This is a genomic window from Streptomyces sp. NPDC001415 (genome assembly GCF_053597395.1).
Genome location: NZ_JBSFIE010000025.1, coordinates 57672 through 112507, shown reverse-complemented (window position 1 = coordinate 112507; position 54836 = coordinate 57672). Strand labels below are relative to the sequence as shown.

The following is a 54836-nucleotide window of genomic DNA, read 5'->3' as shown; positions in this document are numbered from 1 at the left end:
GTGCCGTCAAGAGGGTGTCTAAATCGGTCGTCACAACCCGATGTTGGACACCCTCCCCACGTCTGAGAACCCAGCAATCGGAACTACTCGTCTAGTTCAGGGGTGCGTGCCATGAACCGAAGAAGACTCCTCCGGGGCGCGGCCGCCTCGGCTGCCGCCGGTTTCCTGTTCCCTGCGGCACAGGCGGCGGCGGACGGGACCACCGACTATCCGGGCGCGCACTGGATGCCCGCCTCCACGTCCAACTACACCGCGTCCACCAGGCCTTCGGCGTACCCGATCGACTACGTCATCATCCACGTCACGCAGGAAACCTGGTCGAACACCGTCAACATCTTCCAGAACCCGGCGAAGAAGGTGTCCGCGCACTATGTGACGCGCTCGGCGGACGGATACATCGCGCAGATGGTCCGGGAGCACGACATCGCGTGGCACGCAGGGAACTGGGACTACAACACCCGCAGCATCGGCATCGAGCACGAGGGCTGGGTCGACCAGCCCTCCTACTTCACGAACGCGCTGTACGAGAAGTCGGCGGCGCTCACCGCCTCCGTCTGCGACCGGTACGGCATCCCGAAGGACCGCGAACACATCCTCGGCCACTACCAGGTCCCCGGTACCGACCACACGGACCCGGGGCCGGAGTGGGACTGGGTGCGGTACATCAGACTGGTCAACTTCGCCTGAGCGATGGCTGGTTCGTCCGGTGTCCTTGCCCGGCCGTCCCGGCGGAACCACGATGGAGGCGTCCATACGGTGTGCGGGAGGCCGAGTTGACGGACAGGCGGGACGAGTCCTGGGTGGCCCTGGATGCGGGGGCCGACCCGGCCGAGCGCAGCCGCCAACTCCGGCACGCCCACGAGGAGTTCACGGCGGACGGGCGGGTGCTGCACCCGGTGCGTCCGCTGGTGGCGGCGTCCTGGCAGCGGTCCGCGCGAGCTCGGGTCAGTCCGGACGGCGCGGCCTGTGTGGAGCTCGGCGAGGAGGAACTCGCCGGGTACCGCGACGGCCATCCGCTGGCCCGCGTCATGCCGGTGATACGGGAGCTGACCGGGGCGTATGCCGGTGACGGCGAGCACTTGGTGGCCGTGTGCGACGCGCAGGGGCGGCTCATGTGGGTCGAGGGGCATCCGCGGACGCGCGGCGCGGCCGGACGGATGAACTTCGTACCCGGCGCCCGCTGGGCCGAGTCGGCCGTGGGCACCAACGCGCCGGGCACCGCCCTGGCGGAGGACCGTCCGGTCCAGGTCTTCTCGGCCGAGCACTTCCGCCGTCCGGTCCAGCGGTGGACCTGCGCGGCCGCTCCCGTGCACGATCCACGTACGGGACGACTGCTCGGCGCGGTGGACCTGACCGGCGGCGACAGCCTCGCCCACCCGCACAGTCTGGGCTTCGTCCAGGCCGTGGCACGGGTCGCGGAGGCTGAACTCGCCTTACTGGCACCGCCGTTGCCCTGCGAGACGATCTCCCTCAGCGCTCTGGGCAGGGACGAGGCGCTGCTCGTCGCGGACGGTCGCAAGCTGCGCCTGAGCCACCGCCACAGCGAGATCCTGGTCCTCCTCGCCCGCCACCCCGAGGGCCTGAGCGGCGACGAACTGCTCGTGTCCCTGTACGACGACGAGAGCGTCAGCCCAGTGACCCTGCGTGCCGAACTGTCCAGGCTACGGCGGCTGTTGGGCCCGGGCCTGCTCGCCTCCCGGCCCTACCGGCTGACCGCGCCCGTGGACGCGGACTTCGACACGGTGGCCCGGCGGCTCGGCTCGGGCGCGGTGGCCGCGGCGATGACGGTGTACGCCGGCCCGCTCCTCCCGGCCTCGCAGGCCCCCGCGGTGACCCGGCTGCGCCGACGCCTCGCCGGCCAGCTACGGGCCGCGGTAGTGGCCCGCGCCGACCCAGGGTTGCTGGCCGACTGGGCGTACAGCCCCTGGGGCGAAGACGACCTGCCGGTCTGGCAGGCCCTGGCGACGGCGCTCCCGAAGTGTCAACAGGCATGCGTACAGGCCAAGTTGAGGGAATTGGAAAGTGAACAGGGCCTCGCAACGGGGTTGCAACGTCCGCTCGCCTAATCTGCGCGGCGTGCGCCGCCCAAGGGCGGGCGGCGCGGCAGAGGGAGGCCACGGATGACCCGTTACGCAGCGCCCGGCACCGAGGGTGCGCTCGTCTCGTTCCAGTCCCGCTACGACAACTGGATCGGCGGCGAGTACGTGCCGCCCCGGCTCGGCCAGTACTTCGAGAACCCGAGCCCCGTCAACGGCCGCCCCTTCACAGAGATCGCGCGCGGCACCGCCGAGGACGTGGAACTGGCCCTGGACGCGGCACACGCGGCCGCACCCGCCTGGGGACGCACCTCGCCGGAGGCCCGCGCGAACATCCTGCTCAAGATCGCGGACCGGATGGAGGCGCACCTGGAAGAGCTGGCGGTCGCGGAGAGCTGGGAGAACGGCAAGCCCGTCCGCGAGACCCTCGCCGCCGACATCCCGCTGGCCATCGACCACTTCCGGTACTTCGCGGGCGCCTTGCGCGCACAGGAGGGTTCGCTCAGCGAGCTGGACGACGACACGGTCGCGTACCACTTCCACGAGCCGCTCGGCGTGGTCGGCCAGATCATCCCGTGGAACTTCCCGATCCTGATGGCGGTGTGGAAACTGGCCCCGGCGCTGGCAGCGGGCAACGCGGTGATCCTGAAGCCGGCCGAACAGACCCCGGCCTCGATCCACTTCTGGATGAGCCTGGTAGCGGATCTCCTCCCCCCGGGCGTGGTGAACATAGTCAACGGCTTCGGCGTGGAGGCGGGCAAGCCGCTGGCGTCGAGCCCGCGCGTGGCGAAGATCGCGTTCACCGGCGAGACCACGACGGGGCGGCTGATCATGCAGTACGCCTCGGAGAACATCAAGCCGGTCACCCTCGAACTGGGCGGCAAGTCCCCCAACATCTTCTTCGACGACGTGTGGGCCCAGGACGACGACTTCCGCGACAAGGCCCTGGAGGGCTTCACGATGTTCGCCCTCAACCAGGGCGAAGTCTGCACCTGCCCGTCCCGAGCCCTGATCCAGCGCGGCCACTACGGCGAGTTCCTGGAGGCGGCGATCGCCCGCACGGAACAGATCGTCCCGGGCCACCCGCTGGACACCGACACGATGATCGGCGCCCAGGCCTCCAACGACCAGCTCCAGAAGATCCTCTCCTACCTGGACATAGGCCAACAGGAGGGCGCGAAAGTCCTGACGGGCGGTCAACAAGTAGTGTACGAGGGCGAGTTGGAGGGCGGCTACTACGTCCAGCCCACCATCTTCGAAGGCGACAACCGCATGCGGATCTTCCAGGAGGAGATCTTCGGCCCGGTCGTGGCGGTGACCTCCTTCACCGACTTCGACGACGCGATCGGCACGGCGAACGACACCCTGTACGGCCTGGGCGCCGGCGTATGGACCCGCGACGCGAACACGGCCTACCGCGCCGGCCGAGCCATCCAGGCCGGCCGAGTCTGGACCAACTGCTACCACGCGTACCCGGCGCACGCCGCGTTCGGCGGTTACAAGCAGTCGGGGATCGGCCGCGAGACGCACAAGATGATGCTGGAGCATTATCAGCAGACGAAGAACTTGCTGGTGTCGTACTCGCCGAAGAAGCTGGGCTTCTTCTAGAGGCACAAGAAGAGGCGCCTGACCTGGGCTTTTGCCTGTCAGGCATAGACCGGGCGGGAACGACAACCCCCGGAGCCCGTATGTCAGCATCCGAGTCTCGTTGACATGCGGCTGCACGATCCACGACCTGGACTCCTTCGCCGCGCAGATGACAGACCAGCGGGGATGGGCCGTGGCCACGAGTGGCGGCTGGGGCAGCAGTAGCTGGCCCGAGGGAACGACGTATTCGCTGCGCGTTCGCCGCAAGAGCCTCGCCGGCCGAGGCAGGCGGAGCACCACCAAGTCGGCACAACAAAACGGGTGGCACAGCATGGTGCTATGCCACCCGTTGGTCAAGCCACGACGACGTCGTCAGGGACTCAATCAGGTACTGGGCCGAGCAGTGCATCGACCGCTGCGCGTCCCTTGCCGCCGGCCTTCGACATTGAAGTGGCGTGGTGGAGCACGGCGTGCGTCACCGGACCCTTGTGCAGGCCGAGCGACGCCGAGTACGGACGCTGGCCGACGATCAGAAGCCCGGCGCCGGACGTCGCGCGCAACAGGCGCTCCGCAGCGATTCCCGGAGCGACGATCTCCGTGACAGTGGCCTCGGGCCACTTCGCCCGCTGAGCGGTTCGCCAGCGACCTGCTCATGGGTGAGATGCAGTCCCGGGTGCCGACTGCTGACGCGGCCGGCGGCCTCGCGCAGGACGCGCCCCCCGCTCATCGCCGGTCGGCCTCGTTCACCGATGTCGAGGCGGAGGAAGGCGGCTTCATGTCGGAACAACAGGGACAGCCCCGTCCTCTTGCCGTCCCGCTATCTCATGCCGGGGTCCACGCCGTCTGCTTCGCGGGGCCGCTCGGTGCCCGGATTGTGTGCGAGGCCGTCCGGTTTCTCAGCAGTCCATTCACCGAGCGGGAGCACCAGGGCTCGGAGGACGGTTGGGCCTGGCTGCCGTTCGACCGCTCCGACGTCCTGCCAGCCCCAGGAGCGGAAGGCGTCGTACACAACCTGGTTCGTCTGGTTCAGCAGGGTGGCGCCGAGGGAGGCCTGGTGATCGGCGAGCAGCCGCTCCTGCAGATGACGGGCGAGGCCACGGTCACGCTCGTGCGGGTGGACCACGATCTCGGTGATCGCGAAGACGTGACCGGATGCGGTGAGCTGCTCGATGCGCTGTGGCAGTGGTCCGTGGAATCCGCGCCACCAGGTGCCGTCGCGTCGTACGGGGAAGCCGAAGGCGCAGCCCACCAGGGCGGCGGCCTCCCCCTCCACCGTCGCTTCCGCGACCATCATGTCGAATCCGGGTTGCCGCACGTCGGCGGCGAGACGGCTCAGGAAGCCCTCCCTGCTGTGGTACTCCTCGCCGGATTCCGCTCCGGTGGACTCCACATACAGGTCGGCCAGATCCTGCCGCTGACCTTCGGCCTGCCAGCGGCTCAGACCACGCAGGTATACGGCGCCGCCCGTGGACGGCTCGTAGCCTTCCAGCTTCTGCGCCTGCCCCGGGCCTGACCGGGTCATCACAGGCCTCCGCCCGGGCTGGGGGCGGTGTCGACGACGAGGGAGGGACAGGGGACGAGCATGGCGGCGCTCCCAACCTGGGCGTACATGCGAGGGGAGGGATCAACGTCCGTTCCGACGGCCCGAGTTCCGGGCTCGGTCCCGGTCGATTCCGTCGAGGGATGCGCCGGACGGTCCGCTTCCGGCGGGCATCGTGGCCAACTGAAGTGTTGCCGCCGGGGTCTGGGACGTCTCTTCAGCAGCATAGCCGGAACGTACTGGCGGCGGAGCGGAGGTCCTGGGTTTGGGGACTAGGCGGCGGGCTACCCGCCTGGATGTCCGACAGGCATGCCGGGACGAAGGGCGCCGGCGGGTTGAAAGCACAGCCCCCGGCGTCGCCGCATCGCAAGCGGCCTCACGCCGGCTCCGTCGACCGGCAGCGGCGCAGCGCAAGGCGCAGTGCGCGGCGCAGCGCAGTGGGAAGCGGCTCGCCCTCCGCGGTGGCGACCAGGGCGGTCGCCACATCACGGAGCTTGACGTTGCAGTGCTGCGACACGTCGACCAGCACGTCCCATGCCTTGCCACACGAGCACGGCGCGAGAGCCATCACCATGCCGCGTGCCTGGTCGATCGCGGCGCGGCTGTCCAGTGCCCGGCGCAACTGGGCACACTGGACGCGCAGTTCGAGGACTTCCACAGTCAGCGCGGCGTCCCCCGTCGAGGTGAGGGACACAGTGGAATGCTGTTCCTCGTGGATCGTGATCGCCTCGTGCACGGTGCACCCCCTGGCGCGGTCACCTGTGACGCTCGCGGTCCCGGTAGCCACGGAAACCGGAATCGTCACCGCGGTCCCACCACGATCACGGCGGGCTTCCCGGACGTGGACCGGATCATCGCTGCCGGGGACTGGGGCCTCGCCCAACAGCGTAGCCCTGCCCCATGGTTGCGGACACCTACCGATGTCGGCTCGGCATCTGTTCAGACCCTGCTGACCCGCCCCTCGCCCGTCAACACCTCAGCGCTGCTTGGGCGTTGACAGGTACTTGGCCCCCGGAGGTGACCGGCGGGGTGCGGTGTCAGGTACGGATGCGGTTACGGCCACGCGCCCTTCGGCGAAGGCGGTGGTGCGGACGCAGTCGCCCGCGGCCGCCTTCACGGTGGTCGCGCCGCGCGGGGTGGCCGGCCGGGTCGGTGAGTTCCGGCAGTAGGCGGCCGTACCACAAGGCGGAGGGGCGCTGGTTGAGCTGTGCGTTGCGCAGATGGATCACGAATGCCTCCCATGTGATCAGTCCAAGGATCGCCGCCGTGGTGACGAAGGTGGTCATGGGGCGCACCTCGCTGCCGGGTCGGCTGCCTTCGGGACGTGCACCGCAGGTGCGAGGGTGAGGGAGTGCCCGCCACCACACGTCCGCTCCGTCTCTCCTTCGTCCAATGCCGCGGCCAGGGGCCGGAGTTCGAGGGAGAAGTCTCGCGTGCGGGGCCACCACGCGTCGTCGAGAGGGCCGAGGGTTCTGTCCGCCGGGGTGAGGGCCGGGCGGGTCTGTGGCGGGGATGAACCTGCGGAGGTGGCCGACAAGGGCCTGGTGGTGGTCAAACGGTCGAGGGTCGTCGTCATGGCGCGGACCCGTCCCCGGGCACGTGGTCCACGTGCCCGGCCCGGTGGTTCGCCGGGAACGGCACCAGCATGAACGCCAACGCGCGAGAAGCTCTCGGTGCTTTGAGACTACTCCGCGCACCGTCGTCTGCGGGCGGGCGCGGGCCTCCCGGTTTCCCCGGGACAGCCCCGTACCGAACAAACTGGTCCCCGGCGGCAGGGCAACAAAACGCCGAGTATCCACGAGCCGAACCGCTGGTTGTCACACCCGGCGGGGGCTACCTACCAGTAGTGCCGTCGGCCGCTGGACCACAGGGAGTGGTCACACGCAGCATCCGCTCCGTCCCGCTCTGCTTCATCCACGAAGTCGGCGCCTGGCTCATTTCCGGGCAGCCCCACCGGCATCGAGCTGCCGGTGGACCGGCCCGGATCGACATCGGAAAGACTCGGGGCCGTGCGTATGGTCAGCGCACCCGGCCTCGGCCGGAGCGCCGCCAGCGCACGGCGAGATGGACCAGCGCGCCGACGAACAGCACGATCGCGATGAACAGCAGATACAGCAGTCCGTGCGCGAGCACGCCGACGACGCCGAGCACGATCGCCGCGATGACCAGGAGCAAGAAGAAGACCATGACGCGGATGCCTCCTCGGCCGATGCCAGGCGTTCTATCGGCGGGCGAGCTGCCGCTCACCGCCGGCACCGGGTTGGTAGGTCAGGCCGTAGTGCGCGAAGACCGCCGCTTCGTCCTCGGCGGGCAGCACGTCGTCCGTGCCGATCGCCGGGCACTTCTTCACCAGCGCCTTTTCGTAGGCGACCTTCAAATAGCCCGGCCCGACGATCGCGTCGTCCAGGGGTACGAAGACCAGGCGGTGCCGCGTGGGCAGACCGACCTGCACCGTGGCCATCGCCGGCTCATCGGTACGGGTGTCCACATAGACCGCCTCCAACGAGCCGATCCTGTGCCCGTCCGGGTCGACGACGCCCTGAGTACGCCACTCACGGATATCCGCAGCCTGGATCATCCTCAACCCCTACACCCTCGACGGTGACTCCGGGTTCACTACTCAAGTCTGCTACCGCCCGTCCGCCTGCACCATAGGACGGGAAATCAATCGAAGGCGTCCGCCCGGCCCGTCACAGCGCCGGAAACTGCGGCGTCCGCGATGCCCGCGTCGCGGAGCCATTGACAGGGCATGCGGCGCGGCGTTGAGTGGCGGACAGGGCGCTGGGCCATGACGCTCCGGGATTTCCGGGCGCGACCTCCCGCCATTCGCTTCGCCGAGACCCCGCGGAACGCAGAGCGCACTCCTGCGAACCGGAGGTTCGGCCATGCTTCTCTGGATCGTTCTGATCGTGCTGGTCCTGGCGTTGTTCGGGTTCGGCTTCACCCTGCACGTCCTGTGGTATGTCGCCGTGGTGCTGCTGGTTCTGTGGGTCATCGGATTCTTCATGCGCGGCCATATGGGCTCGGGCCGCTCCGCCGGCAGCCACCGCTAGCCCCCGCCTGCCCGTCCTCGCATCTGCGAGACGGGCAGCCTGCGCCGGGAGACTCCTCCCGGCGCCTCGTCGAACGAGAAGAGGGACCGTCATGGGCCTCGCCGACAAACTCAGGAACAGCGCCCAGTCGCTCACCGGGCGGCTCAAGGAAGGCGCCGGCCGTGCCACCGGAGACAGGCGGCTCAAGAGGAAGGGCCGCCGCGAACAGGTCGGTGGCGACCTGAAGCAGGCCAGGGAGAAGGCCAAGGACGCTTTCCGGGACTGAACGCCGATCGAGCGTCCCACTCACCCAGAACTACTCGCGAAGGAGCACCTCCGTGGACGAGAACGTGTGGGTATACCGGCCGGTGGCCGCCTACCAGTCCGGCATGGATCTGACCGGCTTCAAGGTCGAGGCGAGTGACGGCAGCATCGGCAAGGTCGACAAGCACTCCGAGGACGTAGGCGCCGCGTACATCGTCGTCGACACGGGAGCATGGATCTTCGGCAAGGAGGTCCTCCTGCCGGCCGGGATCATCGTCCGCGTCGACCCGAAGGAAAAGAAGATCTACGTCGACCGCACCAAGGACCAGATCAAGAACGCGCCCGAGTTCGACAAGGAGAAGCACCTCGGCAACCCGGACTACCACCAGCAGGTGGGCACCTACTACGCGCACCCGCGTCCGCGACCGATGATGTAGGGCGACCGACCGGCCTCCCCGCCGGAACCGCGCTCTGGGTGCCCGGCTCCACTGGCCGGGCACCTGCCGTCGGCGAGGTCGCGCACATCCCCGCGCGGGGCCCTCTGCCACGTGGCCGAGCATCAGCAATAGCCACCGGCTGCACCACCCGGCAACCGGCCACATGGGCCCCGCAGGGAACAGGGACTGCCGTGTGAACAGCTCGGGGTGTCTCTTGGAGGTGCAGCATGGAGGGAGGTGAGAATTTCAGCTCCCCCGGGTGACAGCTCCAGGAGCTCCACCGCGCTGAGCTTCACAGTCGAGACGGAACGCAGATGCCTGTTCAGAGGTACACGGCACAGGAAATCGCCCGCAAGAACGTGCAGCGGAAGGCCACCGGGATGACCCGCGAGCAGGTGGCGGCGGAGACCAGGACGGCGCAAGGCTGGGAGCGCCGGACCGAGCGGGGCCCGCAGGAGCTGGGAGGGCTGGAGCCGGGGCGGTTGGAGGCGCTGCGGCTGGCGCGGTGGAAGCATACGGAGTGGCGCCGGATCGGCTCTGTGATGACCGAGGAGGCGATGGACCTCTACACGCCGGAGCGTGATTCCAGGGTCCAGGAGTTGGAGCTGCGGCGCCTGGAGAGGGTGGCGGCCGAGGCCGAGGAGCGGGAGGGGCGGGGGCCGGTCGAGGTCGAGGAGAACCGGGTCTACCGGGTCGTGGCGGAACGCATCAGCGCCTCCCTTCCTGGTGTCTCGTCCATCACCGTGCACCTGGAGGCGCCGTCGGTGGCCGAGGCCGCAATGTTCGCCCTGCGGGAAAATGAACGGGAGGGCGGACTGTACGGAGTCGGCCGATACCGGATCATCCGCGTGGAAGAGGACCTGCTCGGCGCCGACGGCGAGCTGCAGGCACTGCGGGCCTTCGTCCAGCGTGCCGCGCGCTCGGCTCGCGCCCACAGCACCGCGCGCCGCCGGGCCCTGGAGGCGCTCGGGGAAGCCGGGAACCTGTGCAACGCCACCACGGTCCACTCCCCCTCCGGGGTCAGGCTCACCTGCACCCGGGAAGCCGGCCACTACAACCCACAGGACCCACCGGCCCGCGGCCGCCCGGGCGGATGGCACATCGCGGACACCACCACATGGACCGACGACGAAGCGGAGTCCACCCCGCACCGGCCCGCCTGACCCCCGCCCGCTGATTCCCGGCTGCCGCCCACCGGTTGGCCCGGGACCGCTTCATCGGCACGATCCTCCGGTTGGGGTGGACCGGAAGATGCAGCGGATTCGGGCTGTGACCGGCCGCGTTGCAATTGGCCGAGGCTTGCTGCCGGACCGACGGGACGGGCTACTGCTGCTCGGGTTCCGCCATCAGCCGGCGATGGAGTTCGACGGTCATCGTGTGGATGGCCCGGGTCAGCTCGGTGTTGGTCTTGAGCTCCAGTTCCTGCTCGACGAAGTCGTGATCTGCTTTGGCCTGCTGGAACTCCGCCTGCCGATTCTGGCCGATCATGACGAACGTCGACAGGAAGATCGCCTCCAGGGACACGACTAGGGTCAGCGTGGGCCACGGGTTGGACTCCACGAAACAGCATCCAGACCGCGAAGCCGACCGCGTGGAGATACACGAACACCATTGAGCCTGCGAACTTGGTGATCGCATCAGCGATGCGCAGCTGGATGTCACCGGCACGGCTGGATTGATGGGCGACGACGACCGGGTGGTGCCGCGTCGCGCTGTCGGGTTCGCTCATCCGCTCCTGCCCGCTTCCCTGAGTCGGCGCTGCCGCTGTACCTGATGGGGCTGGATGATGTCAGACAGCCTGGCGGACATTCCGCCTGTGCTCCTTGAACTGCGCGCAGGATCAGCTGAACTGGTCGTCCCGGTGGGCCGGTTGGACGGCTCACCGACCGCAGCGGTCAGGCGGCAGCCACGGCGCTGGGCGGGGGCGGTCAGTTCGTCGTTACTGACAGCTCCTGGGGTGTGCCGGCCGCAAGGCAGATGGCTCCTCATGGCCGCTCGGCGCATGAAGGCGGCGCAGGGCATGACGTAGTGCATGCTGCATGTCCGCGGGCAACGCCTTTTCCTCAGCGGTGGCGACCAGGGCCGCGGCGACATCCCGGAGCTTGACGTTGCACCACCAGCGCCGCGTCTCCTGCCCAGGTGATGGACGCCGCCCCGAGTTCCTCATGAACCGTGATCTCATCCCGCACGGCGTCCCTTGACACGGTCACCCGTGATGCTCGCGGTCGCGGCGGTCCTGGCGGAGCCACCGACCCCGGCGCTGGCGGTCGTACCGGCGCCCCCACCGGTCCTCGCGGTCCCGGTAGTCACGGTAGTTCCGGAACCCGGCATCATCCCCGCGGTCCCATCCGCCGTATCCACCTCGTCCGTAACGGAAGAGGCCGAAGACCACCACAGCGCCAAGCACCCACCACAGGGCATTCACGAATCCGAGACCGAAGAGGGCCATGACCAGAAGAACGAGCAGCACGATCATGGCGGGCCTCCGGACGCGGAACGGATCATCGCAACCGGGGACTGGGGCCTGACTCAACAGCCTAGTCCTGTACGGAGGTTGCGGATACCCAGCGTTGGCGGCTTGACGTCTGTTCAGAGAATCCGGGCGGCGCTAGCGTGCGGGAGCGGCCCAGGACCCCGGCAGTGCCGACCAGTTACCGCGCCCCCCTTTCCGGAGCGCACCGCGCACATCGGCGCCGGCGCCCTCGCACCCATGTTCCCGACGCGGCCTCGATGCGCCTCATCCGGGCGGTACCGGCAGGACTCCGCTGCCACCGGCCCGCGCGCCATTCCAGACAACAGGCGGTGCCCATGTACGCGCTACTGTTCCCCGTTCTGGCTCCCTTCGTCCTGCTCGCCATGCTCATGGGCCTGTCCTGGTGGGAGGATCACCTGCTGCCGTCGGCGACGCCGGAGGAGGCGGCCGCCGAGCCCGTGCGAGCTCCCGCCGTCTTGGTTCCGGACCGCGAACCCGGCCGTATTGCTGTTGCGTTGACAGGGCAGAGCGCGGGGAGTTGACTGGCAGGCACGGCGTCGGGCTATGCCGTTCGGGATTCTCCGGACAGCGCGCCCCCCGTTCTGTTTCGCCCGGACCCCGCGGAGAACAGGGCTTGCGGCCCTGTGACGCAGGGAGGTCCTGCCATGATCGTTCTTCTTCTCCTTCTCTTGCTGGCTCTGGTCCTGCTCGGGTTCGGCTTCACCATGCACGTCCTGTGGATCGCCGCAGCCGTCCTGCTGATCTTCTGGATCCTCGGCTTCTCCCGTCACCACCGCAACGGCGGCGGACGCCGCTACGCCTGGAACCGCCGGTAGGCGGAACAGGGCGTCCCGGGCGGCGTCCACGTAGCGTGGGCGCCCCCCGGTCGGCCTGCACACAAGCACCGGTCGGCAGGAGGCGACGGAATGCAGCAGAACATCTTCAGAGCCACACAGCAGAGAGGCACGTCATGTCGATGTTCGCCATCGTGGTGATCGCCGTGGTTGTCGTGATCGTGGCCGCAGTCCTCTTCATCGGGTTCGGCCGGCGCGGTGGCGAGCGCGGGCTGAAGCGCCGCTTCGGCCCCGAGTACGGCCGCACCCTGGCCCACCACAACGGCAATGCCAAAGCCGCCGAACAAGAACTGGGCGAACGCGTACGGCAGTACGGATCCCTCAAGGAGCAGCGGCTTCCGCCCGAGGCCCGCGAGCAGTACGTCGCCCAATGGGCCCAGATCCAGGAGCAGTTCGTCGAGTCGCCGTACAAGGCAGTCGCCGAGGCCGACGCGCTCCTGGCCCGACTGGCCGAGGACCGGGGATTCCCGGGCCGGAAGCAGTTCGACGAGCAACTGACCGCGCTCTCCGTCCACCACGCCGACCAAGTCCTCGGCTATCGCGACATGCACACAGCGGTCCGCGGCCAGAGCAGCACCGAAGAGATGCGCGAGGCCATGGTCGAGGCTCGCGGCCTCTTCTCCGCACTGGCCACCGAACAGGCAGCAGACTCGGGCCGACACCGCACGCAGTCCCCCGGCGACCACGGCCAAGCGCCCACCACACACGGCCGACACCAAGCAAAGGGAAGTGGCACGTAATGCTGTACGACTCCGAACGCGCGAGGCAACCCGCGGCCGAAGGCCCGGATCTCACCAAGCAGCACGCCCCGCAGACAACTGGACCACAACCGTCCCAGGCACCAGGCGAACCGTTCACCGGCGCCGCGGGCCCGGAGCAGCGGCTGCTGCCGGCGGGTGAACGGGACAAGCTGGCCGTCCGCCTCCAGCAGGCCGTCAACAACTTCGTCGACAGCCCACGTCACGCGGTGGAGGAGGTCGATGGCACCGTCGACGAGATGGTCACCCTCCTGACGAACGCCCTCGCGGAACGGCAACGCATCCTCCGCGCGAACTGGCAGAGCCAGGACACCCAAGCAGAGACCGAGGAACTGCGCGTCGCCCTGCAGCAGTACCGCGAGACCGCAGAGCGGCTGCTGGCCATCTGAGCAATCGCGGCCTCTGTGGTTCAGCGGCCCGGTACGGCGAAGCGCAGGATGCGGGTCCAGGTGGAGGCGTACTGCCGCCACAGGGGGCCGGTGGTGTACGGGACGCCGTACTTGTCGCAGAGTTCGCGCACGCGCGGGGCGATCTCGGCGTAGCGGTTGCTGGGCAGGTCGGGGAAGGCGTGGTGCTCGATCTGGTGGCCGAGGTTGCCGCTGAGGATGTGGAAGAGGGGTCCGCCTTCGATGTTGGCCGAGCCCTGGATCTGCCGCAGGTACCAGCCGCCGCGCGTCTCACCGTCGAGGTGTTCTTCGGTGAAGGTCCGGACGCCTTCGGGGAAGTGCCCGCAGAAGATGATGGTGTGCGACCAGAGGTTCCGGACAGTGTTGGCGGTGAGGTTGCCGAGCAGGCAGGGCAGGGCGGAGGAGCCGGCCAGGAGCGGGAAGAGGACGTAGTCCTTGGCGAGTTGGCGGGTCGCCTTGGCCAGGAACCCGTTCAGGTCGGTGCGGAAGGCACGCCAGGACTTGCCACCGGCGGCGACCGCGTCCGGCTCCAGGTCGTACAGCGCGATGCCCCACTCGAAGAAGGGCGCGAGCAGGAAGTTGTAGAGGGGCTGGGCGAGATGCCGCGGACGCCAGGGCTGGTCGGCGCTCATCCGGAAGACGATGTAGCCGAGGTCGCGGTCGCGGCCGACGACATTGGTCCAGGTGTGGTGCAGGTGGTTGTGGGTGCGCTTCCAGGCCCCGGCGGGCGTGAGGAAGTCCCACTCCCAGGTGGCCGAGTGGATCGCCGGGTCGCCCATCCAGTCCCATTGGCCGTGCAGGATGTTGTGGCCCAGCTCCATGTTCTCCAGGATCTTGGCGACGGAGAGCATGGCGGTGCCCGCCACCCACGCCGGCGGGAACAGCGAGACGGCGAGAGCCGCCCTGCCGCCCGCCTCCAGGCCCCGCTGCGTGGCGATCACGGTACGGACGTAGCGGGCATCGTCGGCGCCGCGCGCGGCGATGATCTCGGCACGGATCCGGTCGAGTTCCTTGCCGAATTCTTCGTCGAGGGCGGCTTCGGCGATCTCGTTCGCGATGAGGGTCACGAATACTCCTCGCGTGCCTAGGCTTCAAGGGCGAGCGGTCCGGCCGCCGCCGTGACGCAGGTCTGGATCAACTGGCCTGTACCGTCGTGGAGTTCGCCGGTACGCAGGTCGCGCACACGGCCGTACGTGAGCGGGGTGAGACAGCCGAAGCAGATGCCCCGGCGGCATCCGTACGCCATCGGCACGCCCGCCGCCTCACCGACGGCCAGGAGCGGGGTGGACGCGTCGGCGTCGGCTTCGACACCGGTCCGGGTGAACAGGACACGGCTGCCAGGAGCTTCAGTCGGGCCGGGCTGCGGGAACGGGGCGAGACGGAAGCGTTCCAGGTGGAGCCGGTCGCCGAGGCGTGCCCGGTTCCAGTGGTCCTCGATCGCGTCGAGCAGGCCCTGGGGGCCGCAGACCCAGGTTTCGCGCTCGCCCCAGTCGGGACAGAGGCGAGCCACGCCTTCCGGGGTGATCCTGCCGAGCGCGCGGGTGTGGTGTTCGACGTAGGTCAACCAGGTCACCTTCCCCTGGCCCTCGCGGAGTTCCGGACCGAAGATGCTGTCCGCGGCACTGGGTGCGCTATGGACCAGTACGACATCGGGGTGCGGCGGCTGGTGACCCATGAGCGTGCGGAGCATGGCCATGACCGGGGTGATGCCGCTGCCCGCAGTGACCATCAGGATGCGGGGCGGGAGAGGGTCCGGCAGGACGAACTCGCCCTGGGCAGGGCCGAGTCGGAGCAGCGTACCCGACCGGGTCCGGTGCGCCAGCCGCGGTGAGACCCTGCCGCCGGGCGCCGCCTTCACAGTGATCGCCAGGAGTCCGTCCGCCGGGCTCGGTGGGGAGGTGAGCGAGTACGTGCGCCAGTGCCATACGCCGTCCACTTCGACGCCGATCGGGATGTACTGGCCTGCGCGGTGGCCCGACCAGCCACGGCCGGGCCGGATGGTGAGCGTGGCGGCATCCGCGGTCTCCCGGTGCACCGCCATCACGCGTCCCGCCGGATGGCGGCCGCCGAGCAGCGGATCGATCAGACCGAGATAGTCGTCCGGGGCGAGCGGGCTGGTCAGCCAGCGAGCAGCGTCCAGCAGCCTGCCGACCGGGCCCGGTAGCTGAGGCATGCACCGAATCCTCTCGTCGCACTCCACTACGGGTGATGTGTACGTCGAGTCGTCCCGGGCCCGGCTGAAGCCACGTAACCACGGCCGGATGAATGGATGTTGGGCCGGCAGGCGCGTTCCCGCCACGCTCGGTCTGCACCTTCCATCGCGTGCAGCCCGAACGGCAGGACCATCTGCAGAGACGAGCCGGGACTCACCAGACGGAAATGACCGGATGACAATGCCCCACCCCGCAGCCGGCCGCCCGGAATAGCACCAACTGGCCCTATGTAGGCGGCAGTTGGCTCTTCACCCTGCCGAAGGTAACCGGACGGGCTCCGGCGCATAGCCTCCATCTACCTGTACGACGCCACCACGCTGTGGCCCCGGGCGTGGGCCGCTACACGCGTCACCGGGGAGTCGGCAGGTAGACGGTGAGCGCACGCGGGGCCTTGCCGAGGATGAGGGTGTCGGAGGCGGGGCTCACTTCGCCGTCCCGGGTGTAGTCGCCCTCCTTACCCACACCGTCGATGCGCAGTCGGGTCGCGGTGGCTTCCCGGTAGACGCGGGAGCGCGCGAGGGTGCCGGTGAGAAAGGCCGCGACGAGGCGGGTGCGGGCGAAGGGGTGCTTGCCGTCGACGATGCGCAGGTCGAGCAGTCCGTCGTCGAGGCTGCGCCGGTAGGAAGGGGCGAAGCCCGGCGGGTCGTAGCGGCTGTTGCCGGCGAAGAGCAGCCACAGCCGCCGGGGCTGTCCGTCGACACTGACCTCGATGGGCGTGCCGTCGGCGAGGACCCGGAACAGACCCACGGCCAGCGCGGGCCACTTCCCTATGGATGCCTCGCGGGATTCGCGGGCCCGGACGAGTTCGGGGTAGACGCCGATGCTGAAGGTGTTGAGGAAGTACGTGTCGCGGCCGTCACCGGTGACCCTGCCCAGGTCGACGGCTCCGCCGGTGCCCTCCTCCACGGCGTCGGCGGTGTCCTTCAGGGTCGGCAGTCCGAGGTCGGCGGCGAAATGGTTGAGGGTACCGGCGGGGAACACGGCGAGCGGCAGGTGACTGTCGGCGGCCAGGACGGCCGCGGCGTTCACCGTGCCGTCGCCGCCGACGACGCCGAGTGCACCGCCACGCGCATGGATGTCCGCGACGGCCTGCTGAAGCACGGTGTGCAGGTCGTCGCCGCTCTCGCAGATCCGCAACTCCGCCTTCGGCAGGAGCGCCCGCAGTTCGACCTCGGCCGGGACGTCGCCGCCGGCATCGCTGTTGACGACCGCGACCAGGCCTTCGCCGCCCGGCAGCGCGGGGACGGGCACGTTCGCCCGTGCGGTGTCGGCGGGCTCGTCGCGGCGCAGGGGCCACCAGTGACAGGTGGCCGCCGCGATCCCGGCGCCTATCGTGAAGTCCGCGAGGACGCGGCCGGGAGAGTACGTGCCCGAGCGGGCGCGGGAAACCGCAGCCACCAGCGCGACGGGGACGAGGACGGCGCCCAGTCGGGGCGACTCCAGGGCGGCAGCGGCCGCGAAGGCAGCAGCACCTGCCGTACGGCCGGACGGCAACGCCACGGTCTGCGGCTGCCGGAGCTGCCCGCTCGTGCCGAGCGCCTGGGCGGAGATGCGGATGGCGGCGCAGGTCAGGACGGACGAGCCGGCGCTGCGCAGAGCGGCTCGGCGGACAGCGCGGCGGCCCGTCAAACCCGTCGCGGCCGCGACGGCCGGACGCAGCACGCTCTGGCGGACGGCACGGCCTACGTACGGCAGTACTCGGTCGACGAATCGCACGTCGAATGTACGGAGGTCTCCCATGCCGACCGAGTACCCGAGGCGTTGATGAACACTCGGGCCGACCGACGGCATCTGCACCCCCGGTCGGGGTGCCCGCGGCGACACCGACAGAGGAGCAGCGGCGCCAGAGGCTTCGGACGGTGCCGTTGGCCCACGGGTTGGCGGAGTGTCTAGGCCGCTTCGCGGAGATCCGGGTTGGTCGCCTCGGTAGCCGAAGTCCTGGCCGGCGTGTCGAGAGCGGGAAGGACCTGGAGGAGCCGGATCAGCCCGCTGGTGCAGAGGGCCTCGGCAACGGCGGGGCTCGGGGCGACAAGGTGCAGGCTGCCGCCGAAGGAGCGGGCCCGGCGGGCGGTGGCGACGATCAACCCGAGGCCCAGGATGTCGCAGGAGGTGACGCCCGACAGGTCGAGGACCAACCGGATTCCAGGGCCGTGGGACACGCGCAGCAGGCGCTCGCGCAGCCCTGGAACAGTGGCGAGGCCAAGGCTTCCGCTGACCACCACGACCACCTGGTCCGCATGAACACCGGTGGGCGCGGGCTGTCCGTCCGGAACGGACACAGGCAGCGACGGCGAGGAGTGGCCGCTCCGTACAGACACATGTGTACCCACCGTCTCAGGGGGCGAGCGGAGCGCGTCCGCGGGGATGAGAGAAGTTCTGGCACCTCTGGACACCGTGCGCCTCCTCGGAGCGGATCCTCACGCTGCCGGGGACTGGGGCCGTGCCGACAGCCTAGTCCCGCCCGTGCGCCGCGAACAGCCCAAGCCACGTATCGGCGCTACGGCACGTGAACGTCGAAGGCGATACGGGCCGGCGCCGACCCGATTCGGTGAGACGGGAGCCGACCGCCTGCCCAACAGGGTGTGTCAGCACGTGACCGCGCGCCGACAGAGGGGTCGCTAGGAGCGGTTGACCCGACCGGCTACCGCGTGCGGCTCAGCCGCGCTCCTCTTCTTCGGCCTCCATGAGCCGGATTCCTTGGTGGGTCAGTGTGACCATCGCAGGTATGTTGCCCGGGTCCCAGTCGACGGTGATCAGGCCCTCACCGGCCAGGTAGGTGCAGGCAGCGGCCAGATCCTGCTCCGGGACCTGGAGGGTGCTGCAGATCATTGCGCCGGTCACGCCGAGAAGGCGATTGCCCTCGGTGGCTTCGTACAGGGCCCGTAGAACCTGCTCACGGTAGGTCTTCCGCTCGCGCAGTGTCGCCATGACCGCGTCCTCTCGTGCGTGGAGTGGTTGGGTGAGCACCGAGGCGGAAGGCCGACGGGCGGGACGTCTGAGGCGTCCCACTCGCTGCCCCCGGTCAGATGGCGGTCTGGGTCATCGGCCTGTGCCGCTGCGGCCGGCGCGACCGGTGGTGTCGGTCGGTCGACCGGGAGCTGCCGGTGTGTGCCTGTGGTGCTTCCTGCTTCGTCGGCCGATGCCCGGCAGCACGTCGCCGAAGTGGTAGGACGCGATCCGCGCGTTGTGCTGGGCATTGAGCAGTTGGACGAGGCGCACTCCCAGGCCGGTCAGGACAATGATCGCCGCGATGAGGACGATGGTCTCCATGTTCCTCACCTCCACGCGTCCGTGGACGGAGGACCGAACCGGCATCCCATCGGGTACCCGAACGGGGACATGCACGCGCCGCCTTCGGTCTCCCAGGCGTCTTCCCTGCCCCGGGCTTCGACGGCACTGCCGGTCACGGCTTCAGCGGTCAGCAATGCGCCGGCGGTGAGGACGCTCCCCGGGATCGCGGCGGCGGACATCAGCCGAGCCGCGGCGGCCGGCTCGGTCTCCGGCGGGATCACGAGAAGGTCCCAGCGGCCGCCCCTGCGGGCGAGCAGGATCAGTTTGTCGGCGTCCTGCTCGATGAACCAGCCCACGTGCACGGTGTGCCCGGTGACGGGCACCCTGTGCGGGATCACGGGCCAGTGAGTGGGGTTCACCGTGACGCGAGCGATGCGCCCCCAGGTCTCGTCCAGGGCATCGAGGAGTGTCGGAAGTTCGGCGTCGAGGTTGCGGGAGCGGGGCCACCAGGCGCCGTCCAGCTGGCCGGCGAGCGTGGTCTTGGGTGTGAGGGACAGCCGTGCCGGAAGTGGTGGAGCGAGGACGCGGAGTGCTGTGCTGTCGACGGTGATGGTCATGGCGCGGACCTGCCCCCGGGCCCGTCTGCGACAGCCCGGTGCTTATGATCGCCGGAAACGACATCCGCGTGGGAGCGGGCGTACGAAATACTCCCGGTTCCCTCACTCTACTCCGGTCCAAGGCTCCCGAAGCGGCCGTGCGACCAGGCATTTTCCGGGAGGTGACGGGCAGTCCCGGACGGGCGGTGCCGAGCCTCGCGGCAGGCACCGGGAGTACCGTGAATCAAGGGCGGCATTTCACCGGCCACCATCGCGGTGCCGACGTCAGTACGGGCGAAGGACGATGTGTCGCCGCACCTCGCGGGCAGGCGAACCGATCATGGCTGAATCCGACACCCCCACTCCTGCGAAGCTGCTTCCGGACGCCATTCACCATGCGGTGAAACCCGGAACGGCCCTCCTCCGGCTGGAGACGACGCAGTCCCGTGAGGGACTCCTGGACGGCGCGTGGTGGCCTCGGTCCCGTGACATCGCGGCGGAGCTGCCGGCGCTGGTCAGCGCGCTGACCGAGCACCTCGGCCCCATCACCCGCGTGGGCCTGGACGCCACCGCCTGGAACGAAATCCCGACGCGCCTGGTGATCGGCGACCGGGTCGTACACCTCGACTCCTTCCCGGTCGGTGACGACACCGTCCTCATCACCCGCGGTCACAACGACCACTTCGCGCTGCTCGTGGTCCCTCCGCACGCGAGCGTCGAGGCCGCGCGCACCGCCATGGCCCGTGCGGTCCGCGCCGACAACACCACCCAGGCCGCACAACTCCTCATTGCCACCGCCACCTCCGAGCAGCCGGCTCCCTGATACCCGCCAAGCCGCTGCGGCCAAGAGTGAAACCCGGCCAGATCCGGGATATGCCAGAGCCATGTTCCCTCGGAGCGAGGAGAGTGGAGACACGGACCCCACGGTCCTCCAACCCCAGGGACTGGCATGACCAACTCGCCCTCACAAGACCAGCGCAGCACCATCGCAGACATCGTGACCGCGGTACACGACGGCCGGCAATGGCGCGTCAACATCCTGCTCGACCGCTTCGTCACCGAGACGTGTCAAGCACAGTGCACTCATGGAGTCGGATTGGTTGGCGCGTCGTTGGTCTCGTTCCAGAGTCGGCGGCTGTACCAACCGGGCGGACGCGTCCGCCGTTCGCGGAGCACGGCGAGTTCTTGCTGGTCAGCGTGGGCGATGAGGCGGTGTGGCCAGCAGCTCTCGCGGCGCGTGGTGATCCAGCCTCGGTTGATCCAGTTGTAGAGGGTGGCAGTGGTCATGTTCAGCTCCGCGGCCAGGTGTTTGAGCCACCACTCGTCCGGGCCGGGTTCTTCCCCAGGCGGTGCGGGGCGGTGGCGGTGGACCCGGCCTGCGGGACAGCCGAGTTGACGCATGAGGTTGCGGATGGTGTTCGAGGTGATCCGGTTGCCGCCTTTGGCCGGCCGGTAGCCCTCGGCCTCGAGGCGGTCGGCGATCCCACTGGCACCGACGCCCTGGCCTGCGAGTTCACGGATCCGGGCGACCAGTTGTGGGTAGTAGGACAGCTGGCTGAGCCGCTGCACCGGGCGGACGAGCTCGCCTGAGGTGGTGGAGCCACCGGCCCAGACGATGGTGGCCTGCACGCGTTCGGTGGTGCCGATCACCGTGACGATAACCTTGTTGACGATCGCGCGGACCATCTCTTTGCGGTCCGTGACCGTGGTCGTCCTCGCGCGCCACAGGCCGTCGATGTCGCCGGCCAAGGCGGTGATGGTCTGCCGTTCGGCGGGCGTGAGCACGCGCGGGCTGGTGCGGGTGAAGCGTTCGTGGTCCTCCCGGAGTTTCTGCTGGGCGGCCAGGGCCGTCTCCCATTCCTTCTCCAACTGGCGTACGACCAGGCGGTTTTCTGGTTCGGCCAGGTGGTAGCAGCGGCGGGCCCGGTCGGCTTCGTACTCGGCCCGCTCCAGCTTCTGGGACCACAGCTTCTCCAGCTCGGCCCGCTCGGCCATCACCTGATCGGCCGCCTGGAGGGAGACCTCGACTGCGGCGGGGGTGAGGGCCGCGAGGACCTGCTGTTCGACGAAGGCGTCCACGCAGGCGGCGTTCAGCAGCTGGCAGGTTTTGTCGGCTCCGTAGTTGGTCACCTCCCGCACGCACATGTACTCGGGCAGGTTGTGGCCGCGCTGGGTGTGGTAACGCATGGACATGCGTCTTTCGCACCGACCGCAGAAGACCAGTCCGGCGGCGAGTGCGGGCCCGCCTCGGACGGCGCACATGGTCTCGGCGCGGGCCCGGTTGGCGGCGAGTTTCGCCTCGTTGGCCTCGAACTGGGCGACGGTGATGTAGGCGGGGAGGACGTCCGGGACCATCACGAGCCACTCGTCACGGGTCTGGACGACGCGTCCGGTGCCGGGACGGCCAGGGTCCTTGCGGCGTGGATCGATCCGGCGCCGGCCGTAGGCGTAGATGCCGGCGTAGGCGGGATTGTGCAGCAGGGTCTGCAGCGTCATCCGGTTCGGCCTCCGCCACTCCAGGGTGCCCTTGTCCGGTCCCTCGCGCAGCCGGATACCCAGTTGGACGTCGTGCCGCACGAGGTAGCGCAGCATGCCGTGCAGCGTGCCGATCCGTTCGAACTGCGCGAAGACCAGCCGGATCACGGTCTGCACCTGTTCATCCGGGTCGAAGACCACCTCGCCCGATGCGCGACGGACATAGCCGCTGGGCAGCGGGAAGGCGAGCTCGCCGCGGCGGGCCTTGTTCAGGCGCCCGGTCCACATCCGCTGCTTGATCAGGTGGAGTTCGGCTTCACTGATCGTCCCTTTGAGCCCGAGGACGAGGCGGTCGTTGTAGTCGGCCGGGTCGTACACGCCGTCGAGATCCGCCAGCACCGCACCGGACAGGGCACACAGCTCGATCAGCTGGTACCAGTCCTTGCCCGAGCGGGCCAGGCGGGACATCTCGAGGCCGAGGACGAGGCCGACGTGGTCCAGGCCGATCTCGGTGACCAGACGCTGGAAGCCCGTCCGGGCCACCGCACTCGTCGCGGACATCGCCTGGTCGTCATCGATGACCAGGACCCGGTCCGCCTCCCAGCCCAGCGCGACGGCCCGGTCCTTGAGCGCGTACTGCAGCCGCGTCGACTCCTGGTGGTTGAGGAGCTGCTGCCGCGTGGACTGCCGGACATAGACCGCCGCCAGGCGCTTCAGATGGCGGTCGCTCACTTTGCTGTTGGCCCGTTCCCAGGGCAACACCGCCGTCATGGTCGGCTCCGCTCACCCGTGGCCGCAGACATCGCCCGGCCGGCCAGCGTCGTCAACTGCCGTATCACCGCCTGTCGGTTCACCTCCGGCAGGCGCGTCCACACCGGTTCGCCCAGCGTCGTCCGCGTACTCGTCTGGGGCCGACGTCACGTCCGTCGCACACGAGGACTCGTCCCCCTCACGGACTCGCAACTGCTCGGCCACCGTGGCCAGCCGCCGCAGCCCCTCACGGCCGATTATCGGTCCTCGCTCGCTCTCCTGACCATCCATAGGTGCAGTGTGCTTGGGCGATGGAGGCCGACCTGCCCTCTCTCATGGCACTGCGCCAAGCCCTCGCCAACGACGTTGCTCGGCAGCACCCCTGCTGACCCGGGGGCATTCCCGGCTCGTGCGTCAGCCGTCGTGCGCCGCTCCCGTCGGCCGTTCCGGCAGGGCGAGGCCCGCCCTGACCGGCCCCGGCGCCGCGGGATCAGAACTCGTCGCCTGCGGCCTCCAAGGGTCCGGCCAGTCCGGAATCGGGCGCCCCTCGACGACATCGCGGGCTACTTCCGCGATCCTCAGGTGACGGGACCGTGTGTAGCGGCGCAGCAGGTCGAAGACCGTGTCCAGGGGGAGACCCATGCGCGTGGCGAGGATGCCCTTGGCCTGTTCGATGACGATCCGGCTGGTCAGAGCGTGTTCCAGCTGAGCGGTCAGGGTGCGGCTCTTGGCCAGCTCCCGTTCCCTCACGAGAGCGACTGTGGCAGCGTCGGCCAGCGACTGCCCCAGGGCGAGGGCATCCGCGGAAAGCGGGATCGATTTGATGCGCAGCAGGACGAGTGCACCCACCAACTCGTCGTGCCATTGCAGGGGCAGCGCCGCGACCCCCGTGAACCCCAGCGCCCGTGCTCGTACGGAGTACTGCGGCCAGCGCCGCCGGGCCCGTGTCTCTTCGAGAGCGGTGTCGGGCAGGGGCTCGCCCGCACGGTGACAGTCGTGGCCGGGTCCCTCCTGCCAGTCGGCCGCATCCAGTTCCAGCCGTTCCACACCCTGATCCGAGGCTCCCGCCCGGACGCCTTCGCGCGTGTCGGTGGCGACGAGCACTGCCCCCGCGGCGCCGGCGCCCAGCAATTCAACGCTGTGGTGCGCCAGAGTGGTCAGGAAGTCCGCGGTGTCGAAGGCATCGCCCCGGGACTGGGCGAGCATCACGAAAGTGTCGGCCAGTCGCTGGTCCGGCGTGGGCATCGAGCTTCCCCTCAGTAGTGGAGCTTCAGATCTCCGGACACGATGCGGCGCGCCACCGACTCCGGGGACTCTCCCCAGCTGAAGGCCCGCGCCTTGATGAGCGACAGCGCATTGTCGAGCGAGCAGTGGATCTGCTCGGAGAGCACCCCGGCAGCTTGGTGCACCACCGCCCGGTGGTCCGTTTCGCCGTACAGGCCGGGGTCGGCATCCGGGCCGAGGAGCATGCTCTCTGCCAGGGCATCGGCCACCTTGCCGAAGACCCCGGACTCGGCGAGGCCGGGCCGGGGATCGAAGACCGTGAGCGCCCCGACGCAACCGGCCTGCGACTTCAGTGGCAGTGCGATCACCGAGGCAAGTCCCAGCTCGGCGAGACCTGCGCCGTAGCCGGGCCAGCGCTCCTCCATCGCGGGTCCCGAAGCGCACACCGTCCGACAGCTCTCGGCGGCGTCCCGGGCCGGCCCCATGCTGAGTACGAACTCCAAGTCCTGTGCGTTTCGCGCGAGTTGGTCGGACGCAGCCAACGCGAGCTGGGCCATGTCGGCCCCGACCAGAGTGAGAGCGGCACTGGAGGTGCCGCACGTCTCCGCAACAGTCGCCATGAACAGATGGCGGGCGCCGCTCCCCGCCGACCGGTCCGCCAATCCATAGGCGTACTTCTTCTGGAGCTGTGCCGCGATGAGATGACGCTCGGCGACCCTGCGGTGCATCGCCGCCATGGCCACATGGAACTCGCGTCCCGTCTCCCCCGCCAGCCGCTCGTGCCGCTCGGCGGACGCCCTCTGGCGCGCCGCACGTTCGGCAGCAAGAGCGGCCCGCCGCAGCGCGATGCCGATCTGCCCGTCGGCCGGGTGTGAACTCCCGCCCTGTGCGGTCATGTTCTCAGCGTACGGCTTCCGGCGTCAGCCGCCGGCCTCATTCCCCATGTCTTCCATCAGAAGTACGACGCCTCCGTTGTGGCCGTCGAACGGGGAGCAGACCACGGCGCAGTTGATGCTTCTGCCGATGCGATTGACGGCGGGAACACTTACCGGCCCCGCACGTTTGCCCGATGCGATGCACTGCTGGATGACGTCACGCAGTTCAGAGGTGGGCAAGCCGAAGTCCAGCGCGAAGAAGTGCACGTCGTGCACTTCGTCCGCGCGCAGCCCCCAAAGGTCGACCGCCCCTCGGTTCCAGCTCTTCACCTTCATGTCCACGGACAGCACCACCACGCCTGCTGCGATGCTGCCGACCACGCCCTCCAGGAACGCCCTCGCCTCGTCGAGATCCTCGGTACGCAGCCGCATCTCGTCGTTCATGGTCTCAAGCTCTTCATTGCCCGACTGGAGTTCCTCATTGGTGGTCTCCAACTCCTCATTCGTCGACTGGAGTTCCTCGTTAGTGGTCTCCAACTCTTCAATGCTCGACTGGAGTTCCTCGTTAGTGGTCTCCAACTCCTCATTCGTCGACTGGAGTTCCTCGTACGCCGTCTCAAGTTCCTCGCGGACGCGCTTGACCTCGGCCTTGAGCTGGGTGGCCAGCGTGACATCGGTGAACGTGACGTTGATGGCGACCGGCAGGCCGGGGCCGCCTGGGATCGGCTGGATGAGGATGTCGAAGTACTGGACCTCGTCACCCATGCGCCGTTCCGCGCCGTGCACCCGCAACGTCCGGCGCTCGTGCGTGGCCTGGTCGATCAAGGAACGGAGCTCAGTGGGCCGGTAGGAGAGTTCCAGGTCCTGGAAGGGACGGCCCACATCATTGGCCGTGAGGCCGAAGTGGGAGCGCGCCTGACTGTTGATCATCACGACGACTCCCTCCGCGTCCAGGGCCACGGCTGCACCAGGAGTCGCGTCGAGGATCAGGTCGCGCAGCTGCCGGACGCGGGTCGCCGTCTGCATCTCCATGCCCATGCCGGCTCTGATCTTCAGCGGCGCCGCGGTGTACGGCGGACTGCTCTCGCCGGGGCGCCGCCGGAAGATCCGCTGGCGGATGCTGATCGCCTCGAACCGATCGCCGTCGTTCAGCAGCATCTCGGCCTTGCCGAGGAAGAGGAAGCCGCTCTCGCGCAGGGCGAAGTGGAAGCGGTCGATGATCTGGCTCTGCGCCTCCACGTTGAAGTACATCAGGGTGTTGCGGCAGACGAGCAGGTCGAGCCGGGAGATCGGGGCGTCGCGGGTGATGTCGTGCCGACCGAAGATCACCCGCCGCCGCAGGTCGGGACGGAAGAGGTACTGGGTACCGCTCGGTTCGAAGTACTTGTCGCGCAGCTCCGACGAGAGCGATTCCAGGGACTTGGCCGGGTACAGCCCCGCGCGAGCCTGGCGCAGCGCCTCCTCGTCGACGTCCGTGGCGTAGATCTTGACGCGATTCAGGCTTTTGTCGAGACCGAGTGCCTCCGCGAACATGATCGCAAGCGAGTACGCCTCCTCACCGCTGGAACAACCGGCGCTCCACACCCGGATCTCGTCCTCGGCGGCAACGTTGGTGATCACCTCCGGCACGACCTCGCGCTGGAGCAGAGCCCATGCTTCCGCGTCGCGGAAGATCGAAGTGACGTTGATCAGAATGGTGTTGAACAGGGTGCGGAACTCGTCGGTGTCCGTCTCCAGGAGGTCCTGGTAGTCCGCGTAGTCGTGGACACCGGCATCCCCCATCCGCTTGCGGATCCGACGGCCGAGCGTGGAGCGCTTGTAACCGGTGAAGTCGAAACCGCGGGCATCGCGAATGAAGCGGAGCAGGTCCTCCAAGCCTTGATCTGTCTCGGTCGCGGCTGATTCGCTCATCACTGCCTCTTGATCTCGACAAGTCCACGGATGACCGCGGCGATCTCCTCAAGGGGCAGCACGAAGTCAACGGCCCCCGTCCGCACCGCCGCCTCGGGCATCCCCTTGAACTCCGCGGTCTCGGGATCCTGGGCGATCACCGTGCCGCCCCGCGACTTCACCGCGTCCACCCCCATCGCGCCGTCGCTGCCGGTACCGGTCAGCACACAGGCGATGGCTCGCGGCCCATAGGCGCCGGCCACCGATTCGAAAAGGAGGTCGGCAGAGGGACGCAGGAAGTGGACGAGTTCACTCCGGGACAACGACAGGGTGCCTTCCGGCCCGACGAGGAGGTGCCGGTCGGGCGGGGCCACATAGACGACCCCCGGCTCCGCGTGCTCCCCGTCCTCCGCCAGCTTGACGGGCAGTGACATCCGGCGAGCCAGCACCTCGGCGATGACGGTCCTGTGCCGCGGATCGAGGTGCTGGACAATCAGCACGGGTACCGGAAATTCGGCTCCGAGCGCGCCCAGAAGTACACCGAGACCATGGATACCCCCGGCCGAGGACGCGACAGCAACGATGTCGTACCGCTCCGCCGAGTACTGTTCTGCTGCCACACACGGAGCCTAGCGGACCCCGGGGCTCCCACCCTGATGGTGGAGACCGGCTGCCAGCGGCGGTGATCGACGTGGCTGATCCCTGTTCGTAGATGGCGGGTGCAAGGCATCCGACGACCCCAGCCGGGCCTCGGCACCAACGAGTTGGCCTGGACGGCAGGGCCAGCACCGGGGCGGCCCGATGCGGCACTGCCATGTCCGGTCCTGGGGCGGCTGGTTGCTGCTCCGGTGCTGGTCGCGCGGGTTGCTCAGCCAAGCGACGGGATGCCTGCCTGCACCCGGAGGCATCCGGCCGTTCACTCTTGAGGGTGAACGCTTGCCTGCTTGCACGTTTCTTCTCCTTTATCTGTTTATAGGGTGTTGAACGCATCACCCCAGACCTGGTGGCTGCACCCGATGACCGTGAACTCCCGCTCTTGCGGGGGACGTTGTGGGTGGGGAGCTACTGTGGGAAGCATCGTTCAGCCGGGTTTACCGGAACCCGTTCCTCTCGTCGCGGGGCACTCTCCACAGGTGTTCGGTGGCGCGCGTATCTGTCTGATGCGGGGATCTACCGTGGTCGAGATGTACGGAGAGATCGATCTGACCACCGCCGCGGCAGTCCAGGCGCCCCTCGATGCCGCGATTGCCCGGCCGGGAGCCCGGCTGATCGTGGATTTGCGGGCGGTGGTCTTCTTCGACTGCGCCGCCCTGACACTGCTGCACAGGGCGCACCGCCGGGTGAGCGAGTGCGGTGGTGCGCTGGGGCTGGTCTGTGTCCGGCCATGGCACCGGAAGGTCCTCGCCGCAGGCGGTGTCACCGCCCTGGTGCCGATGTTCGCCACGGTGCAGGAGGCGCTCGTCGTGACCCGGCCCGACTGATCCCCCTCCTCCAGCGACCCACGGAAGCTGCGCAGTACCACTTCCAAGGCGTATCGGCCCGGTCGGAGCGCGCGGGAACCGCGGACGTCGGCGCCGATCAGTCCGGCGCCTCAATTTCCTTGCTCCGACGGCGTATCGGACGTGGCGTTGCCGAAACCGTCACTGTTCAGGGTGTTCCACAGGAACAGTCCTGGCGAGGGCAGCCGGGACTATGCTGTTGCGTGGACGTCCCAGACCCCGGCGGACATGTTGCTGCTCCGAACTGAGGCTCGGGGAGCGGACCCTTCGTCCGGTCGCCGGTGCATCTCCTGAAGTGAATCGTGCGGGTCCCGCTTCCGATACACGGGTTGTTGGGCCAGCCGCCGGTCTGCTTCCGCCGTTAGTACGCCCCTGCCGACAGCGTGCCAAGAGCGGCCGCGAGTCCGGCTCCGCCGCTTGGCGTTGCCCGGCGGGTCTACCGAACCGAGGCGTCATGCCCCTGCCCCCGTTGAACATCTACCGCCACGACAGCAGGCAACGGTCGCTGATCACCCTGGCAGGCGAGATCGACCTGGACACCATCCCGCAGGTGCGCGAGGCCCTCGAACAGTGCCTGCGCGACGGCATCCGTACGATCGACGTCGACCTCACCCCGCTCACCTTCTGCGACGTGAGCGGGCTCAATGCCTTCCTCTGCGCGGCGCGGCGGACCATCTCGCTCGGCGGATCCCTGCGGCTGCACCATCCTCCACCCATGCTGGCCTGGATGGTCAGGATCACGAACACCGAATTCCTCTTCCTGGAGGGTCCGTTCGGACAGCAATCCCCTCCTCCCGGGGACGGCCCCCTCACCGTGACACCGGTTTCGCCGCCGACGGCGTATCGCGGAGCGCTGCGCCGGCTCGCGTCCTCGGGGCCTGCCGTCACGGATGGTGTGCTGTGAGCGGTCGGCCCCGGCCGGAGCAAGCCCACAGGCCCAGGAACGACGACCCGTACCTCATGGCCGCGGTGCGGCTGCTCCGAGTGAGCCGCTGGCGGGCCCAGGACTTGAGGGAGGACCTGGCGGATCTCTACACGGAGTCCTGTGAGGCGACAACCGGCGAGAAGTACCGCAGCCGCCGGCGGACGGGCTTCCTGCGTCGCCTCGCCGCCGACATCCGGCGACCGGGGTTCGCCCTCGTGATCGCGGAGACCGACTGCCTGGTGGGGTGTGCCTTCGGATTCCCCGTTCCAAGCGACGGCCGGTGGTGGTTCGGGTTCGACCGGACGCTCCCGTATGACGTCGAGCAACTCACCGCCTCCGGCGACGTCTTCGCGATCTCCAAGATCCTGGTCCGGCCGCACCGCGCGGGTCAGGAGTTGGCCTGCCGACTGCAGGAACGGCTCCTGACCGGCCGCCGGGCATCACTCGGCGCGGCCTTGGTGGACCCGGCCGACCTGCCGACCCTCGCCAGCCTCCGGGCCGGAGGCTGGCAGGACATCGGAACGGTGTGGCACCCGACCGGTCCACCGCTGCTCCGGGCCCTGATTCTCCGCTTCGCGGAACGGACCTTCGTACGGCCGACGGAACCTCCACTCCCCAGCTGGACCCGGAGGACCGCGTGACGCCCAACAGCCGGTCGTCCCGGATCCAGGCGCTCGTCGCCCAGCAGGCGGCCCTGCGCGATGCTCGGGTCGGGGTCGTGGACGTGTGCACCGCTGCGGTCGCCACGCTGCCGGTCAGCGGCGCCGGCCTGTCCGCGATGTTCCCGAACTCGGCCAGCCATCCACTGTGCAGCACCGACGAGATCAGCGAACGGCTTGAGGAACTCCAGCTCACCCTGGGGGAGGGACCGTGCGTGGATGCCTTCGCCCACGGCTCGGCGATCCTGGCGCCCGACCTGCTCGCCAGTGAACTCCAGGACTGCTGGCCGGTGTTCGCTGACGCGGCCCTGGAGGCGGGCGCGCGGGCGGTCTTCGCGCTCCCCTTGCAGATCGGGGCGATCAGTCCGGGGGTCCTTGACCTGTACGCCGGCGTGCCGGTCAAGCTGGGCACCGAGGCGCTCGCCGATGCCCTGGCCTTCGCCGACACCGCGACGCTGCTCCTGCTCGACGCCCGGATCGACGAGTCCGGCGATACAGGGCCAGTGGGGCGCCGTGACGACCTGGGCGCGTACCGGGCCGAGATCGACCAGGCCACCGGCGTGCTCACGGTGCAGCTCGGCGTCGGGATCGAGGAGGCGTTCATCCGGCTGCGCGCGCACGCCTTCGCCCACGGACACCGGCTCGCCGACGTGGCCTCCGACATAGTCTCCCACCGCCTGCGCTTCTCCCCGGGCATGGAGCCGAAGCGGACCGAGGAGGGCCGATGAGGACGGCCGGTTCCCTCGCACGGTCCACTGAATTACACACGTTTCCCGGCCCGTTCGGGCGCAGCCGACCTCCATCAAGGGTGTAGACGATGAATGAACGACTCCTGGCCAAGACCTTCGTCGAGCTGGCGGACAACCTGGTCGCCGACTTCGACCTGATCGACTTCCTGCGCCTGCTCACCGACCGCTGCGTCGGAATGCTCGGCGCGAGCGCCGCAGGCGTCCTGCTCGCGGACCGCGACGGCGAACTCCGCGTCATGGCCGCCTCCGACGAACAAGTACGCCTCCTCGAACTCTTCCAACTCCAGAACGACGAAGGCCCCTGCCTGGACTGCTACCACACGGGAACACCAATGACCGTCCCCGATCTCCGTACGGAGACCGACCGCTGGCCGCGCTTCACCGCACAGGCCGGGCTCCACGGATTCGGGGCAGTCCAGGCCCTCCCCATGCGCCTGCGCGACGAAGTCATCGGCGCCCTCAACCTGTTCCACACCGACCCCGGCCCCTTCGACCCGGGCAGCACCTCCATCGCCCAGGCCCTGGCCGACGTCGCCACCATCAGCCTCCTCCAACAACGCTCCACCCACCGCAGCACCGTCCTCAACGAGCAGCTGCAAGCCGCTCTGAACAGCCGCGTCCTGATCGAACAAGCCAAGGGCAAACTCGCCGAACGCCACGGCATCGACATGGAACAGGCATTCACCGCCCTGCGCGGCTACGCCCGCGCCCACAACCGCCGCCTGTCCGACATCGCCCGAGTCTTCGTCAACGACTCCGAACCCCTGGTCGGATTGGGCGCCTGACCGTCCCCGCCAGCCCGTCCATGGGCGTAAGCCCGCTGCACGAAAGCAGAGGGGGTGCCGACCCGGTTGGAAGCCGACGGAACACCACGGCCCGAGGAATTACCGGACCCGACGCGCACGGGGCTTCCGCCGGAGCAGGAGGCCCGGCGCATCGAAGCCGTACGCCGCTACGACATCCTGGACACCCCGCCCGACGGGGCGTTCGACCGGATCGCCGCCCTGGCCGCCCGCCTCTTCGACGCCCCGGTGGCGACGGTGACGATCGTCGACGCCGACCGGGTCTGGTTCAAAGCCGCGTACGGACTGGAGGGAGTCACCCAGACCGGCCGGGATCCGGGGCTGTGCACCTCGGCGATCCTCACCGACGAGCCCCTGGTCATCCCCGACACCCTCCACGATGCGGCCGCCCGTGCCAACGCCCTGGTCACCGGCCCGATGCGGGTGCGCTTCTACGCCGCCGCGCCCATCACCACCCGCGACGGGCACAGACTGGGCACCGTCGACGTCCTGGACACCCGGCCGCGCCGGATCGCGCCCGAACAGACCGCTGCCCTGACCGATCTGGCCGCGCTGGTCATGGACCAGCTCGAACTGCGGCTCTCCGCACTGCGCATGCTGCGCGTGGAGCGGGAACTGGTGGACGTCGAGCACGCCGCGCGGGAACGGGCCGAGCGGGACCGGGCGGAGATCGCCTCGTACGCCGCCACCCTGCAGAGCACCCTGCTGCCGCCCACCCTGCCGCGCGTGCCGGGACTTGAGGCGGCCTCGCACTACGCCACCGCGTCCGTGTCCGACATCGGCGGGGACTTCTACGACGTGTTCCCCCTGGGCCGCGACCAGTGGGCGTTCTTCCTCGGCGACGTGAGCGGCCGGGGCGCCCGGGCCGCCGAGCTCACCTCACTGATCCGCTACACCCTGCGCTCCACCGCACTTCTTGAGTCCGACCCCTGCCAGGTGCTGCGAGCGCTGAACTCCGCCCTGCTGTCGCACCCCACTGCCGACAGCCGCTTCTGCACCCTGGTCTTCGGCACCCTGGCCCCCGACCCCACCAGCGGCTTCACCATCACCCTGGCGGGCGGCGGCCACCCGTCCGCCTTCCACCTCCAGCCGGCCCGGCGCGACGGGCCTGCCCGCGCGGCCTCCCGGGCGGCGCGGGTGGACCTCACCGGGGGCATGCTCATCGGCGTTCTGCCCGACGTGTCCATCGCCTCCCGTACGCTCCGGCTCCTGCCGGGTGAGGCGCTCCTGCTCTACAGCGACGGGCTCATCGCCTCCCGCAGCTCCCACGGCGCACGGTTCGACGAGACCGGGCTCGCCGCCCACCTCACCCACCACGCCGCCGCCAACACGGCACTCGGCGCCGCCGCGATCATCGACGACCTGACCTCGCTCCTGGCAACCTTCCCCGTCGGCCCCGCGGACGACGTGGCCCTCCTCGCCCTCAGCGCCGCCCCCACCAAGCCCGGCCGGACACCGGCCGGCGCATCGGGCACGACCCGCACCAGCACGCCCCTGGAGGGAGAGGGCACCTGATGGCGCCGACCACCTGTTGAGCATGCGTGACCGGGGGCGGCCTGCTCTGATGGCCGCCGTCAGTGCTTGAAGGCGTCCTTGACGTGCTCGCCAGACTGCTTGAGGTTCCCGGCGACACGGTCCGCCCTGCCCCCGCGCTGCAGGCGCCGGTTTCCGGTGGCCCGGCCGACGTACTCCTTGATCTTGCCAATGACCGTCTGCGTGCGGTTCCTGATCGTGCGTCCCATGCTCATGGCAGTCCTCGTCGTTGTCGGCCTGGAGGGGCACCTGCACGGTGCGCCCGTATATCTGCCGCCGTTGCCGCGAGTCGGCCCCGGCGGCCTTGTGAGGGATTACCGGTGGCTGCGGCTGAAGCGCCGTCCGCCACCGCCACGTCCGCGCATGACGAAGCCGAAGACCCATATGACGAGCAGGACGGCGGCGACCCACCACAGGATCTGCGTCGCGAAGTTGCTCGATGTCGCCGGGGCCGGGGCACACCGTGCGCACGCCAGCGGCGCCGGCACTCCCTGACCTCATGCCAAGTCGCCGTCCGCATACGTCATGCGTCGCCAGGCACTGGCGACGACGTGTCGCAGCACTGCAACGTCAAGCTCCGCGATCGCGACGGACGGCGAACCGCTCCCCGCCACGATGCGACGCGCCCTGCGCGGCGCCGCCACCGGGCCGAGCAGAGCGAGGATAGCGGTGAACCGGCGACGCCGGGGGCTGTGTCTCCAACCCTCCGGCGCCTTCGTCCCGGGCATGCCTGCCGGACACCGGGCGAGTAGCCCGAACCTCGAACTTCACACTCCAGCACAGCGGTTGTTCCCACATCTGGTCGCGGCCCGGTCCGGAGAACGGCACCCAGGACTGTGCTGCCGAACAGACACCCCGGATCCCGACGCCTCGCTGACCAGTGGCCGCGATACACGCCAGGGACGGGGCTTCCGTCCGATGTCCGGCGCATCCCGTGGAGGGGGACTGGCCGAGCGCCGTACCTGGAACTTCAGGTTACGGAACCGACCTTCCGTTCCCTCCTCCCTCACGTGCCCTCGCGCCAGGGACGTCGGCAGGCACAGCATCGGCACGCCGGAAGCGGTTTACGCGGACACCAGCACTGACGACCCGGCCACGGCCACCGTCCGGATGGCCTGCCCACCCGGCACCGCCTTGTCTTCGTCCCCCTGGACAGCGCGACGGTCGGGCCGGACCAGATCAAGATCGCCTACGACAAGGCGCCGACAAAGGGCGGCCCCTCGATCGGCATGGACGACGTCCTGCCCGCCGAACAGGAGGAAGCGGTCTTCCGGCACTACGGCCCGCCCCACAAGCAGGGCGCAGGCGGCGAACGCCGGCTCGCCCGCCGTTGACCGCCTGACCGGTCGCCGTGGCCGTCGACCCGGCCGTCGCCTTCGCCTACGTCACCGATCAGGGCGCCAATTCGGTCTCGGAGATCAACACAAGCACCAACGCGGTGGCATCCCGATGACGAACCGAACCTCGTTGCCCCAGCCAGTCCTTTGGCCCTTGCCTGGGAGTACGCTGGAGATACCGAGAGCACTTCGCACCCCGGCCACAGCGTCGGCCTCGTTCTCGGCGAGCAATAACCCCCGGGCCGCTGTCGACGAACGGCGACCCGGAGACGGGTTCGCGCCAGGTCCGCGACCACTGACCTCCTTCTGGCGCAGCGCGATCCCCCCCCCGCAGCTCCGAACGTCCGCCTTGCACTCAAGCCCGCGGGCGCCTCCCGTGGACTCCTGGACGGGGCCTGGTGGCCACGCTCCCGCGATCTGCTGCGTGAACTTCCCGCGCTGATCGACGTACTCGACCCCCTGTGGGGCCGGATCACCCGCATCGCCGTCAACCCTGAGCACTGAGTCTCACTGCTCGGGGAAACCCTAGAAAACTGGCTCTACCCGCTGGCCTCCATGTCGGCCCACACCCTGACCCGGCTACGCCAGCCCTCCTTACGCGATCTGCTCAACATCGACCTGGACCACCTCAACGAGACGCTCATGACCCGCATGACCGGCACCCTGGAACAGAACTTCAAAACCGCCCTGCGCCACAGCAAAGCCGGCGGCGACGACCGCATCGCCCGCACACCCGACTTCACCACCAAGCTCCGGCAAGCCGTCATCACCCAAATCCGCTACCGCATCGAAAGGTGATCCGCACCGGCCGCCGTGTGGGAGCGAGGGGAAGCCCCTGCTCGCGGACACCACAGGCCAAGATCCGGACCATGTACGGACCAACTCAGCTCCGCAGCGCGAGCTCCCACCCGTTTCCGTAGGTCAGAACCAGATCAGGCCATATACCACCAGCAGACGAAGAATCTTCTCGTCTCGTACTCGCCGAAGAAGCTGGGCTTCTTCTAGAGCGGATCTTCGATCCCTACAGCTGTCGGTTCAGGAAGGCTCCGTCCCCTGCCGAGTCAAGAGATCTCCTCGCTGAAGTGCACTCGTGCTGAAACCCCGAGGGGAAGGAGGTCTGCCCCGGGCGGGTCTGGAGCGGTCGCACGGCATCAGCCCCGGAGATGCCACCAAGCGGGCTCCTGATCGCTCGTCACGCTGGGAGCCTAATGCCGTCTCAGGGGCCGATCCATACGCAGCAGTCACGAACAACGCAGTGAGGCAAGCTGCGGGGCGCGCTACTCCATGCGCCACCTGAACAACGCCACTGCCCAATCGTCCCGACAACTCGGTCCGAACCACCCACACACCCGCTCCGCCGCCGCCCTTCAACGCATCGACTTCGAACTCGATCCACCAGTCCTGTGAGCGGATGCGATGCGGCCCTACGCGTGCGGCACCACGGCCACCGGACACAGACTGTGGTGGATCACCGAGTGGGCGACCAGGCCCAGGTGCGGGCCACTTGGCATACGGCGGCCGACGACCAGCAGGCTCGCCTTGGTGGAAGCCATGAGCAAGTGGTGGCCGGCCCTGCCGTGGACGACCTCCGTCCTCACCTCCGTGTCGGCGAACTTGCTTCGCCAGGGGGCGAGTACGGCCGCCAGCGTATTCGCGTTCTCCACCTCCACATCCGCCACCGGTCCGTACGGGGCCGGGGGCATGCCCCAGGTGTGCACCACGTCCAGTCGTGCCCGCCGGATTGCCGCCGCGTCGAAGGCGTACTCCAGGAGCTCGTCGCAGGGGTGGTCGAGGTCGATGCCGAGTACGACCGGACGGTACGGGCCGGTTCCCTCTCCCTGTCGTTCGTCCTCGGCCCGTTCCCCGGCCCGGATGAGGACGGCCGGGCCGGTGGCACGGGCCGCGACCGCCTGGGCGACCGAGCCGACCAGGAAGCCCGCGAAGCCCGTGAAGCCGCAGGAGCCGAGGACGAGGGTCTCGGAGGATTCCGCCGCGGCCAGCAGCGCGGCGACCGGTGGCTCGCTCACGTACCGATGGGTGATCCGCAGGGCCGGGTGGCCGAAGGAGAGCCCCAGGGCTGCTCGTTCGAGAGTCCGACGCTCCCGGCCCGCCGGAACGTCCGGTTCGGCGAGGTGAGTTCGGGATGGGCTCTCACTGGCGTGAGTGAGGTGCAGGGGCAGCTCGCGGCGGAGTGCCTCGCGGGCGGCCCAGTCGGCCGCGTCCAGGCTTTCGACGGAGCCGTCGATGCCTACGGTGATGCTGCGCTTCATGGCGCACCTCCTCGGTGCGATGGATTTCTCGGGTGACGGTTGGAGGGGGGTTTCGTCGGTCGACTCCCCGGAACTGCGTCTCGCACGTCCTGGAGTCGCGCCTTCAACGCAGGCGGGCGAGGGGCCATCACCTCGGTCAGGCGTGAGGGACGACGGCCACCGGACATGGCGCGTGGTGGAGCACGGCGTGGTCGACGGGGCCGAGCTGCATGCCGACGTGGCTCTTGCGGCAGCGTGCTCCGACGACCAACAGGTCAGCCGTCGATGCCGCGTCCAGCAGCGCCCTCCGGGCATGCCCCTCGACCGCCCGTTGCCGCACATTGACCACGCCGCTCGACCCAGCGGTCGGCGGCAGAGCCTCGGTCAGGGTCTGTTCCGCGAGTGCGCGGTGGCGCTCGACGTCGGTCAGGTGGTCCGGATGGTCGGGCACCTCCCGGGCCGGACAGCGCCAAGCGTGCACCATGTCCAGGTCGGCGCCGTGCAGTTCGGCCTCGTGGAACGCGAACTGCACCACCGGGCTCGCCTCTCCGGCTTCGTCGACACCGACGACGATCCGCCGGTAACCGCGGTGCAGGTTCTTGTCCTCGCCGCGCACGACGACCACGGGCGAGTGAGCCCGGGCGGCAACCTCCAGGCCGACCGACCCCAGCAGCAGACCGGCCAGGCCCCCGGCTCCCCTGTTGCCCAGCACCACCATGTAGGCCTCGCGGCTCATCCGGGTCAGCACGGTCGCAGGGTCCTCGTAGACCAGCTCTCCGTACGCCTTGACCTCGGTGGAGCGGCGGCTGACACGTTCCACCGCGGTTCCGACGACGTTGTCCGCGTAGATCCGGCGGGCGCTTCGGCTGACGCCCAGCAAGGGGCCGTAGCCCTCGTACGCTCCCCAGGCCGGGGAGTGCACAACGCTCAGCGGCAAGCCGTGCAGCGCCGCCTCGTCGGCTGCCCAGTCGAGCGCTCGCAGACTGGGGTCAGAGCCGTCCACTCCGACGATCACCGGCTTGTCCACAGTGCCACCTCCTCAGGACGCACCCCGTTCGGGGGCTCCTGCGTTGGACGCTTCCACTGCTGGAGCCGAGCGGGAAGGGCCGAATCGGGCCCCGGCCGGGGACACTCGGCCCCAGCCGCCGCCAACGGGAGATCCGTACCCACGTGTTTGGGGCCGATCGGTCCCCGTCCGTGCCCCGGCGGCCCATGCAGCGGTGTCGGCGCGGACCGCATGCTGAGTGCGTCGAACCGACCACGAGGGGGCCGAGATGACCGGCACCGTGCTCGTCGCATTCGGAAGCAAGAACGGAGCCACGGCCGAGATCGCCCAGGCCGTCGCCCAGACCCTGCGCAAGGACGGCCTGACCGTCGAGGTCAGGCCGGCGGCCGACGTCTCGGACCTTGAGCCGTACGACGCGGTCGTGATCGGCGGCGGGCTGTACGCCGGCCGCTGGCACAAGGATGCCCGCGGCTTCGTACGACGTCAGCGGCGACAGCTCGCGCGTCGGCCGGTATGGCTGTTCAGCAGCGGCCCTCTGGACCCGTCGGCATCCGAGCGGGAGATCCCTCCCGTACCGGGTGTACGACGGGCTCTCGACCGCATCGGTGCCGTGGAGCACACCACGTTCGGCGGCTGCCTGCGCGAAGGCGCGCGGGGCCGCATCGCCAAGACGATCGTCAGCTCCGGCAAGGGCGGCGACTTCCGGGACTTCACACAGATCGCGAACTGGTCCTCCCGCATAGCCGTCCAGCTCGCTGCCGGGGCAGCGGGCCGACCCGAGGGGTGCTCAGCGTCATGGGGAAGTCTTCGTCCACCCGTACGCGGGTGAAGGTGAAAAGGTGGCGGTGGCGCCGCAATGCAGTGCGCCGCCGCTCGGACGTGGTCGAGGCGTGGACCCGGCTGTTCCTGGGGTCGGCGCTGCTCGTCGGTGCCCCCCTGACCGGTTCGCTCATCGGCCTCTCCACCTTCGACAACGCGCAGGAGAAGGCCGACCACCAGCGGGCCACGTCCCCGGATGGCCGAGTGGGAACGCGACTGGGCGGCCACCGGACCCCAGTGGGACCTCCGAGACCACTGACGAGCAACCGGGAACTCTCCGCCGCTTCCATGGAGTTGGTTGACGGCGGAGAGTGGGATGCAAACTGCAAGCATCAGCAGGCGTGCGGCACCACGGCCACCGGGCAGGCCGCGTGGTGCAGGGCAGCATGACAAGTGCGGCCGAGTTGGAGTCCGAGACCCGTGTTGCGCCGTGCGCCCACGACCAGGAGGTCCGCCGCCTGGGAACGGTCCACCAGGACCTTGTGGGTCCGCCCTTCCACCGCCGCGGAGCGGACCTGCACGTCGGGATGCGCAGTCCCGACATCTCGCAGGGCCGCGTCGAGCTCGGCCGTTGCTCGCCGGTCGGGGGCGCCCTCAAAGTCGTCCGCCGATGTAAGAACGCGTACGCCTGGCGCAGGCCCGCGCCAGGCGCGCACCACGTCGAGGAGACTCCCCCTGACCTCGGCCTCCCGGAAGGCGAAGTCGACCGTTTTGGCACTTCCTTCAGGATTTCCGGCCCCGAGCAGGATCCGCTCGTGCTTGCTGTCGACCGCTGTCCGGTCGCCACGGACGACAATCACGGGACACCGTGCCCAGGCGGCGACACCCAGCCCGACCGACCCCAGGAGCATGCCCTTGATGTCGCCGCGGCCTCGCGAGCCAACGACAATCATTGACGCACTGTCACTTTCGTTCAGCAGTGCGTCGGTCGGCTCCTGCGGCAGCACGGATGTCGTCGTCTTCACGCCGGGCTTGCGGCTCTGTGCCCGCTCGTCCGCCGCGGTGAGAATGGCGTCCGCCAGCTTCCGCTCGGATGCCGTGGCCGGACCGTATGCGTAGGTCCCGGCTTCGTAGTGTTCCCACAGCGAGGCGTACACGAGGCGTAGCGGCACACCGTGACGGTCGGCTTCGTCGGCCGCCCAGTCCACCGCACGCAAGCTCCGCTCCGAGCCGTCCACCCCCACGACCAGTGGCTTTTCCATGGCTCTGCTCCCTCCAAGGATGGTTTCGGGTGCGACGGCGGGGGCAGAACGTCACGGCCCCCGTGCGGATCGTTCACCGTCTCAGCCGCGGTGGCGCTGGTGGTCGTCGTGACCGCCGATGTAGTGCCGCTCCTCGATGACGGTTTCCCGTTCTCCGGGCCGACGGTGTGCGGTGGTTCCGGCGAGGAACGTGATCAGTCCGAGGACCCCACCCGCCAGCAGGACGAAGCCCACCACGAAGGAGCTGTAACCGAAGATCACAACCGCTCCGAGCACTACCGCGCCCAACAGGAACCACGGCTGCCTCCTCGGGTCGGGCACCGGGTGGTGCCATCTCCATGAAAACCTCTGCCGACACGCCGCCCCTGGGCCGGATGGGCCAGACCGCGGCGCCGACCGGCCTCGGAAACCCACGGGCACCCGGCCCGCGCGGCTCCACACCAGGGCCCAGTGGCCCCTCCACGGCCGACCGGGCGCCGTATCAGGCTGTTCCGTAGGAGGTGGGCGCCATGCTTCAGCCGATTGTCGTCGGGGTGGACGGCTCACGAGAGAGTGTCGCCGCCGACTGGGCCGCTCGCGACGCGCTGCGCCGTGCGCGTCCCCTGCGGGCGGGCATGTCATGGGCGGCCAGGCCGAGTTGACCTGGCCGTCGCTTCGTGAGGCAGTCACGCACGATGCGAGGCAGTCGCGGTCTGGCCTGTGGGTCCTTGCGGCGGCCGCTCCCCTATATGCCGCGCCGCAAGGACCCCGGAGGACTTTTCGGAGAAGCCCTCCGGCCGAGAGGATCCGGCGCGACATCCACTCGGGAGGGCGGGCCGTTCCTCTCGATATCCAGCATCTGACGCCAAGTTCCTTGTGTGGAGGGGCCGTTGAGCCCCACTCCTGGGCCGTTCGGCTCCGCCTGAGCGCGGAGCTGGGCCCGTTCACACGATGTCGAGTACGTCGCGCACGGGGCGCCTCCCCGACGCCGGCCCGGTCGGCCCGTGTCCGATGCGCAGCACCATCTGGACGTACGGCATGGCCGACAGCGGGTCGCGCGCCGCCCAGCGCAGTTCCCTGCGTTCGAGGGCCTCGGTCGTGGGGCAGGCCACCAGGCCGTGGTGGGTGGCCAGCAGGAGGACGTGCTCCAGGGCCTGACCCGCGTGCAGCCCGTCAGCGGGCTCGTCGCCCGTGGTTCCCAGCAGGGCAAGCAGCGGTGCCGCTTCGAATGCGACGGTGCCCCTGTCGGCCACGGTCCGGTCGCCGGCGAAGTCGCGGACCGCCGCTCCGCCGGTGCGCCTGCGCGGCCCGAAGGCGTACTCCGGAACACCGTCGTCGGCCGTGTCGGAGATCGCGGGACCGAGACGGGTCCAGCGGGCCAGTTCTGCCACCCTGTCGGGGTCGTGGTCGTCGCGGGCCGCGTCCTGCGCGAGCGTCAGCAGGGTCTGTACGTGCCAGGGGCCGGGGAAGTGCAGCAGGGCGCCTTCGGCCCGGGCCCCCTCCCTCATCGCTTCCTTGGTCGCGTCGGCCACGGGGATGTCCGCATAGGGATAGCGGCTCGTGTGCCGTCGGCTGATGTCGGGATACAGCGCATCCAGCCCGTGGTCCGCCGGTGCGGCTCGGTCCGTCGGCCGTACGGTTGCGAGCAGGTCGGGCCGCGACGGGTCGGGCAGGAGGTCTACCTGGGGATGCCTGCCTCGGTGGGCGATGGCGACCCGCAGGTTGAAGAGTGCCGCCCCGCAGCCGAGGTGGAGCGCCCTGTCGTCGGGGTCGGCCAGCGGGACGGCCCGCAGCCGGTCGGCGTACAGCTCGAAGGTGCCGGACTCCTGGAGGAACCGGAAGCGCCACGGCTGGGCGTTGTGCAGGGACGGCGCGGACGCGGCATCCCTGACCAGCGTCTCCGCGTCTTTCACGTCGAATACCGGTGGCGTCATGGGATTTCCCGTCCAATCCTGCCGCGCGTTGCCGGAGGCGGACGGACCGAGGGATCCGGTCGGCCTCCCTTGTCCCCACACTGGCCGGGATGCCGATGGGCACCAAGGGACTTCCGGGGTACGAGAAGGGGGCCAAACAGCCCTATTGAAGAGCCCCGGCACTGGCGCACACCCGGTCCGGGCGGGACGCTCTTCCCGGTGCCGGAGCAGGCCGGGTTCTCCGGGTACGGTCCGCGGGAGGTTCGGGCAGTGGCGGGTGACAGAAGAGGGACAGCGAATGCCCATACCCACTCCGAGGTGAGCACGCTGCGTCGGGCGGTGTACGAGCGTGAGCTCTTCCGGCTCCAGATCGAGCTGGTCAAGCTGCAGGAGTGGGTGCGGCTCGAAGGCGCCCGCCTCGTCGTGGTCTTCGAGGGGCGGGACGCGGCGGGCAAGGGCAGCACGATCAAGCGGGTCGCGGAGCACCTCAATCCGAGGGTGGCGCGGATCGTGGCCCTGCCGCGCCCCACGGAGCGCGAGCGCACCCAGTGGTACTTCCAGCGCTACTGCGAGCACCTTCCCGCCGCCGGGGAGATCGTGCTGTTCGACCGGAGCTGGTACAACCGGGCCGGTGTCGAGCACGTGATGGGCTTCTGCACCCAGCAGGAGTACCAGCGCTTCCTGCGGCAGTGCCCCGTCTTCGAGCGCATGCTGGTCGAGGACGGCGTCATGCTCCGCAAGTACTGGTTCTCGGTGAGCGACGCTGTGCAGGAACAGCGGTTCCGGCGCCGCCTCGACGATCCCACGCGGCGCTGGAAGCTGTCCTCGATGGACCTCGAATCCATCACCCGGTGGGAGGCCTACTCGCGGGCCAAGGACGAGATGTTCGTCCACACCGACATCGCCGAAGCACGCTGGCACGTCGTCGACAGCGACGACAAGCGCCGGGCCAGGATCAACATGATCGCCCACCTGCTGTCGACCGTGCCGTACCGCGATGTGACACCGCCGGAACTCACCCTCCCCGAGCGCCCGCCCACCACCGGCTACGAACGCCCGCCGAGGGACCTCCAGTCGTACGTGCCCGACCACTCGGCGACGCTCGTCCGGGACTGAGAGGTGGGCAGCATGTGACCAACAGCGCCCGGGTGCTAACTGGCTCCTCCGCCGAAGCCCCACAAGCGCAGGTCGACGTCGTGAAGGAGCCGACGGTGGATGTCGAGCAGCGCCCGGTACTCCGCTTCGGCCGCCGCGATGTCACCGGCCAGGCTGGTGAGCCGTACGCGTTCGAAGCGCAGCTTCAGAGCGGTTTGGCCGTCGGAGGGCAGCGAGGCGTACACGGCGCTGACGCGACCGACCGTGGCTTTTGCCAGCCCGTACAGGCCGGCGTCCCTGGCGTACTCGATGCAGGAGATGGCTGCGACGGTCATGTTCTCCGCATCCGGACCGGCATCCCCGTCACCCGACTGTTCGAGCAGGCAGTGCAGATGCGCGGTGGCGAGGCGCCAGAAAGGCCAGTCGGCCGGGCTGCGGGGATCGCGTCTGGCGCCCACGTTCCCGGCCGCGACCCGACCCTGTCGAGAAGTTCATCGCCCCTCGGATTATTGCGTTCGTTGAACGACATCGAGTGGGTCCGGCGCCAGGCGGAGTACGGGGACTACCCGACGCACACCCAGACCGGCGTCGATGCCGTCGACCGGGCCATGCCACGGCAACGCAACCGGATCCGAGGAACAGCACCGGCCTTCATCGAAGCCGCATAGCATCGTGGACATGACGATTCAACGGATGGGGCACGTAGGCATTGTCGTCGAAGACCTCGCGGCCGCGACGGCGTTCTTCGTCGAACTGGGGCTTGAGCTACAACGCAAAGGATCGGTCGAGGGCGGCTGGGTGGACCGCGTCGTGGGACTCAACGGCGTCAAGGCGGACTTCGCGATCGTGCAGACCCCGGACGGGTACGGACACCTTGAGTTAACGCGGTACCAGACACCCGTGAGCCCGAGCAGCGACCCTAACGCCCCGGCGAACACGCCGGGGCTTCGCCATGTCGCCTTCGCCGTCGAAGACATCAATGCCGTCGTCGCCGGTCTGCACGACCGGGGCACGGAGCTCGTCGGCGAGTTGGAACGCTTCAACGACAGCTACGTCTGCTACGTCCGGGGTCCGGAGGGAATCATCGTCGAGTTGACGGAGCAAATCGGCTGACGGCCACGGCCTGCGCCATGGCACGCAGGTGGGGCCGACGCCCCTGGAAGGGCAGGACGTGTGCTGTCCGCGGCTCTGCTGGCCAAGCCCATATCCGCTCGCGGCACGTGTCCTGCCGAGGAACGTCCCCCAGGTAGCCCGGGACCTGCCACCGGGGGCCAACGGGCAGAGAACACCCGCTCAGTCCGTCCAGGTCCAGTCGGCGACCTCGGGCAGAAGCCGTTGTGGTCCTGACGCCACACACCGGCGGGATGGGTGGCGGGCGTCGCATGAGTCCGGGCAGGACGGACGGGGCGGTTCCGGTGCGTTCGCGTTCCGTGGTGCGGGACGGCCGTCACGGAACGGGCGCCTTCCGGGGACGCTTCCATCCGGGCCGTGCCCGCCGTGAGGGGCGAACCGGCCCCAGTCCGGGACATTCGGCCCATGCCCTTTCCCGCTCCGGCGTCCGCAAGGTGGAACCGGGAGCCGAAGGAAGGAGACGCCATGACCGACCGAACGCGCATCGCGGTCATCGGGGTCGGCAACGACTTCCGGCGCGACGACGGCGCGGGCTGGGCCGTCGTCGACCGCTTGCGGGAGCGAGCCGTGGAACGTCCTCTTCCGGCCGGTACGGTCCTCGCCACCTGCGACGGCGATCCGGCGCGGCTGATCGCCCTCTGGGAGGGCGCCGATCTCGCCGTGGTCGTCGACGCCGCCCACGCCCACCCGGCACACCCCGGTCGCGTGCACCGGCTCGACCTGGACGCCGGGCTGCTCGCACGGCCCGCCGCCAGCTCGCACGGGCTGGGCCTCGGCGAAGCCGTCGAACTGGCCCGGGTGCTCGGCAGGCTCCCCGGCCGGCTGGTCGTGTTCGCCGTGGAGGGCGCCGACAGCAGCCTGGGAACCGGCCTGTCCACGCCCGTTGAGGCGACCGTGGACCCGCTCGCCACGAGCGTCGAGCAGGAGATCGTCCGGCACCGCGATGCGGCCGCCCGGAACCGAGAGCGCTGAGGAGACTGCCGTGCCGGAGCGTGCCGCGGTGTACTTCCAGGTCGACGGAACCGTGCAAGGAGTCGGCTTCCGGCCCTTCGTGCACCGGCTCGCCAGCGGTCTGGGTCTTGACGGCTGGGTGTCCAACAGCGGCGGCCGGGTGGAAGGAGCCGTCGCCGGGCCGCTTGACGCCGTCCGGAACTTCGGCGGCCGACTGCGGGCCGACGCCCCGGTCCTGGCCCGGGTCCGCGGTGTGCGCCTTTCGCCCTTGCGCAGCCGCCCGCCCGCCGCCGGCTCGGGGTTCACCGTGCGGATGAGCGACCCTGCCGGGGCCCGCGGCGGGCTCCGCGAGATCCCGCCGGACGTGGCGATCTGCCCGGCCTGTCTGCGCGAGCTGTTCGACCCCCGCGACCGGCGGCACCGCTATCCGTTCGTCAACTGCACCGACTGCGGCCCGCGCGCCACCGTCATCGAAGCCCTGCCCTACGACCGGATCCGCACCACGATGCGTGGCTTCCCGCTCTGCGCGGCCTGCCTGCGCGAGTACAACGACCCGGCCGACCGGCGCTTCCACGCCGAGCCGCTCGCCTGCCCGTCCTGCGGCCCCCGGCTCGCCTGGCAGGCGTCGAGGGGCGAGAGCGCCCTGGGCGCGGCCGTGAAGACGATCGCCGACGGCGGGATCGTGGCCGTCAAGGGGCTCGGCGGCTACCAACTGGTCTGCGATGCGGCCGACCAGGCCGCAGTGAGCGAGTTGCGCCTCCGAAAGAACCGCCCGGCGAAGCCGTTCGCGGTCATGGCCCAGGACCTTTCCGCCGTCCGGCGGCTGGCCAGGATGTCGGACACCGAGCACCGGCTCCTGGACTCCGCCGCCCGCCCCGTCGTGCTGCTCGCCGCGCGCGCGGGAACGGCCGTGGCTCCCGCCGTCCATCCCGGTACCGACCGGATCGGCCTGTTCCTGCCTACGACCGGCCTTCACCACCTGCTGCTCCACGAGTTGGGGCGGGCGCTCGTCGTCACCAGTGGCAACCGTGCGGACGAGCCGATCGCGACCGACGACGCGGACGCGCAACGTCAACTCGGCGGCATCGCCGACGGATTCCTCACCCATGACCGGCCGATCAGGGCGCGTTACGACGATTCGGTGGTGCGGGCCGTCGGCCGGTCGGTGACCACCGTACGCAGGGCGCGAGGGCTGGCCCCTTCGCCGCTGCCGTTGCCCCGGGGCACCCCCACACCCCTGGTGGCCGTCGGCGCCCAGCAGAAGCACACCTTCACGCTGGCCGCCCGCGGTTCTGCTCACCTCGGCCCGCACACCGGTGACCTGGCGGACGCCCGCACGCTGGATGCCTTCGGGGGCACGTACGCCCACCTCAGAGAGCTCACGGGAATCGAGCCGAAGGCCGTGGCCCACGATCTGCACCCCGGGTACCTCTCCACGCAATGGGCCCTGACGCAGGACATGCCGTGTGTGCCGGTGCAGCACCATCACGCCCATCTGGCGGCCTGCGCCGCGGAGCACGGACTGGACGCGCCCTTCACCGGCGTCGCCTACGACGGGCTCGGGTTCGGCGACGACGGAACCCTGTGGGGCGGCGAGATCATGGTCGCCGACCTGACCGGATACCGGCGGGCCGGACGGCTGGCGACCGCGCCGTTGCCGGGCGGGGAAGCCGCCGTCCGGCATCCCTGGCGGATGGCGCTGGGCCATCTGTACGGATCGGAGCCGCTCGGCACTCCCCGCCCCTTCGGGTGGCTCACGGCCCCGTTCACCGACCGTCTGGAACCCGCCGCGGTCACCGTCGTACGCACGATGATCAACCGTCGTGTGAACTGCCCCCGGGCCTCCAGCGCGGGGCGGCTGTTCGACACCGTGGCGAGCCTGCTCGGGCTCGCCGACAGCGTCAGTTACGAGGGCGAGGCGGCGCTCGCCCTGGAGACCGCCGCGGGCGATCTGCACGCCGTGCCACTGGCCCTGAACATCGTCCGCGCCGGCGGGCTGTGGGTCTACGACCCGGCACCCACCCTCACCGACCTACTGGAACGGCAGCTCGGCGGCGAGCCGACGGGCCGCCTCGCCGCCGCCTTCCACCTCACCCTCGCCATCGCCACGGCCGAGCTGGTGGGCCGGGCCGTCGCCGACGGCGCACCACGGACGGTGTGTCTGGCCGGTGGCTGCTTCGTCAATGGCCGCCTGCTCACCGAGGTCCGCCGCCGGTTGCGCGCCCAGGGCCTGCGCGTGCTCACCCCGAGCGCCGTCCCCATGGGCGACGGCGGCATCAGCTACGGCCAGGCGGCCATCGCCGCGGCCCGCCTCGCGAAGGGATGAGGACCATGTGTCTCGGCATACCCGGCAGAGTGAGCGAGATCCGGCACGAGGCCGGGCTGCCCATGGCGACGGTCGACTTCGGCGGCGTGCGGCGCGAGGTGTGTCTGGCCTGCACGCCCGACGCCCGAGTCGGCACGTACGTCATCGTCCACGTCGGCTTCGCCATCACCGAGATCGACGAGGCCGAGGCGCAGCGCACCCTGACCGTCCTGCGGGCCATGGCCTCGGCCGTGGAGGGGGAACTGGGCGAACCGCTTCCCCTCCCCGCCGAGTAATCCGGCCGGCTCGCCCCACTGGGCCGGTCGGCCCCCGTCCTTGCCCCCGGCGGCCCCTGGGCCGGCCACCCCACGGAGCTGATGCTGAACACACCAACTGGCCTTCCAGGGAGCCGAGATGACCTCCAACGACCCGGCCGAGCGGCCCGTGCACGCGCTGCTGACCGACGGCACGACCGTACGGATCCGGTCCGCGGAGACCGGTGACCACGCTGCGGTCCAGCGGCTGTACGAGGAGATGTCCCCGGAGAATCTGCGTCGGCGGTTCTTCTCGGTCGGCCGCGCGTCCGCGCGACAGGCCGCCGACCGCTGCTGCGCTCCCGCCGCACCGGGCCGTCGTGCCCTGCTCGCCGAGGCCGCGGGCCGGATCATCGCGGTGGCCGAGTACGAGACGGTCGAGCCGGGCAGCGCCGACGTCGGGCTCGCCGTGGCCGACGGCCACCACCATCAGGGGCTCGGCACGCTCCTCCTGGAACATCTCGTGTCCGCGGCCCGCGACGCCGGGATCACCGTGTTCACCGCCGATGCCCTGGCCGAGAACCGCGAGGTGCTGACCGTCTTCGCCGACCTCGGGCTGCATGTCACCCGCCGCTACGAAGGGCCCGAGCTGCACTGCACCATCCCGCTGGACCAGGACGAGACGTATCTGTCGGCCGTCGAGGCGCGCGGCTCGACGGCCGACGTGGCGAGCCTCGAACCGCTGCTGCGGCCTGCCTCGGTCGCCGTGGTGGGTGTGGGGCGCAAGCCCGGGTCGGTGGGCCGGGCGATTCTGCGCAACCTGCGCACCGGCGGCTTCACCCGGCAGCTCTTCGCCGTCAATCCCCATGGCGCGTCCTTCATGGGGGTGCGCGCCCATCCCTCGGTCGGCTCGCTCCCTCAGGTACCTGACCTGGCGGTCCTTGCCGTTCCGGCCGCCGCGGTGCCGGACGCGGCCGAGGAGTGCGGCAAGTGCGGGGTGCGGGCCCTGGTCGTCGTCTCGGCCGGGCTCGACGCCGCGCAGGCCCAGTCCCTGCTGAGCTCCTGCCGCGCCTACGGGATGCGGCTGGTCGGACCCAACTGTCTGGGCATCGCCAACACCGACCGGATGCTGTCCCTCGATGCCACCTTCGCCGCCCACCACCCCCGGCCGGGCTCGGCGGGCGTCGCCGTGCAGTCGGGCGGCGTCGGCATCGCACTGCTCGACGGGCTGGCGCGGCTGGGCATCGGCGTCTCCAGCTTCGTTTCGCTGGGCGACAAGTACGACGTGAGCGGCAACGACCTGCTCCAGTGGTGGGAGTGCGACAACGCCACCGACCTCGCGCTGCTGCACCTGGAGTCGTTCGGCAACCCGAGGGCCTTCTCCCGTACGGCACGGCGGGTGACACGCCGACTGCCGGTGCTCACCGTGGACGCCGGCCGCACTTCGCAGGGGCGGCGTGCCGCGGCCTCGCACACCGCGGCCGCCGCCACCTTGACCATGACCCGCCAGGCGCTGTTCACCCAGGCGGGCATCACCGCCACCCGCACGATCGACGAACTCCTCGCCACCGCCGCCCTGTTCCACGCGCAGCCGCTGCCGGCCGGGGACCGCGTCGCCGTCGTGACCAACGCGGGCGGCGCCGGTGTCCTGGCCGCGGACGCGTGCGCCGAGGCCGGGCTGAACCTGCCCGAGCTGCCCTCCGCCGTCATGGACGACCTGCGTGCCGTGCTACCCGAGGGAGCCGCGCCCGGCAACCCGGTGGACGCGACGGCGGCCGTGACCGAGGAGCGGTTGAGCGCCTGCGTGGACCGGCTCATGGGGTACGGCGGCGTGGACGCGGTCCTGGTGGTCCTTGTCCCGACCGCGGTCGCGGCCGCCACGGGGGACGTTCTCGTCCGGTCCCTGACGCGCTCCCCCGCCCGCCGTGACCACACCCTGGCTGCCGTGAGCCTCGGCCAGGACGTGTCCGTCACGCTGCTGCCCACTTCCGACGACGGCGCCGTCCCCTCGTACGCGGACCCGCAGTCCGCCGCGCGGGCGCTGTCCCTCGCCGTGGCTCGGTCCCGCTGGCTGGCCCGCCCGCCCGGCCATGTGCCCACGCTGGACGGCATCGAGACCGAGGCGGCCCGGGCCCTGGTCGAGACGTTCCTCGCGGGCCGTCCCGAAGGAGGCTGGCTCGAACCACGTGACTGCGCCGCGCTCCTGGCCTGCTACGGAATACCGCAACTGCCGTGGGCCTGGGCCGACAGCGAGGACGACGCGGTCCTCGCGGCCGAGCGGCTCAAGGGGCCGGACGGTCTGACCGTGCTCAAGGCGCGCTGGCCGGGCCTGCTGCACAAGAGCGACCAGCGCGCCCTCCACCTCGATCTGCGCGGCGACTCCCAAGTCCGCGCCGCCTACCGGGACTTCGAGACCCGCTTCGCCGGCCTGCTGACCGGCGTCATCGTCCAGCCGCTCGCCGATCGCGGCACCGAGCTGTTCGCCGGGGTCGTGCAGGACGAGGTCTTCGGCCCGCTGATTCTGTTCGGCCTCGGCGGCACGGCCACCGAAGTCCTCGCGGACCAGGCGGCCCGGCTCGCCCCGCTCACCGACCTCGACGTCCACGACCTGATCACCGCCCCCCGCTGCGCCCCGCTGCTGTTCGGGCAGGGCGGCAACGGCCCGGTCGACCTCGAAGGGCTCGAACAGCTCCTGCTCCGGCTGTCCCGGATGGCCTGCGACCTGCCCCAGCTCGCCGAGGCCGACTTCAACCCCGTCCTGGCGACGCCCGGCGCCATCACCACGATCGACGTCCGGGTCCGCCTGCTGCCACGCGCACCGCACGACCCGTATCTGCGTCGGCTGCGCTGAGGAGGAGACAGACATGAAGCACAGCAAGACCGGCTCCGTGATGACCGGCGATGTCGTCAAGGCCACGCCCGACACCCCGTTCAAGGAAGTGGCCCGACTGCTCGCGGAGCACCGCATCAGCGGACTGCCCGTCGTCGACGACGACGAGAAAGTGCTCGGAGTCGTCTCCGAGACCGACCTGCTGGCCCACGAAGCCTCGCTCCCCGAGCCCCACCGCAAGGCACGCCGGTTCCGGCTGCCCCGAATGAGCCGGGCCGGCCGCCGGTTCCAGGCCAAGGCCGAGGCCCGCACGGCAGGGCAGCTCATGTCCACGCCTGCCGTCACCGTGGGCGCCGAGAACACCATCGCCGAGGCCGCCCGCGTCATGGTCGCGAACAAGGTGGAACGGCTGCCCGTCACCGACGAGGAGAGCCGGCTCGTCGGCATCGTCACTCGCCGCGACCTCCTCGGGATCTTTCTGCGCGGCGACGAGGAGATCCGCCACGAGGTGATCCGGGAAGTGCTGGTCAACGCGCTGTGGCTGGCGCCCCAGACCATTTCCGTCCAGGTCCAGGACGGCGTGGTGACCCTCGACGGGAAGTTGGAGCGCCGCAGCGAGATACCCATCGCCGTCCAGATGACGGGCCAGATCGACGGGGTCGTCGCGGTCGTCGACAAGCTCAGCTACCACCTCGACGACTCACACCTCCAGCCGACCGACCAGGCGCTCCACGGAATCGCCGACGACTGGCTCCGCAAACTCTGACGTCCCGGTTCGACCGGCCCGCGGCAGGGCCACTCGGCCCCTGCCGCCCGCGCGCCTCGTCCCCGACCGTGGAGTGAGCTCGAACCGACCGCAGAAGGAGGGTGGCGATGTCCACCATCGCAGCCACCGCCGTACTGGACCGCACCGGCCTGGAAGCACTCGTCACCGCTCTCGTGGCCGGCGGCCGCACGGTCGTCGGCCCCACCGTCCGCGACGGCGCGATCGTGCTCGCCGAACTCGACTCGGCCGATCAACTCCCGTACGGCTGGGGCGTGGAGCTGGAGGCCGGACGCTACCGGCTGCGGCGCCGCGAGGACGGGGCGGCCTTCGCCCACTCCGCGGGACCCCAGTCCTGGAAGAACTTCCTGCACCCCCAGCGCGAGAAGCTGTGGAGCGCGCATCGCGCACCGGACGGCGGACTGGCCGTTGAGCAGGAACTCCCCGTCCGACCCTCGTACGCCTTCCTCGGAGTGCGGCCCTGCGACCTGCGGGCCATCGCGATCCAGGACCGGGTGCTGGCCGGCGGCCGGTTCCAGGACACCGGGTACGCGGAGCGCCGCAGGGGAGCTTTCCTCATAGCCGTCGAATGCTCCGAACCCGGGGCCACGTGCTTCTGCGTCTCGATGGGGAGCGGCCCCGGAACGGACTCCGGGTTCGATCTCGCCCTGACGGAGCTCGTGGACGACGACGGGCACCGGTTCTTCGTACGGGTGGGCAGCGAGGAGGGCGCAACGCTCCTGGACGCGTTGCCGTGCCGGACCGCCGACGCGGCCACGGCTAGCGCGGCCCGTACCGCCGTCGCCGAGGCCGTCGACAAGATGGGGCGCGCCATGCCTCCGGTGGATCTGCATGCCCTGATGGGCGCGAGCCTGGAGGCCGAACGCTGGGACGACGTCGCGGCTCGCTGTCTCACCTGCGGCAACTGCACCATGGTCTGCCCCACGTGCTTCTGCACCACCACCGAGGAGGTCACCGACCTCACCGGCGACCACGCCGAGCGGTGGCAGCGCTGGGACTCCTGCTTCGACCTGGACTTCTCCCACCTCCACGGCGGGCCGGTGCGGCCCTCCCCGCGCAGCCGCTACCGCCAGTGGCTCACCCACAAACTCGGTACCTGGCACGACCAGTTCGACAGCTCGGGCTGTGTCGGCTGCGGCCGGTGCATCGCCTGGTGCCCCGTCGGCATCGACATCACCGAAGAGGTCACCGCCCTCAAGGCGGAGGCAGAGCGATGAGCGCCATGGCCACGACGATGCTGAGCGCTCTCCCGGCCGAACACCGGGGCCGGCTGATGCGGATCGCCCGGGACGTGGCCTTCCCTGCCGGTGCCCGCCTCTTCGAGGAGGGCGGACACGCCGACCGGTTCTGGATCGTGCGCACGGGCACGGTCGCCCTCGACATGCACGTGCCCGGCCGCCGCTCCCCGGTCATCGAAACCCTGGGGCACGGTCAACTCATCGGCTGGTCCTGGATGTTCAGCCCGTATGTGTGGCAGTTGGGAGCCGAGGCGGCCACGCCCGTGCGGGCCCACGAGTTCGATGCCATGGCGGTGCGGATGATGTGCCGGGACGACCCGGAATTCGGCGTCTCGGTCGGCCAGTGGGTCGGCCGGGTCCTGGCCCATCGCCTCCATGCGGCCAGGACCCGGCTGCTCGACCTGTACGGCCCGCACGGCGGCGGGGGCTCATGATGACCGCCGTGCCCGTGCCGTACCGGGTGGTGGACCGCTGGCCGGAGTCGCCGGACACGGTCACCCTCCGTCTGGAGCCGGTCGGCGAGCCGCTTCCCGCGTTCGTGCCCGGCCAGTTCGCCATGGTGTGGGCCTTCGGCCGGGGCGAGATCCCGGTCTCGGTCAGCGCGATCCCGACCACGGGCGGCCTCGCCCACACGGTGCGCGCCGCGGGCGCCGTCTCCGAGGCCCTGCACGCGGCCCGCACCAGGGACGTACTGGGGCTGCGCGGCCCGTACGGGACCGGCTGGGAGCTGGAGAAGGCCGAGGGCCGGGACGTGCTGGTCGTCGCGGGCGGAATCGGTCTCGCTCCGCTGCGGCCCCTGATCCGCGACGCCGTCGCAGATCCGGGGCGATTCGGCCGTGTCAATGTGCTGATCGGCGCGCGCACCCCCGCGGACCTCATCGCCAAGTGGGAGACGCGGACCTGGCGGACCGCGTACACCGGCGTGACCGTGGACCGGCCGGACGGCCCCTGGGCAGGACACATCGGCGTCGTCACCACGCTGCTGCCCGCCGCCCGCTTCGCTCCGCGCACCACCTCGGCCTTCATCTGCGGTCCCGAACCCATGATCCGGGCCAGTGCCCGCGACCTCGCCCACCGGGGCGTGCCGGGCGACCGGATCCGGGTCTCCCTGGAACGCAACATGCGCTGCGCCACCGGGCACTGCGGCCACTGCCAGCTCGGCCCCGTGCTGCTGTGCCGGGACGGGCCGGTCGTCGGCTGGGACCGGGCGGAATCCCTCCTCTACACAAGGGAGTTGTGACATGCCGGACGCTCCCACGCTGGCCGTCTTCAAACTCGCCTCGTGCGACGGGTGCCAGCTGACCCTGCTCGACTGCGAGGACGAACTCCTCGCCCTGGCCGGCCGGGTGGACATCGCGCACTTCCCCGAGGCGTCGAGCGCGATGCGCCCCGGCCCCTACGACCTCACGCTCGTCGAGGGGTCGGTCACCACACCCGCCGACGCCGAGCGGATCCGGGCCATCCGCGCCGACTCCCGCCACCTGGTGACCATCGGCGCGTGCGCGACGGCCGGCGGAATCCAGGCGCTGCGCAACTTCGCCGACGTGGAGGAGTTCCGGCGTACGGTCTACGCCCGCCCCGAGTACATCGAGACGCTCGCCACCTCGACCCCGGTCTCGGCCCATGTGGACGTCGACTTCGAGCTGCGCGGCTGCCCCATCGACCGCCGCCAGCTCCTTGAAGTCATCACCGCCTTCCTCGCAGGCCGCAAGCCCGACATCCCCGGCCACAGCGTCTGCTTCGAGTGCAAGCGGCGCGGCACCGTCTGCGTCACCGTCGCCCACGGCACGCCCTGTCTCGGTCCGGTCACCCACGCCGGGTGCGGGGCCATCTGCCCCGCCTACGGGCGCGGCTGCTACGGCTGTTTCGGCCCGTCGCGCTCGGTCAACCTGCCCGCGCTGATCCCGCTGCTGCACCGGGACGGGATGGACGACCGCGCCACCGAACGCTTCCTGCACACCTTCAACGCCGCCGCCTTCGCGAAGGAGGAGCAGTCGTGACACACCGGGGTTCCCGTGTTCTGCACGTCGGCTCGCTCGCCCGGGTCGAGGGCGAGGGCGCCCTGCACCTGAGCGTCCACGACGGGACGGTGACCCGCGCCGAGCTCCAGATCTACGAGCCGCCGCGCTTCTTCGAGGCATTCCTGCGTGGCCGCGCCCACACGGAGCCGCCGGACATCACCGCCCGGGTGTGCGGCATCTGCCCGGTCGCCTACCAGCTGAGCGCCTGCGCGGCGATCGAGGACGCCTGCGGGGTTGAAGTCACTGACCCGATAAGGGAGTTGAGGCGGCTGCTGTACTGCGGGGAGTGGATCGAGAGCCAGACCCTGCACATCTACCTGCTGCACGCCCCCGACTTCCTCGGCTGCGAGAGCGCCGTCGAACTCGCCAGCACCGCACGCGCCCACGTCGAGCGGGGCCTGCGCCTGAAGCAGGCCGGCAACGCGATCCTCGAACTGCTCGGCGGCCGGGCCATCCACCCGGTCAACGTCCGCCTCGGCGGCTTCCACCGCGCCCCGATCCGGGACCAACTCCGGCCGCTGGCCGAGCAGTTGAAGCGGGCGATGGACGATGCGTGGGGAACCGTCCGCTGGGTGGCGGGCTTCGACTTCCCGGACGCGGAGACGGACGCCGACCTCCTGGCGCTGGCCGCGCCGGGCACGTACGCCATCGAGACCGGGACCCCGGCCGTGCTGTATCCCGACGGCAGCCTCTCCACATTCGCTCTGCACACCTTCCTCGACCGGGTCCGCGAGGAACAGGTCCCGCACTCCACCGCTCTGCACTCCACCCTCGACGGCCGCCTCCACCTCACCGGCCCGCTCGCGCGGTTCGCGATCAGTGGCCGCTGGCTGTCGCGCACCGCGGTGGAGGCGGCCCGCGCGGCCGGGCTTGGCGACCCCTACGAGGGCGTCACCTGCCGCAACCCCTACC

At 70.0% G+C, this 54836-nt stretch carries 63 protein-coding genes and 2 pseudogenes (1 of these 65 only partly in view); 37 read left to right on the top strand and 28 right to left on the bottom strand.

The window, feature by feature from the left end:
• Positions 1–111: 111 nt before the first annotated feature.
• From ACWC2B_RS27870 to adh, 3 genes are all read left to right on the top strand, one after another.
• A complete protein-coding gene (locus ACWC2B_RS27870; RefSeq protein ID WP_450721238.1) occupies positions 112–687 on the top strand; it encodes an N-acetylmuramoyl-L-alanine amidase in 576 nt (191 codons plus the stop codon).
• A 113-nt stretch (positions 688–800) separates the two neighbouring features.
• Positions 801–2066 (top strand): GAF domain-containing protein, encoded by a 1266-nt coding sequence (locus tag ACWC2B_RS27865; RefSeq protein ID WP_450721250.1) that lies wholly within the window; start codon positions 801–803, stop codon positions 2064–2066.
• A 54-nt stretch (positions 2067–2120) separates the two neighbouring features.
• Positions 2121–3644: an aldehyde dehydrogenase gene (gene adh / locus ACWC2B_RS27860; protein WP_450721236.1), complete on the top strand. Its 1524-nt coding sequence runs from the start codon at positions 2121–2123 to the stop codon at positions 3642–3644.
• Positions 3645–4003: 359 nt separating this feature from the next.
• Here adh and ACWC2B_RS27855 read toward each other — a convergent pair whose 3' ends face one another.
• From ACWC2B_RS27855 to ACWC2B_RS27825, 7 genes are all read right to left on the bottom strand, one after another.
• The gene (locus ACWC2B_RS27855) at positions 4004–4183 is read right to left on the bottom strand and encodes a hypothetical protein (RefSeq protein WP_450721234.1); all 180 of its coding nucleotides are present in this window, start codon (positions 4181–4183) and stop codon (positions 4004–4006) included.
• Positions 4184–4440: 257 nt separating this feature from the next.
• Entirely contained in the window at positions 4441–5145 is a 705-nt protein-coding gene (locus tag ACWC2B_RS27850; protein ID WP_450721232.1) for a GNAT family N-acetyltransferase, read from the bottom strand.
• A gap of 394 nt (positions 5146–5539) precedes the next feature.
• On the bottom strand, positions 5540–5899 hold the full coding sequence (locus ACWC2B_RS27845; protein ID WP_450721230.1) for an ANTAR domain-containing protein: 360 nt from the start codon (positions 5897–5899) through the stop codon (positions 5540–5542).
• A 301-nt stretch (positions 5900–6200) separates the two neighbouring features.
• A complete protein-coding gene (locus tag ACWC2B_RS27840) occupies positions 6201–6449 on the bottom strand; it encodes a hypothetical protein (protein WP_450721228.1) in 249 nt (82 codons plus the stop codon).
• On the bottom strand, positions 6446–6739 hold the full coding sequence (locus ACWC2B_RS27835) for a DUF5994 family protein (RefSeq protein ID WP_450721226.1): 294 nt from the start codon (positions 6737–6739) through the stop codon (positions 6446–6448). Before ACWC2B_RS27835 ends, ACWC2B_RS27840 begins: the two co-directional genes overlap by 4 nt.
• Positions 6740–7182: 443 nt before the next feature.
• On the bottom strand, positions 7183–7350 hold the full coding sequence (locus ACWC2B_RS27830; protein WP_450721224.1) for a hypothetical protein: 168 nt from the start codon (positions 7348–7350) through the stop codon (positions 7183–7185).
• 34 nt (positions 7351–7384) lie between these two features.
• The gene (locus ACWC2B_RS27825; protein ID WP_450721222.1) at positions 7385–7741 is read right to left on the bottom strand and encodes a PRC-barrel domain-containing protein; all 357 of its coding nucleotides are present in this window, start codon (positions 7739–7741) and stop codon (positions 7385–7387) included.
• A 307-nt stretch (positions 7742–8048) separates the two neighbouring features.
• On the opposite strand from ACWC2B_RS27825, the gene ACWC2B_RS27820 reads away from it, so the two are divergent.
• The 4 genes from ACWC2B_RS27820 (at position 8049) to ACWC2B_RS27805 (ending at position 10059) form a co-directional block, all read left to right on the top strand.
• Entirely contained in the window at positions 8049–8216 is a 168-nt protein-coding gene (locus tag ACWC2B_RS27820; protein WP_450721220.1) for a hydrophobic protein, read from the top strand.
• Between the two features lie 91 nt (positions 8217–8307).
• Positions 8308–8481, top strand: a complete 174-nt coding sequence (locus ACWC2B_RS27815; protein ID WP_450721218.1) for a CsbD family protein — start codon at positions 8308–8310, stop codon at positions 8479–8481.
• Positions 8482–8533: 52 nt separating this feature from the next.
• Complete coding sequence (locus ACWC2B_RS27810; RefSeq protein ID WP_344374661.1) at positions 8534–8896, top strand: PRC-barrel domain-containing protein; 363 nt, start codon at positions 8534–8536, stop codon at positions 8894–8896.
• A 314-nt stretch (positions 8897–9210) separates the two neighbouring features.
• The gene (locus ACWC2B_RS27805; RefSeq protein WP_450721215.1) at positions 9211–10059 is read left to right on the top strand and encodes a hypothetical protein; all 849 of its coding nucleotides are present in this window, start codon (positions 9211–9213) and stop codon (positions 10057–10059) included.
• A 160-nt stretch (positions 10060–10219) separates the two neighbouring features.
• Here the strand turns inward: ACWC2B_RS27805 and ACWC2B_RS27800 are convergent, their stop codons facing one another.
• Together ACWC2B_RS27800 and ACWC2B_RS27795 are read right to left on the bottom strand one after the other, a co-directional pair.
• Entirely contained in the window at positions 10220–10456 is a 237-nt protein-coding gene (locus tag ACWC2B_RS27800; RefSeq protein WP_450721213.1) for a DUF1003 domain-containing protein, read from the bottom strand.
• A 646-nt stretch (positions 10457–11102) separates the two neighbouring features.
• On the bottom strand, positions 11103–11372 hold the full coding sequence (locus ACWC2B_RS27795) for a hypothetical protein (protein ID WP_438291031.1): 270 nt from the start codon (positions 11370–11372) through the stop codon (positions 11103–11105).
• Positions 11373–11704: 332 nt separating this feature from the next.
• On the opposite strand from ACWC2B_RS27795, the gene ACWC2B_RS27790 reads away from it, so the two are divergent.
• The 4 genes from ACWC2B_RS27790 to ACWC2B_RS27775 all read left to right on the top strand — a co-directional run bounded on the left by ACWC2B_RS27790 (position 11705) and on the right by ACWC2B_RS27775 (position 13370).
• Positions 11705–11911, top strand: coding sequence for a hypothetical protein (locus ACWC2B_RS27790; RefSeq protein ID WP_438291032.1), 207 nt, complete (start codon positions 11705–11707; stop codon positions 11909–11911).
• Between the two features lie 123 nt (positions 11912–12034).
• A complete protein-coding gene (locus tag ACWC2B_RS27785) occupies positions 12035–12205 on the top strand; it encodes a hydrophobic protein (RefSeq protein WP_438291033.1) in 171 nt (56 codons plus the stop codon).
• Between the two features lie 134 nt (positions 12206–12339).
• Positions 12340–12963, top strand: a complete 624-nt coding sequence (locus tag ACWC2B_RS27780) for a hypothetical protein (RefSeq protein WP_450721211.1) — start codon at positions 12340–12342, stop codon at positions 12961–12963.
• A complete protein-coding gene (locus ACWC2B_RS27775; protein WP_450721209.1) occupies positions 12963–13370 on the top strand; it encodes a hypothetical protein in 408 nt (135 codons plus the stop codon). The genes ACWC2B_RS27780 and ACWC2B_RS27775 overlap by 1 nt, the downstream gene beginning before the upstream one ends.
• A gap of 20 nt (positions 13371–13390) precedes the next feature.
• Here ACWC2B_RS27775 and ACWC2B_RS27770 read toward each other — a convergent pair whose 3' ends face one another.
• From ACWC2B_RS27770 to ACWC2B_RS27740, 7 genes are all read right to left on the bottom strand, one after another.
• Positions 13391–14455, bottom strand: a complete 1065-nt coding sequence (locus ACWC2B_RS27770; protein WP_450721207.1) for a fatty acid desaturase family protein — start codon at positions 14453–14455, stop codon at positions 13391–13393.
• 17 nt (positions 14456–14472) lie between these two features.
• Complete coding sequence (locus ACWC2B_RS27765; RefSeq protein WP_450721205.1) at positions 14473–15561, bottom strand: ferredoxin reductase; 1089 nt, start codon at positions 15559–15561, stop codon at positions 14473–14475.
• 388 nt (positions 15562–15949) lie between these two features.
• Positions 15950–17317 carry a diacylglycerol/lipid kinase family protein gene (locus ACWC2B_RS27760; RefSeq protein WP_450721203.1) on the bottom strand — a complete coding sequence of 456 codons (1368 nt, stop codon included), beginning with the start codon at positions 17315–17317 and terminating at the stop codon, positions 15950–15952.
• Positions 17318–17490: 173 nt separating this feature from the next.
• Positions 17491–17919: an STAS domain-containing protein gene (locus ACWC2B_RS27755; RefSeq protein ID WP_450721201.1), complete on the bottom strand. Its 429-nt coding sequence runs from the start codon at positions 17917–17919 to the stop codon at positions 17491–17493.
• A gap of 337 nt (positions 17920–18256) precedes the next feature.
• Positions 18257–18529, bottom strand: a complete 273-nt coding sequence (locus tag ACWC2B_RS27750) for a hypothetical protein (protein WP_361424886.1) — start codon at positions 18527–18529, stop codon at positions 18257–18259.
• A 111-nt stretch (positions 18530–18640) separates the two neighbouring features.
• Positions 18641–18871 (bottom strand): hypothetical protein, encoded by a 231-nt coding sequence (locus ACWC2B_RS27745; protein ID WP_450721198.1) that lies wholly within the window; start codon positions 18869–18871, stop codon positions 18641–18643.
• A gap of 5 nt (positions 18872–18876) precedes the next feature.
• Entirely contained in the window at positions 18877–19449 is a 573-nt protein-coding gene (locus ACWC2B_RS27740; protein ID WP_450721196.1) for a DUF5994 family protein, read from the bottom strand.
• A 319-nt stretch (positions 19450–19768) separates the two neighbouring features.
• Here ACWC2B_RS27740 and ACWC2B_RS27735 point away from each other — a divergent pair, with 319 nt between their 5' ends.
• Entirely contained in the window at positions 19769–20251 is a 483-nt protein-coding gene (locus tag ACWC2B_RS27735) for a DUF5994 family protein (protein WP_450721194.1), read from the top strand.
• A 260-nt stretch (positions 20252–20511) separates the two neighbouring features.
• Here the strand turns inward: ACWC2B_RS27735 and ACWC2B_RS27730 are convergent, their stop codons facing one another.
• The 5 genes from ACWC2B_RS27730 to ACWC2B_RS27710 all read right to left on the bottom strand — a co-directional run bounded on the left by ACWC2B_RS27730 (position 20512) and on the right by ACWC2B_RS27710 (position 27262).
• A complete protein-coding gene (locus ACWC2B_RS27730; protein ID WP_450721192.1) occupies positions 20512–22674 on the bottom strand; it encodes a recombinase family protein in 2163 nt (720 codons plus the stop codon).
• Between the two features lie 393 nt (positions 22675–23067).
• The gene (locus ACWC2B_RS27725) at positions 23068–23898 is read right to left on the bottom strand and encodes an ANTAR domain-containing protein (RefSeq protein WP_450721190.1); all 831 of its coding nucleotides are present in this window, start codon (positions 23896–23898) and stop codon (positions 23068–23070) included.
• Between the two features lie 11 nt (positions 23899–23909).
• Positions 23910–24773: a GAF and ANTAR domain-containing protein gene (locus ACWC2B_RS27720; protein ID WP_450721188.1), complete on the bottom strand. Its 864-nt coding sequence runs from the start codon at positions 24771–24773 to the stop codon at positions 23910–23912.
• A gap of 24 nt (positions 24774–24797) precedes the next feature.
• Entirely contained in the window at positions 24798–26663 is a 1866-nt protein-coding gene (locus ACWC2B_RS27715; RefSeq protein WP_450721186.1) for a CheR family methyltransferase, read from the bottom strand.
• On the bottom strand, positions 26663–27262 hold the full coding sequence (locus ACWC2B_RS27710; RefSeq protein ID WP_450721184.1) for a chemotaxis protein CheB: 600 nt from the start codon (positions 27260–27262) through the stop codon (positions 26663–26665). The genes ACWC2B_RS27715 and ACWC2B_RS27710 overlap by 1 nt, the downstream gene beginning before the upstream one ends.
• A 396-nt stretch (positions 27263–27658) precedes the next feature.
• On the opposite strand from ACWC2B_RS27710, the gene ACWC2B_RS27705 reads away from it, so the two are divergent.
• The 6 genes from ACWC2B_RS27705 (at position 27659) to ACWC2B_RS27680 (ending at position 32792) form a co-directional block, all read left to right on the top strand.
• Complete coding sequence (locus ACWC2B_RS27705; RefSeq protein ID WP_450721182.1) at positions 27659–28123, top strand: STAS domain-containing protein; 465 nt, start codon at positions 27659–27661, stop codon at positions 28121–28123.
• Between the two features lie 472 nt (positions 28124–28595).
• Positions 28596–29045 carry an STAS domain-containing protein gene (locus ACWC2B_RS27700; RefSeq protein ID WP_450721180.1) on the top strand — a complete coding sequence of 150 codons (450 nt, stop codon included), beginning with the start codon at positions 28596–28598 and terminating at the stop codon, positions 29043–29045.
• A complete protein-coding gene (locus tag ACWC2B_RS27695) occupies positions 29042–29707 on the top strand; it encodes a hypothetical protein (protein WP_450721178.1) in 666 nt (221 codons plus the stop codon). The genes ACWC2B_RS27700 and ACWC2B_RS27695 overlap by 4 nt, the downstream gene beginning before the upstream one ends.
• Positions 29704–30453 (top strand): ANTAR domain-containing protein, encoded by a 750-nt coding sequence (locus ACWC2B_RS27690; protein ID WP_450721176.1) that lies wholly within the window; start codon positions 29704–29706, stop codon positions 30451–30453. Before ACWC2B_RS27695 ends, ACWC2B_RS27690 begins: the two co-directional genes overlap by 4 nt.
• 89 nt (positions 30454–30542) lie before the next feature.
• A complete protein-coding gene (locus tag ACWC2B_RS27685) occupies positions 30543–31259 on the top strand; it encodes a GAF and ANTAR domain-containing protein (RefSeq protein WP_450721174.1) in 717 nt (238 codons plus the stop codon).
• A gap of 54 nt (positions 31260–31313) precedes the next feature.
• Positions 31314–32792: a PP2C family protein-serine/threonine phosphatase gene (locus tag ACWC2B_RS27680; protein ID WP_450721172.1), complete on the top strand. Its 1479-nt coding sequence runs from the start codon at positions 31314–31316 to the stop codon at positions 32790–32792.
• Positions 32793–32851: 59 nt separating this feature from the next.
• Here the strand turns inward: ACWC2B_RS27680 and ACWC2B_RS27675 are convergent, their stop codons facing one another.
• Positions 32852–33019, bottom strand: coding sequence for a CsbD family protein (locus ACWC2B_RS27675; RefSeq protein ID WP_450721170.1), 168 nt, complete (start codon positions 33017–33019; stop codon positions 32852–32854).
• Between the two features lie 154 nt (positions 33020–33173).
• Between ACWC2B_RS27675 and ACWC2B_RS27670 the strand changes: the two genes are divergently transcribed.
• The 4 genes and pseudogenes from ACWC2B_RS27670 to ACWC2B_RS27655 all read left to right on the top strand — a co-directional run bounded on the left by ACWC2B_RS27670 (position 33174) and on the right by ACWC2B_RS27655 (position 34945).
• Positions 33174–33305, top strand: a complete 132-nt coding sequence (locus tag ACWC2B_RS27670) for a hypothetical protein (protein WP_450721168.1) — start codon at positions 33174–33176, stop codon at positions 33303–33305.
• Between the two features lie 531 nt (positions 33306–33836).
• A pseudogene (locus tag ACWC2B_RS27665) lies at positions 33837–34144 on the top strand (PRC-barrel domain containing protein); the annotation flags it as partial.
• Positions 34145–34453: 309 nt separating this feature from the next.
• Positions 34454–34648 (top strand): annotated as a pseudogene (locus tag ACWC2B_RS27660) (DUF5994 family protein); the annotation flags it as partial.
• A gap of 54 nt (positions 34649–34702) precedes the next feature.
• Complete coding sequence (locus ACWC2B_RS27655; protein ID WP_450721166.1) at positions 34703–34945, top strand: hypothetical protein; 243 nt, start codon at positions 34703–34705, stop codon at positions 34943–34945.
• A 626-nt stretch (positions 34946–35571) separates the two neighbouring features.
• Here the strand turns inward: ACWC2B_RS27655 and ACWC2B_RS27650 are convergent.
• Both ACWC2B_RS27650 and ACWC2B_RS27645 read right to left on the bottom strand, forming a co-directional pair.
• Positions 35572–36417 (bottom strand): universal stress protein, encoded by an 846-nt coding sequence (locus ACWC2B_RS27650; protein WP_450721164.1) that lies wholly within the window; start codon positions 36415–36417, stop codon positions 35572–35574.
• 136 nt (positions 36418–36553) lie between these two features.
• Complete coding sequence (locus ACWC2B_RS27645) at positions 36554–37423, bottom strand: universal stress protein (RefSeq protein ID WP_450721162.1); 870 nt, start codon at positions 37421–37423, stop codon at positions 36554–36556.
• A gap of 247 nt (positions 37424–37670) precedes the next feature.
• Here ACWC2B_RS27645 and ACWC2B_RS27640 point away from each other — a divergent pair, with 247 nt between their 5' ends.
• Entirely contained in the window at positions 37671–38231 is a 561-nt protein-coding gene (locus ACWC2B_RS27640) for a flavodoxin domain-containing protein (RefSeq protein WP_450721160.1), read from the top strand.
• Positions 38232–38553: 322 nt separating this feature from the next.
• Here the strand turns inward: ACWC2B_RS27640 and ACWC2B_RS27635 are convergent, their stop codons facing one another.
• Together ACWC2B_RS27635 and ACWC2B_RS27630 are read right to left on the bottom strand one after the other, a co-directional pair.
• Positions 38554–39423, bottom strand: a complete 870-nt coding sequence (locus tag ACWC2B_RS27635; RefSeq protein ID WP_450721158.1) for a universal stress protein — start codon at positions 39421–39423, stop codon at positions 38554–38556.
• Positions 39424–39504: 81 nt separating this feature from the next.
• A complete protein-coding gene (locus ACWC2B_RS27630) occupies positions 39505–39744 on the bottom strand; it encodes a hypothetical protein (RefSeq protein ID WP_450721156.1) in 240 nt (79 codons plus the stop codon).
• A 188-nt stretch (positions 39745–39932) separates the two neighbouring features.
• Here ACWC2B_RS27630 and ACWC2B_RS27625 point away from each other — a divergent pair, with 188 nt between their 5' ends.
• Positions 39933–40064: a hypothetical protein gene (locus ACWC2B_RS27625; RefSeq protein WP_450721154.1), complete on the top strand. Its 132-nt coding sequence runs from the start codon at positions 39933–39935 to the stop codon at positions 40062–40064.
• A 282-nt stretch (positions 40065–40346) separates the two neighbouring features.
• On the opposite strand, the gene ACWC2B_RS27620 is transcribed toward ACWC2B_RS27625, so the two are convergent.
• A complete protein-coding gene (locus ACWC2B_RS27620; RefSeq protein WP_450721152.1) occupies positions 40347–41336 on the bottom strand; it encodes an Acg family FMN-binding oxidoreductase in 990 nt (329 codons plus the stop codon).
• A gap of 297 nt (positions 41337–41633) precedes the next feature.
• Here ACWC2B_RS27620 and ppk2 point away from each other — a divergent pair, with 297 nt between their 5' ends.
• On the top strand, positions 41634–42431 hold the full coding sequence (gene ppk2, locus ACWC2B_RS27615) for a polyphosphate kinase 2 (RefSeq protein WP_450721150.1): 798 nt from the start codon (positions 41634–41636) through the stop codon (positions 42429–42431).
• 35 nt (positions 42432–42466) lie between these two features.
• Here ppk2 and ACWC2B_RS27610 read toward each other — a convergent pair whose 3' ends face one another.
• Positions 42467–42868, bottom strand: a complete 402-nt coding sequence (locus ACWC2B_RS27610; protein ID WP_450721148.1) for a hypothetical protein — start codon at positions 42866–42868, stop codon at positions 42467–42469.
• Between the two features lie 60 nt (positions 42869–42928).
• Between ACWC2B_RS27610 and ACWC2B_RS27605 the strand changes: the two genes are divergently transcribed.
• The 12 genes from ACWC2B_RS27605 to ACWC2B_RS27550 all read left to right on the top strand — a co-directional run.
• Entirely contained in the window at positions 42929–43078 is a 150-nt protein-coding gene (locus tag ACWC2B_RS27605) for a hypothetical protein (RefSeq protein WP_450721146.1), read from the top strand.
• A gap of 10 nt (positions 43079–43088) precedes the next feature.
• On the top strand, positions 43089–43523 hold the full coding sequence (locus tag ACWC2B_RS27600) for a VOC family protein (RefSeq protein ID WP_450721144.1): 435 nt from the start codon (positions 43089–43091) through the stop codon (positions 43521–43523).
• Between the two features lie 483 nt (positions 43524–44006).
• Entirely contained in the window at positions 44007–44513 is a 507-nt protein-coding gene (locus ACWC2B_RS27595) for a hydrogenase maturation protease (protein WP_450721142.1), read from the top strand.
• Positions 44485–46818 (top strand): carbamoyltransferase HypF, encoded by a 2334-nt coding sequence (hypF, locus tag ACWC2B_RS27590; RefSeq protein WP_450721140.1) that lies wholly within the window; start codon positions 44485–44487, stop codon positions 46816–46818. The genes ACWC2B_RS27595 and hypF overlap by 29 nt, the downstream gene beginning before the upstream one ends.
• 5 nt (positions 46819–46823) lie before the next feature.
• Positions 46824–47093 (top strand): HypC/HybG/HupF family hydrogenase formation chaperone, encoded by a 270-nt coding sequence (locus tag ACWC2B_RS27585; protein WP_386033840.1) that lies wholly within the window; start codon positions 46824–46826, stop codon positions 47091–47093.
• A 118-nt stretch (positions 47094–47211) separates the two neighbouring features.
• A complete protein-coding gene (locus ACWC2B_RS27580) occupies positions 47212–49902 on the top strand; it encodes a bifunctional acetate--CoA ligase family protein/GNAT family N-acetyltransferase (protein ID WP_450721138.1) in 2691 nt (896 codons plus the stop codon).
• Between the two features lie 13 nt (positions 49903–49915).
• Entirely contained in the window at positions 49916–50647 is a 732-nt protein-coding gene (locus ACWC2B_RS27575; protein ID WP_450721136.1) for a CBS domain-containing protein, read from the top strand.
• A 107-nt stretch (positions 50648–50754) separates the two neighbouring features.
• Positions 50755–51882: a 4Fe-4S dicluster domain-containing protein gene (locus ACWC2B_RS27570; RefSeq protein ID WP_450721134.1), complete on the top strand. Its 1128-nt coding sequence runs from the start codon at positions 50755–50757 to the stop codon at positions 51880–51882.
• The gene (locus ACWC2B_RS27565) at positions 51879–52337 is read left to right on the top strand and encodes a Crp/Fnr family transcriptional regulator (RefSeq protein WP_450721132.1); all 459 of its coding nucleotides are present in this window, start codon (positions 51879–51881) and stop codon (positions 52335–52337) included. The genes ACWC2B_RS27570 and ACWC2B_RS27565 overlap by 4 nt, the downstream gene beginning before the upstream one ends.
• Positions 52337–53143: an FAD/NAD(P)-binding protein gene (locus ACWC2B_RS27560; RefSeq protein ID WP_450721130.1), complete on the top strand. Its 807-nt coding sequence runs from the start codon at positions 52337–52339 to the stop codon at positions 53141–53143. The genes ACWC2B_RS27565 and ACWC2B_RS27560 overlap by 1 nt, the downstream gene beginning before the upstream one ends.
• Before the next feature lies 1 nt (position 53144).
• Complete coding sequence (locus ACWC2B_RS27555) at positions 53145–53903, top strand: NADH-quinone oxidoreductase subunit B family protein (protein WP_450721128.1); 759 nt, start codon at positions 53145–53147, stop codon at positions 53901–53903.
• Positions 53900–54836, top strand: the 5' portion of a protein-coding gene (locus ACWC2B_RS27550) for a Ni/Fe hydrogenase subunit alpha (RefSeq protein WP_450721126.1). The gene runs 401 nt beyond the window's last position; only the first 937 of its 1338 coding nucleotides appear in the window; the start codon lies at positions 53900–53902; its stop codon lies beyond the right edge, outside the window. Before ACWC2B_RS27555 ends, ACWC2B_RS27550 begins: the two co-directional genes overlap by 4 nt.

Bases quoted from the DNA above. Each gene is read 5' to 3' on its own strand.
- ACWC2B_RS27870 (WP_450721238.1), top strand. From the start codon at position 112: ATGAACCGAAGAAGACTCCTCCGGGGCGCGGCCGCCTCGGCTGCCGCC.
- adh (WP_450721236.1), top strand. From the start codon at position 2,121: ATGACCCGTTACGCAGCGCCCGGCACCGAGGGTGCGCTCGTCTCGTTC.
- ACWC2B_RS27850 (WP_450721232.1), bottom strand. From the start codon at position 5,145: ATGACCCGGTCAGGCCCGGGGCAGGCGCAGAAGCTGGAAGGCTACGAG.
- ACWC2B_RS27840 (WP_450721228.1), bottom strand. From the start codon at position 6,449: ATGACCACCTTCGTCACCACGGCGGCGATCCTTGGACTGATCACATGG.
- ACWC2B_RS27835 (WP_450721226.1), bottom strand. From the start codon at position 6,739: ATGACGACGACCCTCGACCGTTTGACCACCACCAGGCCCTTGTCGGCC.
- ACWC2B_RS27830 (WP_450721224.1), bottom strand. From the start codon at position 7,350: ATGGTCTTCTTCTTGCTCCTGGTCATCGCGGCGATCGTGCTCGGCGTC.
- ACWC2B_RS27825 (WP_450721222.1), bottom strand. From the start codon at position 7,741: ATGATCCAGGCTGCGGATATCCGTGAGTGGCGTACTCAGGGCGTCGTC.
- ACWC2B_RS27820 (WP_450721220.1), top strand. From the start codon at position 8,049: ATGCTTCTCTGGATCGTTCTGATCGTGCTGGTCCTGGCGTTGTTCGGG.
- ACWC2B_RS27815 (WP_450721218.1), top strand. From the start codon at position 8,308: ATGGGCCTCGCCGACAAACTCAGGAACAGCGCCCAGTCGCTCACCGGG.
- ACWC2B_RS27805 (WP_450721215.1), top strand. From the start codon at position 9,211: ATGCCTGTTCAGAGGTACACGGCACAGGAAATCGCCCGCAAGAACGTG.
- ACWC2B_RS27795 (WP_438291031.1), bottom strand. From the start codon at position 11,372: ATGATCGTGCTGCTCGTTCTTCTGGTCATGGCCCTCTTCGGTCTCGGA.
- ACWC2B_RS27790 (WP_438291032.1), top strand. From the start codon at position 11,705: ATGTACGCGCTACTGTTCCCCGTTCTGGCTCCCTTCGTCCTGCTCGCC.
- ACWC2B_RS27785 (WP_438291033.1), top strand. From the start codon at position 12,035: ATGATCGTTCTTCTTCTCCTTCTCTTGCTGGCTCTGGTCCTGCTCGGG.
- ACWC2B_RS27780 (WP_450721211.1), top strand. From the start codon at position 12,340: ATGTCGATGTTCGCCATCGTGGTGATCGCCGTGGTTGTCGTGATCGTG.
- ACWC2B_RS27775 (WP_450721209.1), top strand. From the start codon at position 12,963: ATGCTGTACGACTCCGAACGCGCGAGGCAACCCGCGGCCGAAGGCCCG.
- ACWC2B_RS27765 (WP_450721205.1), bottom strand. From the start codon at position 15,561: ATGCCTCAGCTACCGGGCCCGGTCGGCAGGCTGCTGGACGCTGCTCGC.
- ACWC2B_RS27750 (WP_361424886.1), bottom strand. From the start codon at position 18,529: ATGGCGACACTGCGCGAGCGGAAGACCTACCGTGAGCAGGTTCTACGG.
- ACWC2B_RS27745 (WP_450721198.1), bottom strand. From the start codon at position 18,871: ATGGAGACCATCGTCCTCATCGCGGCGATCATTGTCCTGACCGGCCTG.
- ACWC2B_RS27740 (WP_450721196.1), bottom strand. From the start codon at position 19,449: ATGACCATCACCGTCGACAGCACAGCACTCCGCGTCCTCGCTCCACCA.
- ACWC2B_RS27735 (WP_450721194.1), top strand. From the start codon at position 19,769: ATGGCTGAATCCGACACCCCCACTCCTGCGAAGCTGCTTCCGGACGCC.
- ACWC2B_RS27730 (WP_450721192.1), bottom strand. From the start codon at position 22,674: ATGACGGCGGTGTTGCCCTGGGAACGGGCCAACAGCAAAGTGAGCGAC.
- ACWC2B_RS27725 (WP_450721190.1), bottom strand. From the start codon at position 23,898: ATGCCCACGCCGGACCAGCGACTGGCCGACACTTTCGTGATGCTCGCC.
- ACWC2B_RS27720 (WP_450721188.1), bottom strand. From the start codon at position 24,773: ATGACCGCACAGGGCGGGAGTTCACACCCGGCCGACGGGCAGATCGGC.
- ACWC2B_RS27715 (WP_450721186.1), bottom strand. From the start codon at position 26,663: ATGAGCGAATCAGCCGCGACCGAGACAGATCAAGGCTTGGAGGACCTG.
- ACWC2B_RS27705 (WP_450721182.1), top strand. From the start codon at position 27,659: ATGACCGTGAACTCCCGCTCTTGCGGGGGACGTTGTGGGTGGGGAGCT.
- ACWC2B_RS27700 (WP_450721180.1), top strand. From the start codon at position 28,596: ATGCCCCTGCCCCCGTTGAACATCTACCGCCACGACAGCAGGCAACGG.
- ACWC2B_RS27685 (WP_450721174.1), top strand. From the start codon at position 30,543: ATGAATGAACGACTCCTGGCCAAGACCTTCGTCGAGCTGGCGGACAAC.
- ACWC2B_RS27675 (WP_450721170.1), bottom strand. From the start codon at position 33,019: ATGGGACGCACGATCAGGAACCGCACGCAGACGGTCATTGGCAAGATC.
- ACWC2B_RS27670 (WP_450721168.1), top strand. From the start codon at position 33,174: ATGACGAAGCCGAAGACCCATATGACGAGCAGGACGGCGGCGACCCAC.
- ACWC2B_RS27655 (WP_450721166.1), top strand. From the start codon at position 34,703: ATGTCGGCCCACACCCTGACCCGGCTACGCCAGCCCTCCTTACGCGAT.
- ACWC2B_RS27650 (WP_450721164.1), bottom strand. From the start codon at position 36,417: ATGAAGCGCAGCATCACCGTAGGCATCGACGGCTCCGTCGAAAGCCTG.
- ACWC2B_RS27640 (WP_450721160.1), top strand. From the start codon at position 37,671: ATGACCGGCACCGTGCTCGTCGCATTCGGAAGCAAGAACGGAGCCACG.
- ACWC2B_RS27635 (WP_450721158.1), bottom strand. From the start codon at position 39,423: ATGGAAAAGCCACTGGTCGTGGGGGTGGACGGCTCGGAGCGGAGCTTG.
- ACWC2B_RS27625 (WP_450721154.1), top strand. From the start codon at position 39,933: ATGCTTCAGCCGATTGTCGTCGGGGTGGACGGCTCACGAGAGAGTGTC.
- ACWC2B_RS27620 (WP_450721152.1), bottom strand. From the start codon at position 41,336: ATGACGCCACCGGTATTCGACGTGAAAGACGCGGAGACGCTGGTCAGG.
- ACWC2B_RS27600 (WP_450721144.1), top strand. From the start codon at position 43,089: ATGACGATTCAACGGATGGGGCACGTAGGCATTGTCGTCGAAGACCTC.
- ACWC2B_RS27595 (WP_450721142.1), top strand. From the start codon at position 44,007: ATGACCGACCGAACGCGCATCGCGGTCATCGGGGTCGGCAACGACTTC.
- hypF (WP_450721140.1), top strand. From the start codon at position 44,485: ATGCGGCCGCCCGGAACCGAGAGCGCTGAGGAGACTGCCGTGCCGGAG.
- ACWC2B_RS27585 (WP_386033840.1), top strand. From the start codon at position 46,824: ATGTGTCTCGGCATACCCGGCAGAGTGAGCGAGATCCGGCACGAGGCC.
- ACWC2B_RS27580 (WP_450721138.1), top strand. From the start codon at position 47,212: ATGACCTCCAACGACCCGGCCGAGCGGCCCGTGCACGCGCTGCTGACC.
- ACWC2B_RS27575 (WP_450721136.1), top strand. From the start codon at position 49,916: ATGAAGCACAGCAAGACCGGCTCCGTGATGACCGGCGATGTCGTCAAG.
- ACWC2B_RS27570 (WP_450721134.1), top strand. From the start codon at position 50,755: ATGTCCACCATCGCAGCCACCGCCGTACTGGACCGCACCGGCCTGGAA.
- ACWC2B_RS27565 (WP_450721132.1), top strand. From the start codon at position 51,879: ATGAGCGCCATGGCCACGACGATGCTGAGCGCTCTCCCGGCCGAACAC.
- ACWC2B_RS27560 (WP_450721130.1), top strand. From the start codon at position 52,337: ATGACCGCCGTGCCCGTGCCGTACCGGGTGGTGGACCGCTGGCCGGAG.
- ACWC2B_RS27555 (WP_450721128.1), top strand. From the start codon at position 53,145: ATGCCGGACGCTCCCACGCTGGCCGTCTTCAAACTCGCCTCGTGCGAC.